61 protein-coding genes and 1 tRNA gene (1 of these 62 running past the window's edge) are annotated in these 54193 nt (G+C 57.5%); 35 read left to right on the top strand and 27 right to left on the bottom strand.

What is annotated here, in order from left to right; all coding sequences use genetic code 11:
- Positions 1-64: 64 nt before the first annotated feature.
- Together ACXHRN_RS15625 and ACXHRN_RS15620 are read right to left on the bottom strand one after the other, a co-directional pair.
- Positions 65-1540: a protein adenylyltransferase SelO gene (locus ACXHRN_RS15625; RefSeq protein WP_488637231.1), complete on the bottom strand. Its 1476-nt coding sequence runs from the start codon at positions 1538-1540 to the stop codon at positions 65-67.
- A 223-nt stretch (positions 1541-1763) separates the two neighbouring features.
- Positions 1764-2885 (bottom strand): calcium:cation antiporter, encoded by a 1122-nt coding sequence (locus ACXHRN_RS15620; protein WP_488637230.1) that lies wholly within the window; start codon positions 2883-2885, stop codon positions 1764-1766.
- A 469-nt stretch (positions 2886-3354) separates the two neighbouring features.
- Here ACXHRN_RS15620 and ACXHRN_RS15615 point away from each other — a divergent pair, with 469 nt between their 5' ends.
- Positions 3355-4308, top strand: a complete 954-nt coding sequence (locus tag ACXHRN_RS15615; protein ID WP_488637229.1) for a flagellin N-terminal helical domain-containing protein — start codon at positions 3355-3357, stop codon at positions 4306-4308.
- A gap of 7 nt (positions 4309-4315) precedes the next feature.
- Here the strand turns inward: ACXHRN_RS15615 and ACXHRN_RS15610 are convergent, their stop codons facing one another.
- From ACXHRN_RS15610 to ACXHRN_RS15590, 5 genes are all read right to left on the bottom strand, one after another.
- The gene (locus ACXHRN_RS15610; RefSeq protein WP_488637228.1) at positions 4316-4576 is read right to left on the bottom strand and encodes a hypothetical protein; all 261 of its coding nucleotides are present in this window, start codon (positions 4574-4576) and stop codon (positions 4316-4318) included.
- Between the two features lie 558 nt (positions 4577-5134).
- Positions 5135-6721, bottom strand: a complete 1587-nt coding sequence (locus tag ACXHRN_RS15605) for a TIR domain-containing anti-phage reverse transcriptase (RefSeq protein ID WP_488637227.1) — start codon at positions 6719-6721, stop codon at positions 5135-5137.
- 759 nt (positions 6722-7480) lie between these two features.
- Positions 7481-9772: a hypothetical protein gene (locus tag ACXHRN_RS15600; protein WP_488637226.1), complete on the bottom strand. Its 2292-nt coding sequence runs from the start codon at positions 9770-9772 to the stop codon at positions 7481-7483.
- On the bottom strand, positions 9682-10593 hold the full coding sequence (locus ACXHRN_RS15595; protein ID WP_488637225.1) for a hypothetical protein: 912 nt from the start codon (positions 10591-10593) through the stop codon (positions 9682-9684). The genes ACXHRN_RS15600 and ACXHRN_RS15595 overlap by 91 nt, the downstream gene beginning before the upstream one ends.
- Positions 10594-10602: 9 nt before the next feature.
- Positions 10603-11295: a hypothetical protein gene (locus ACXHRN_RS15590; RefSeq protein ID WP_488637224.1), complete on the bottom strand. Its 693-nt coding sequence runs from the start codon at positions 11293-11295 to the stop codon at positions 10603-10605.
- A 1384-nt stretch (positions 11296-12679) separates the two neighbouring features.
- Between ACXHRN_RS15590 and ACXHRN_RS15585 the strand changes: the two genes are divergently transcribed.
- Positions 12680-13096 (top strand): hypothetical protein, encoded by a 417-nt coding sequence (locus tag ACXHRN_RS15585; RefSeq protein ID WP_488637223.1) that lies wholly within the window; start codon positions 12680-12682, stop codon positions 13094-13096.
- Here ACXHRN_RS15585 and ACXHRN_RS15580 read toward each other — a convergent pair.
- Together ACXHRN_RS15580 and ACXHRN_RS15575 are read right to left on the bottom strand one after the other, a co-directional pair.
- Positions 13075-13221: a hypothetical protein gene (locus tag ACXHRN_RS15580; protein ID WP_488637222.1), complete on the bottom strand. Its 147-nt coding sequence runs from the start codon at positions 13219-13221 to the stop codon at positions 13075-13077. The genes ACXHRN_RS15585 and ACXHRN_RS15580 overlap by 22 nt on opposite strands.
- Before the next feature lie 49 nt (positions 13222-13270).
- A complete protein-coding gene (locus ACXHRN_RS15575) occupies positions 13271-13597 on the bottom strand; it encodes a hypothetical protein (RefSeq protein ID WP_488637221.1) in 327 nt (108 codons plus the stop codon).
- A gap of 145 nt (positions 13598-13742) precedes the next feature.
- On the opposite strand from ACXHRN_RS15575, the gene ACXHRN_RS15570 reads away from it, so the two are divergent.
- Entirely contained in the window at positions 13743-13988 is a 246-nt protein-coding gene (locus ACXHRN_RS15570; RefSeq protein WP_488637220.1) for a helix-turn-helix domain-containing protein, read from the top strand.
- 217 nt (positions 13989-14205) lie between these two features.
- Here ACXHRN_RS15570 and ACXHRN_RS15565 read toward each other — a convergent pair whose 3' ends face one another.
- The 3 genes from ACXHRN_RS15565 to ACXHRN_RS15555 form a co-directional block, all read right to left on the bottom strand.
- Positions 14206-14379: a helix-turn-helix transcriptional regulator gene (locus ACXHRN_RS15565; protein WP_488637219.1), complete on the bottom strand. Its 174-nt coding sequence runs from the start codon at positions 14377-14379 to the stop codon at positions 14206-14208.
- Positions 14380-14396: 17 nt separating this feature from the next.
- Positions 14397-15614, bottom strand: coding sequence for a tyrosine-type recombinase/integrase (locus ACXHRN_RS15560; protein WP_488637218.1), 1218 nt, complete (start codon positions 15612-15614; stop codon positions 14397-14399).
- Positions 15615-15749: 135 nt separating this feature from the next.
- A tRNA-Ser gene (locus tag ACXHRN_RS15555) sits at positions 15750-15839 on the bottom strand.
- A gap of 607 nt (positions 15840-16446) precedes the next feature.
- Between ACXHRN_RS15555 and ACXHRN_RS15550 the strand changes: the two genes are divergently transcribed.
- Entirely contained in the window at positions 16447-17550 is a 1104-nt protein-coding gene (locus tag ACXHRN_RS15550; protein WP_488637217.1) for a porin, read from the top strand.
- Positions 17551-18102: 552 nt separating this feature from the next.
- The gene (locus ACXHRN_RS15545; protein WP_488637216.1) at positions 18103-19236 is read left to right on the top strand and encodes a porin; all 1134 of its coding nucleotides are present in this window, start codon (positions 18103-18105) and stop codon (positions 19234-19236) included.
- Between the two features lie 50 nt (positions 19237-19286).
- On the opposite strand, the gene ACXHRN_RS15540 is transcribed toward ACXHRN_RS15545, so the two are convergent.
- Together ACXHRN_RS15540 and ACXHRN_RS15535 are read right to left on the bottom strand one after the other, a co-directional pair.
- Positions 19287-20156: an alpha/beta fold hydrolase gene (locus tag ACXHRN_RS15540; RefSeq protein WP_488637215.1), complete on the bottom strand. Its 870-nt coding sequence runs from the start codon at positions 20154-20156 to the stop codon at positions 19287-19289.
- A 71-nt stretch (positions 20157-20227) separates the two neighbouring features.
- Positions 20228-22351 carry a lytic transglycosylase domain-containing protein gene (locus ACXHRN_RS15535; RefSeq protein WP_488637214.1) on the bottom strand — a complete coding sequence of 708 codons (2124 nt, stop codon included), beginning with the start codon at positions 22349-22351 and terminating at the stop codon, positions 20228-20230.
- Positions 22352-22568: 217 nt separating this feature from the next.
- On the opposite strand from ACXHRN_RS15535, the gene dapA reads away from it, so the two are divergent.
- Together dapA and smpB are read left to right on the top strand one after the other, a co-directional pair.
- Positions 22569-23453 (top strand): 4-hydroxy-tetrahydrodipicolinate synthase, encoded by an 885-nt coding sequence (dapA, locus tag ACXHRN_RS15530; protein WP_488637213.1) that lies wholly within the window; start codon positions 22569-22571, stop codon positions 23451-23453.
- Position 23454: 1 nt separating this feature from the next.
- Entirely contained in the window at positions 23455-23934 is a 480-nt protein-coding gene (gene smpB, locus ACXHRN_RS15525; RefSeq protein WP_488637212.1) for an SsrA-binding protein SmpB, read from the top strand.
- A gap of 38 nt (positions 23935-23972) precedes the next feature.
- Here the strand turns inward: smpB and ACXHRN_RS15520 are convergent, their stop codons facing one another.
- Complete coding sequence (locus tag ACXHRN_RS15520; RefSeq protein ID WP_488637211.1) at positions 23973-24635, bottom strand: TetR/AcrR family transcriptional regulator; 663 nt, start codon at positions 24633-24635, stop codon at positions 23973-23975.
- 91 nt (positions 24636-24726) lie between these two features.
- Here ACXHRN_RS15520 and ACXHRN_RS15515 point away from each other — a divergent pair, with 91 nt between their 5' ends.
- Together ACXHRN_RS15515 and ACXHRN_RS15510 are read left to right on the top strand one after the other, a co-directional pair.
- Positions 24727-25551, top strand: a complete 825-nt coding sequence (locus tag ACXHRN_RS15515) for a Rossmann-fold NAD(P)-binding domain-containing protein (RefSeq protein WP_488637210.1) — start codon at positions 24727-24729, stop codon at positions 25549-25551.
- Positions 25548-26033, top strand: coding sequence for an anthrone oxygenase family protein (locus ACXHRN_RS15510; RefSeq protein WP_488637209.1), 486 nt, complete (start codon positions 25548-25550; stop codon positions 26031-26033). Before ACXHRN_RS15515 ends, ACXHRN_RS15510 begins: the two co-directional genes overlap by 4 nt.
- A 4-nt stretch (positions 26034-26037) precedes the next feature.
- On the opposite strand, the gene ACXHRN_RS15505 is transcribed toward ACXHRN_RS15510, so the two are convergent.
- The gene (locus ACXHRN_RS15505) at positions 26038-26619 is read right to left on the bottom strand and encodes a LabA-like NYN domain-containing protein (protein WP_488637208.1); all 582 of its coding nucleotides are present in this window, start codon (positions 26617-26619) and stop codon (positions 26038-26040) included.
- 509 nt (positions 26620-27128) lie between these two features.
- Between ACXHRN_RS15505 and rpoZ the strand changes: the two genes are divergently transcribed.
- The 12 genes from rpoZ (at position 27129) to ACXHRN_RS15445 (ending at position 36473) form a co-directional block, all read left to right on the top strand.
- A complete protein-coding gene (gene rpoZ, locus ACXHRN_RS15500; RefSeq protein WP_488637207.1) occupies positions 27129-27527 on the top strand; it encodes a DNA-directed RNA polymerase subunit omega in 399 nt (132 codons plus the stop codon).
- Positions 27528-27627: 100 nt separating this feature from the next.
- The gene (locus ACXHRN_RS15495; protein WP_488637206.1) at positions 27628-29859 is read left to right on the top strand and encodes a RelA/SpoT family protein; all 2232 of its coding nucleotides are present in this window, start codon (positions 27628-27630) and stop codon (positions 29857-29859) included.
- Between the two features lie 302 nt (positions 29860-30161).
- Positions 30162-30761 carry a hypothetical protein gene (locus ACXHRN_RS15490; RefSeq protein WP_488637205.1) on the top strand — a complete coding sequence of 200 codons (600 nt, stop codon included), beginning with the start codon at positions 30162-30164 and terminating at the stop codon, positions 30759-30761.
- A 21-nt stretch (positions 30762-30782) separates the two neighbouring features.
- On the top strand, positions 30783-31247 hold the full coding sequence (locus tag ACXHRN_RS15485) for a DsrE family protein (protein WP_488637204.1): 465 nt from the start codon (positions 30783-30785) through the stop codon (positions 31245-31247).
- Between the two features lie 208 nt (positions 31248-31455).
- Positions 31456-31620: a DUF3563 family protein gene (locus ACXHRN_RS15480; protein ID WP_488637203.1), complete on the top strand. Its 165-nt coding sequence runs from the start codon at positions 31456-31458 to the stop codon at positions 31618-31620.
- Positions 31621-31764: 144 nt separating this feature from the next.
- Positions 31765-32163 carry a holo-ACP synthase gene (gene acpS / locus ACXHRN_RS15475; protein ID WP_488637202.1) on the top strand — a complete coding sequence of 133 codons (399 nt, stop codon included), beginning with the start codon at positions 31765-31767 and terminating at the stop codon, positions 32161-32163.
- Between the two features lie 84 nt (positions 32164-32247).
- Positions 32248-33033, top strand: a complete 786-nt coding sequence (gene lepB, locus ACXHRN_RS15470) for a signal peptidase I (protein ID WP_488637201.1) — start codon at positions 32248-32250, stop codon at positions 33031-33033.
- The gene (rnc, locus tag ACXHRN_RS15465) at positions 33030-33749 is read left to right on the top strand and encodes a ribonuclease III (RefSeq protein WP_488637200.1); all 720 of its coding nucleotides are present in this window, start codon (positions 33030-33032) and stop codon (positions 33747-33749) included. The genes lepB and rnc overlap by 4 nt, the downstream gene beginning before the upstream one ends.
- Before the next feature lie 12 nt (positions 33750-33761).
- Positions 33762-34697 carry a GTPase Era gene (era, locus tag ACXHRN_RS15460; protein ID WP_488637199.1) on the top strand — a complete coding sequence of 312 codons (936 nt, stop codon included), beginning with the start codon at positions 33762-33764 and terminating at the stop codon, positions 34695-34697.
- Positions 34698-34780: 83 nt separating this feature from the next.
- Positions 34781-35047 carry an antitoxin PaaA2 family protein gene (locus tag ACXHRN_RS15455; protein ID WP_488637198.1) on the top strand — a complete coding sequence of 89 codons (267 nt, stop codon included), beginning with the start codon at positions 34781-34783 and terminating at the stop codon, positions 35045-35047.
- Complete coding sequence (locus ACXHRN_RS15450) at positions 35044-35331, top strand: type II toxin-antitoxin system RelE/ParE family toxin (protein ID WP_488637197.1); 288 nt, start codon at positions 35044-35046, stop codon at positions 35329-35331. The genes ACXHRN_RS15455 and ACXHRN_RS15450 overlap by 4 nt, the downstream gene beginning before the upstream one ends.
- A gap of 143 nt (positions 35332-35474) precedes the next feature.
- The gene (locus tag ACXHRN_RS15445) at positions 35475-36473 is read left to right on the top strand and encodes a glutathione S-transferase family protein (protein ID WP_488637196.1); all 999 of its coding nucleotides are present in this window, start codon (positions 35475-35477) and stop codon (positions 36471-36473) included.
- 28 nt (positions 36474-36501) lie between these two features.
- On the opposite strand, the gene ACXHRN_RS15440 is transcribed toward ACXHRN_RS15445, so the two are convergent.
- The 3 genes from ACXHRN_RS15440 to ACXHRN_RS15430 form a co-directional block, all read right to left on the bottom strand.
- Positions 36502-37188 (bottom strand): class I SAM-dependent methyltransferase, encoded by a 687-nt coding sequence (locus tag ACXHRN_RS15440; protein ID WP_488637195.1) that lies wholly within the window; start codon positions 37186-37188, stop codon positions 36502-36504.
- Between the two features lie 74 nt (positions 37189-37262).
- Complete coding sequence (locus ACXHRN_RS15435) at positions 37263-39563, bottom strand: Tex family protein (protein WP_488637194.1); 2301 nt, start codon at positions 39561-39563, stop codon at positions 37263-37265.
- A 93-nt stretch (positions 39564-39656) separates the two neighbouring features.
- Positions 39657-40580, bottom strand: coding sequence for an AraC family transcriptional regulator (locus ACXHRN_RS15430; protein ID WP_488637193.1), 924 nt, complete (start codon positions 40578-40580; stop codon positions 39657-39659).
- Between the two features lie 94 nt (positions 40581-40674).
- Here ACXHRN_RS15430 and ACXHRN_RS15425 point away from each other — a divergent pair, with 94 nt between their 5' ends.
- The 3 genes from ACXHRN_RS15425 (at position 40675) to ACXHRN_RS15415 (ending at position 43333) form a co-directional block, all read left to right on the top strand.
- Positions 40675-41520 (top strand): SDR family oxidoreductase, encoded by an 846-nt coding sequence (locus ACXHRN_RS15425; protein WP_488637192.1) that lies wholly within the window; start codon positions 40675-40677, stop codon positions 41518-41520.
- 197 nt (positions 41521-41717) lie between these two features.
- On the top strand, positions 41718-42683 hold the full coding sequence (locus ACXHRN_RS15420) for a flagellin N-terminal helical domain-containing protein (protein WP_488637191.1): 966 nt from the start codon (positions 41718-41720) through the stop codon (positions 42681-42683).
- 71 nt (positions 42684-42754) lie between these two features.
- A complete protein-coding gene (locus tag ACXHRN_RS15415; protein WP_488637190.1) occupies positions 42755-43333 on the top strand; it encodes a hypothetical protein in 579 nt (192 codons plus the stop codon).
- Here ACXHRN_RS15415 and ACXHRN_RS15410 read toward each other — a convergent pair.
- The 7 genes from ACXHRN_RS15410 to ACXHRN_RS15380 all read right to left on the bottom strand — a co-directional run bounded on the left by ACXHRN_RS15410 (position 43323) and on the right by ACXHRN_RS15380 (position 47431).
- Positions 43323-43835 carry a tyrosine phosphatase family protein gene (locus tag ACXHRN_RS15410; protein WP_488637189.1) on the bottom strand — a complete coding sequence of 171 codons (513 nt, stop codon included), beginning with the start codon at positions 43833-43835 and terminating at the stop codon, positions 43323-43325. The two genes, ACXHRN_RS15415 and ACXHRN_RS15410, sit on opposite strands and share 11 nt — an antisense overlap.
- A 46-nt stretch (positions 43836-43881) precedes the next feature.
- On the bottom strand, positions 43882-44484 hold the full coding sequence (locus ACXHRN_RS15405; RefSeq protein WP_488637188.1) for a YfbR-like 5'-deoxynucleotidase: 603 nt from the start codon (positions 44482-44484) through the stop codon (positions 43882-43884).
- Positions 44481-45320 (bottom strand): CAF17-like 4Fe-4S cluster assembly/insertion protein YgfZ, encoded by an 840-nt coding sequence (gene ygfZ / locus ACXHRN_RS15400; protein ID WP_488637187.1) that lies wholly within the window; start codon positions 45318-45320, stop codon positions 44481-44483. Before ygfZ ends, ACXHRN_RS15405 begins: the two co-directional genes overlap by 4 nt.
- 71 nt (positions 45321-45391) lie before the next feature.
- Positions 45392-46168: a hypothetical protein gene (locus tag ACXHRN_RS15395; RefSeq protein WP_488637186.1), complete on the bottom strand. Its 777-nt coding sequence runs from the start codon at positions 46166-46168 to the stop codon at positions 45392-45394.
- A 14-nt stretch (positions 46169-46182) separates the two neighbouring features.
- Positions 46183-46440 (bottom strand): hypothetical protein, encoded by a 258-nt coding sequence (locus ACXHRN_RS15390; RefSeq protein WP_488637185.1) that lies wholly within the window; start codon positions 46438-46440, stop codon positions 46183-46185.
- 104 nt (positions 46441-46544) lie between these two features.
- The gene (locus tag ACXHRN_RS15385) at positions 46545-46988 is read right to left on the bottom strand and encodes a TIGR02301 family protein (protein ID WP_488637184.1); all 444 of its coding nucleotides are present in this window, start codon (positions 46986-46988) and stop codon (positions 46545-46547) included.
- A 5-nt stretch (positions 46989-46993) separates the two neighbouring features.
- Positions 46994-47431, bottom strand: a complete 438-nt coding sequence (locus tag ACXHRN_RS15380; RefSeq protein WP_488637183.1) for an NUDIX domain-containing protein — start codon at positions 47429-47431, stop codon at positions 46994-46996.
- Positions 47432-47495: 64 nt separating this feature from the next.
- On the opposite strand from ACXHRN_RS15380, the gene ACXHRN_RS15375 reads away from it, so the two are divergent.
- Genes ACXHRN_RS15375 through ACXHRN_RS15355 form a run of 5 tightly spaced genes read left to right on the top strand, consistent with a single transcriptional unit; the run spans position 47496 to position 50159 of the window.
- Positions 47496-48263 (top strand): SOS response-associated peptidase, encoded by a 768-nt coding sequence (locus ACXHRN_RS15375; RefSeq protein ID WP_488637182.1) that lies wholly within the window; start codon positions 47496-47498, stop codon positions 48261-48263.
- Positions 48264-48272: 9 nt separating this feature from the next.
- Positions 48273-48920, top strand: coding sequence for an FMN-binding negative transcriptional regulator (locus tag ACXHRN_RS15370; protein ID WP_488637181.1), 648 nt, complete (start codon positions 48273-48275; stop codon positions 48918-48920).
- Positions 48921-48968: 48 nt separating this feature from the next.
- Entirely contained in the window at positions 48969-49247 is a 279-nt protein-coding gene (locus tag ACXHRN_RS15365; protein ID WP_488637180.1) for a ribbon-helix-helix domain-containing protein, read from the top strand.
- Positions 49234-49542, top strand: coding sequence for a type II toxin-antitoxin system RelE/ParE family toxin (locus ACXHRN_RS15360; protein WP_488637179.1), 309 nt, complete (start codon positions 49234-49236; stop codon positions 49540-49542). The genes ACXHRN_RS15365 and ACXHRN_RS15360 overlap by 14 nt, the downstream gene beginning before the upstream one ends.
- A gap of 8 nt (positions 49543-49550) precedes the next feature.
- The gene (locus ACXHRN_RS15355) at positions 49551-50159 is read left to right on the top strand and encodes a LysE/ArgO family amino acid transporter (RefSeq protein WP_488641918.1); all 609 of its coding nucleotides are present in this window, start codon (positions 49551-49553) and stop codon (positions 50157-50159) included.
- A gap of 2 nt (positions 50160-50161) precedes the next feature.
- On the opposite strand, the gene ACXHRN_RS15350 is transcribed toward ACXHRN_RS15355, so the two are convergent.
- Positions 50162-50329, bottom strand: coding sequence for a hypothetical protein (locus ACXHRN_RS15350; protein ID WP_488637178.1), 168 nt, complete (start codon positions 50327-50329; stop codon positions 50162-50164).
- Positions 50330-50718: 389 nt separating this feature from the next.
- On the opposite strand from ACXHRN_RS15350, the gene cysS reads away from it, so the two are divergent.
- The 6 genes from cysS to ACXHRN_RS15320 all read left to right on the top strand — a co-directional run.
- Complete coding sequence (cysS, locus tag ACXHRN_RS15345; protein WP_488637177.1) at positions 50719-52215, top strand: cysteine--tRNA ligase; 1497 nt, start codon at positions 50719-50721, stop codon at positions 52213-52215.
- Positions 52216-52276: 61 nt separating this feature from the next.
- On the top strand, positions 52277-52519 hold the full coding sequence (locus ACXHRN_RS15340; RefSeq protein WP_488637176.1) for an antitoxin: 243 nt from the start codon (positions 52277-52279) through the stop codon (positions 52517-52519).
- Between the two features lie 14 nt (positions 52520-52533).
- Positions 52534-52944, top strand: a complete 411-nt coding sequence (locus tag ACXHRN_RS15335; RefSeq protein ID WP_488637175.1) for a PIN domain-containing protein — start codon at positions 52534-52536, stop codon at positions 52942-52944.
- Positions 52934-53401 carry a GFA family protein gene (locus tag ACXHRN_RS15330; RefSeq protein ID WP_488637174.1) on the top strand — a complete coding sequence of 156 codons (468 nt, stop codon included), beginning with the start codon at positions 52934-52936 and terminating at the stop codon, positions 53399-53401. The genes ACXHRN_RS15335 and ACXHRN_RS15330 overlap by 11 nt, the downstream gene beginning before the upstream one ends.
- Positions 53398-53916, top strand: a complete 519-nt coding sequence (locus ACXHRN_RS15325; RefSeq protein WP_488637173.1) for a GFA family protein — start codon at positions 53398-53400, stop codon at positions 53914-53916. Before ACXHRN_RS15330 ends, ACXHRN_RS15325 begins: the two co-directional genes overlap by 4 nt.
- Positions 53913-54193, top strand: partial view of a GFA family protein gene (locus tag ACXHRN_RS15320; RefSeq protein ID WP_488637172.1) — the 5' portion only. It continues 223 nt past the right edge of the window; 281 of the gene's 504 nt are visible here — the first part of the coding sequence; its start codon is at positions 53913-53915; its stop codon lies off the right edge, out of view. The genes ACXHRN_RS15325 and ACXHRN_RS15320 overlap by 4 nt, the downstream gene beginning before the upstream one ends.

Here is a 54193-nt window from a genome sequence, read left to right as displayed (position 1 = left end):
GCCTTTGAACAATAGTTCCGATATTTTTTATCGAAATATTTGCTGCCTCAACTGGAACTTTCGCTCAGGTTCCGCAGAAGGTTTGCGTCACCCGTTCATTGGGTTCTGCCGGTAACGTATAGCGGACAGGCACGTCGGCATCTTCTCGATAGGGATGGGCCAGCACCGCGTTCAAGGTTTCGAAGGGCGCAAAATCCGCGCCTTGCGTGGCCGCCTGGATTGCTTCCTCGATCAGGTGGTTGCGTGGAATGTAGATGGGGTTGATCGCCCGCATCGCATTTGCCCGGCCGTCTCCCGACATCGCCTCCCGTGCCAGCCGCGCCCGCCATGTCGCGAGCCATTCGACAGCAATGGCGCGATCTTCGATCATCAGTTCGAGGAAGGCGGCCTCGCTCACCGGGCCTTCTGCCGCGTCCGATAGCCGACGGAAGGCAAGCGTGAAATCGGCGCGATTGACCAGCAGCACACCAAGGAATGCATCGATCAGTGCCTTGTCGCCATCTTCTTCCAGTCTCAGCCCGATCTTGCGGCGCATGCCGGCAAGCCAGGCCGTGTTGAAGGTCTCGGCAAAGGCAATCACCGCCTCGTTGGCCAGCTCGACCGCCTTGTCGATATCGGCGTCGATCAGCGGCAGCATGGTTTCGGCCAGCCGCGCCATGTTCCATTGGCCAATGCCCGGCTGGTTCTGGTAGGCATAACGGCCACCACGGTCGATCGAGGAAAACACCGTCACCGGATTATAGGCTTCCATGAAGGCGCAAGGTCCGAAATCGATCGTCTCGCCGGAAATCGCAGAATTATCGGTATTCATCACGCCATGGATGAAGCCGATATGCAGCCATTGGGCAATCAGTTTCGCCTGCCGGGTCGCGACTGCGTTCAGCAATGCAAGATAGGGCGCGCTGGATCCCTTGAGGTCGGGATAGAGCCGGTCGATGACATAGTCGGCGAGCGCCTTCAGCCCTTCCGTATCTCCGCGTGCGGCGAAAAACTGGAATGTGCCGACACGAATATGGCTGGCGGCAACGCGTGTCAGCACGGCGCCCGGCAGCGGCGTCTCGCGGTAGACCGCATCGCCGGTCATCACCGCCGCGAGCGCCCGCGTCGTGGGCAGGCCCATCGCATGCATCGCTTCGCTGACCAGATATTCGCGCAGCACCGGCCCAAGTGCCGCACGGCCGTCACCACCGCGCGAATAGGGCGTGCGGCCGGCGCCCTTCAACTGGATATCGCGGCGCACGCCTTTTTTGTCCACGACTTCGCCGAGCAGAATCGCCCTTCCGTCACCGAGCTGCGGCACGAAATTGCCGAACTGGTGGCCGGCATAGGCCATGGAAATCGGGTTGGCACTGTCGGGGACGTTGTTTCCGGCAAGAATCAAGGCCGCATCAGCCTCGTTGAGTGCGGCCCATTCCGGTCCGAGCTCAGCGGCCAGCGCATCGTTATATTTGATCATCCTGGGCTTGGCGACACTGCTCGGCAGGACACGCGCGTAGAAGCGGTCCGGTAAGGTCGAATAGCTGTGGCTCAGTCCCAACATGGCGTGTTCTTTCGTAGAGATAGGCGTGTCTCTCTTAGATAGGCGCCCAAAGCACCTGCGGCAAGAAATCTCACCGATATCCACGGAACAGATGACGTTGTGCGACGTTCATTCAGCGCCTGATCAAAGGCTTGAAGCGTGTGGAGGCGGTCATGGATGGCGCCGCAGCAAGGCCGCCGACTGGATGGACGACAGCGAACTTCGCGTCATGCAGTGGCCGGGCTCATAGGCCGATAAAGGTGAGCATCACGAAAGTGGCAAACAGCACGAAATGCGTCATCCCCTCGATGGCGTTGGTCTCGCCATCATTGAGATTGATGGCGGCGGCAATCAGCGTCAAGGCGACCATGACCGTCTGCACCGGTGACATCGCCATGACGAAAGGCTGCCCGGTGTAAAGCGCGATCGCCTCCATCACCGGCACGGTCAGGATCACTGTCGAGAGCGAAGCACCGAGCGCGATGTTGACGACCGCCTGCATGCGGTTGCGCAATGCGGCCCGCAAGGCCGTCAGGATTTCCGGCGCCGCCGAAATTGCCGCAACCACGATCGCCATCAAGGCGGGCGGCGCGCCCGTGCCTTTCAGTCCGTTACCGAGTATCGCCGACATCATTTCCGCAAGCACGCCGATCAGCACGATGCCAAAAATGATGACGCCGATCGAAACCCCGGCCGGCACCATTGGTGCAGTGGATTTTCTGGGCGCCGGCGCCTCAGGTGTGGCGTCCTCGTCTTCTGCATCATCGTCTTCCGCGGTGTAGGCATAGCTGAAGAAATAGCTGTGGCGGCCGACCTGCATGCGCAGGAACAAGGCATAGAGCGTGATCATCACGCAGATGGTAAAGGTGGAGTAATAGTGCCATTTGGTCTGCGGAATGAACTCCGGCACCACCATGGATATGCCCATCGCCGTCAGGATCATCACGCTATAGGTCTTGCCGGAATCATTGTTGTAGGGCTGTTCGCCGAAGCGCAGGCCACCCAGCAGTGCGGCCAAGCCCAGGATGCCGTTGATATCCAGCATTACGGCGGAATAGATCGTGTCGCGCACCAGCGTTGGCGAGCTTTCGCCCATCATCATGATCGCCAGGATAATCACCTCGACCAGCACGGCCGACAGGGTCAAGATCATCGTGCCATAGGGGTCGCCGACCCGCTTTGCCAGATGTTCGGCATGTTTGGCAACGCGCACCGATGCCATGACGATCGTCACGACCAATATTGCCGCAGCGATAAGATTTGTTGTCTGTCCGGCGGCGAGGATCTCATGCTCGAAATAGAACGACAGCACCGAGGCAAAGATTGGCACCAGCAGAAGTCGTTCATGTTTCAAGATGGCTTGCATGATGGCCCCAGGCTAATCTGTTGAGACGATAGGTCAATCCGCCCGCGCTCACAACCGCTGCATGTTGGCCGATAACGGTCAATCGACTTCCACAAGCAGGGAAGGCCAGTACGTGTCCGATTTGAAATCGGTGGGGATTTCGTCCAGAGCATGAGCGTGTCCGCGACGAAATTGATCTGCAGGCAAGATGGCGGCGGAGAAATGCGCTGAGCGGCAAGTCAGGTTGTTGCGAAAGCGAACGGCTACTGATCGCGTGGACATCTTTTTACGCCCATGGCGCGCGCTCAATTTGAGTAATCATTAATATACATGGTAAACAAAGAGCTTGGAAAATCAGCGGCTTTTAATCGTCCTTTAAGTATAAACCTGCAAACGTAGGATCATGATATCGGCAGCCGTCGAGGCGTATTTCGGCGAGTTCCGATGTCAGTCAGGCAAAGTTAGACCACGTATTGATTTCGGAAGTGCCATGACGAGTATCCTTACAAATGTAGGGGCGATATCTGCTGTCCAGCAGATGCGTTCTCTAAATGCGGCTCGCGACAAGAGCCAGGACGAAGCTGCAACCGGCCTGCGCGTGAACACCGCGGCCGACAACACAGCCTATTGGTCGATTGCCACGACCATGCGCTCTGACAACAAGGCGCTTGCCGCTGCCGGGGATTCGCTTGGCATGGGCGCGGCCGCGATTGGCGTGGCCTTCAGCGGCATGTCTTCGGCGATCGATGTGGTCGATGACATCAAGTCCAAGCTGATCTCGGCGCGCGAGGCGGGTGCCGACAAGAACAAGGTCAACAGCGATATCACCGCGCTGCGCGCCGAGCTTTTCTCGATTGCCGATTCCTCGTCCTTCAACGGCGAGAACTGGCTGCTGCGCGAATCGATCGCCGATGACGCCGATCCCGAAATCGTCGGCTCGTTCACGCGTGACACGCGCGGCAACGTCGCCGTCAAGACGCTGCAATATTCGATGACCAATGCAATCGGCACCAACCACCTCGTCGACGATATCGCCGACAACGGCATTCTGACGAGTGCACAATATGCCACCGCAGTCGGAGCAACGACGGATTGGGTGCTGCTGAACGGACGCACAAGCGGGACGACGCACACCGAAATCATCCTCGACAGCGCGACGACTGCAAGCGAAATGGACGAGATGATCAGCGTCACCGACAGCATGCTGATGGCGATGACCCAGGCGGCGGCCAATCTCGGCTCGATGATTTCCCGCATCGAGATGCAGAGCAATTTCGTCGACGATCTGCAGGATACGCAGGACAGGGGTGTCGGCCGGCTTGTCGATGCCAATCTCGGCGAGACCTCTGCTAGGCTGAGAGCCGTCGAGACGCAGAATATGTTGGCAAATCAGGCGCTGTCGATCGCCAACGCCACGCCGCTCAGCCTGATGCAATTGTTGTAGCGTTAGGTCACTTCCTGAACATCGGCGCAAACGCCAGATCGTAATGCAGCATGCAGCGATCTTCCGATTTGTTGCCGGCTCGCGGGCAACCCTCGGCGCGGGCGATTTCCATCAGCAGCGATGGCATCGGCAGGTCGCCGATCCGTGCAAGCATCGCGGTCGCATCATAGCGCCGCCGCATCCCGCATTTCTCGCAGATGACCACGATCTTGCCGCCACGATGGTCGGCAAGGCTGGGAATGTGCGGGCGGCGCGGAGGTCTGTTCATCTGGGCGAGATCTGATTGGCGAGGACCTCGAAATTAAAGCAGCCCTGACGCCCGGCGTCAAAGCCCGGGACCACGTAAAAGGTCACCGCTCACGAACCCATCAAACGTGGGTATCCAAGGGGTCGGAGGAATGCGCTTTGGCTAGTTGGAAAATACGGAAAACAGGTTCCTGAAATATTGTGGCGGAGAAGATGTCCGCCGATATTGGTTGATTTTATTATATAATTTGAACAATGATACGGAAGGAGTCCACAAAGAGTCTACAGTTTGTTTTTGTTTATGGGTGTTCGCGGACATTAATAGTGGGCGATACAGATGATTTTTTTATCCACAAACCTTTCATCGGGCGGGGAGTTTTGTATCGGGTTTTGTAGCGCCCCGCCGGCCTCGCCGAACAATTAGGCAGACTGCCACACGAACAGCGCCACCTTGAATGGACGACGCGATTCATGTCTGACTGTGCAGACGGCGACTTCGTGCGCGACGAGGGTTTTGTTCTCGCCAGCTTAAAGTACGCTGCGATCTGTGCGGCCCAGCTTGAATGGACGCGCCGCTCCGCTACCGATGCCCCAACACTATCGGCGAGGCCGATCCGTTCGAACTGACCTTGTTCGCGCCGGGGTTACTGTCCTGCCGCCAAGGCATGCCTGAACGGATAGCGCCGGGGATTGCACCGATGCCGCTGTTGATGCTTCCAAGCAGGGCGTTTGTCTGGGAGGTCATCGACTTCAGTTCACGCAACTCCTGCGAATTGCGCTCAGTAGCGTCGGCCGCCCGCGAAGCTGCGGAAGTCTGGATCTTCATCTCCGTGATGGCCATGAGGCTCTCGCCGGGCTTAATGTTTAGCGAGATTGCCGAATTGAGTTCTTTATTGGTCCATCCTTTGCCTGAAAACGTTTCAGACAGAAACGGAACAAAATAGCTTGATTTCAGCAGACCATGATTGATCTTCTCGACAATTGAGTCGCCCCAAGAAATGCTGCTTTCATCAAAAAACACCTTCAAGCCATAAGATTCGAGTTTGTCTTTCAGCTTTCTAATTTTCGGCTTATCCTCACTCGCGTGCGACAGAAACACATCAAATTCTCGAACCATATCCGCATACCTTTCCACCCATTCTGAGCCCCTCAGACCACTGAGGACAGCCATTTTGCATAGTTTTGCAACCACAGGATCGTTTGGGCCGCGAACCTGTCCGATATAGGACAACCAGCCTTCTATATGTTGCCAGAAACGACTTGGGTCTTCTGTGGTCTTTAACCAGAGCTTTGCCGCTTTAGACGGACCATGCACGCGCGCTGAATGCAACTTCATTCGCAATAGTGAAATATCGCGTCGCCAAACATTCGCCTTTCGGTTGACGATAAGGCCGGTCACTTCTTGTCGCTCACTTTGAAAAAGAATTCTGGTCTTCTCGTCATTTATTTCGAACCGAGCCGACCGAAACGCATCGTGGATGCTGGTTCCAAGAACGATTACTCTGGCGCCATTTAAAGGTTCCCACGATTTTACTACCGACGATGGAACGGCCTTCTGGCTAGACGAAAACGTAATGTCGTCCGCGTATCTTGTGTAGCGAAGCCGTTCTTTGATGGCGATCTCAACCAGCTTCTTGTCGAGGTTATGTGCAATTATGTTCGCAAGAAGTGGCGAGGTCGATGCGCCTTGCGGCAAGCCATCCTTGAACGTTGTTATCCTTGCCAAGATGGTTGCGACCCGCTCGTTGAACCCGAAGTAACTCGACATAAATAAGCCACGCACACGGGCAAAACTGATCGCCGGGAAAAAGTCCTTAATATCTAAGTTGAGAACCCACCTTTGGCGCTCGTGATATTGAGCGTTTGTTAGAAAAGATTGCCCCTTGACGTAGCCTTTCACGAACAGCTTCGGCTCGTATTTCTGCGCAAGTATTGCGGCAAACCGATCCTGAGCAAGCGCCAGACCTCTAACGGGTTTGGCAATGTCGCGCATGCCGCCCTTCTTTTTTGGGATTTGAAACTGTTTGTAGTACCTTCCATTGTCTGCATTTTGCACAACATAGAAGAATTTAGCTGGCTCCAGCCCAAGCGCAAATGCAACATCTTGAACGGAATGCGCAAGTCGAAGTGCCAGAAGCGGGTCGCCCCAAGCTAAGGTGATATTCAAGGCTTGACCCTCGCTCTTTACCTTCACCGTGTAACCGCGTGTTGCCGCACAGCCGGCGCGCGATTGTGTACTGACGTTTCAGCGAGTTGCCGTGAATTCACCGGCACAAACTAGAGGGTCAAGCCTCACAACTATAAGCAGTCGCTTCGCTGTCGATTGTCAAGGCCGTAGGTCAGTTGCGCAGTTCTTTTTTGGTAGGTCGGCGACAATTGACAAGCCGTAAGAAAACGTAAGCGGCGATATCTCGCAACACGTTTGATGTTACAGATGGACGTGGCAACCGATGCCGTATGGGAACACCCGCTCATAGCTCTATGTGAGCACCGGACGCGGCTTCTTGTTCGAATGGTGGTCCACCCCCATTGCTCTGGCTAAACAGTCTTCAACATAGCGGGTCGAGCATCATCACGTCGTGTTGAGATCATTGTAGGGCGAGCCGCAAACGACGCTCACATAGACCTCTAGCAGGCACTGCCGGACAGGGGCGGGCTCGTCCACGAAACGGAACTCCATTCGGCGGATTCTGGCGAGCGCGGCATCGGCCATGCTCGGCAAGGGATTACTCAAGCTTGGCAAATGCGTTCTTGAGGGCGCGCCCTATGGCGGCGGCGGAGTGTGGCAGACGGAGGACGAAGCCAGTGCTTATATCGAGAATGAACGCCTCTCCGGATTTTCCGTCTATTCGGACTCGAGCTTGGCCGCCAGGGTCCTGAGCGATGACTCCCGGTGCTCAGGCAGACACCGGGAGTAGGCTATGCTTCAACCGAAAATAAAATCGTCAGTGCTGATGTCGCTCAACGGGCCGATGCCATTGAGCGTTATTGTATTTTGATCGCTGGAACCCCAGTGAATGACCATCGGGAGCCAGTACAAGGGGTCGCCAACCGGAACTGTCCCACTCGTTACGGTGCAGTGGTTGTTTTTCAGATCCGACCAACTTGTAATCTCCGAAACAGCTGACAGGTCAATTTTGTCGGTGCCATGCTGAAAATCAGTGATTGTGTCTTTCGCAGACCCCGATCCAAACACGAACGTGTCTGATCCTGATCCGCCGGTCAGTGTGTCGTTGCCAGTGCCTCCGGCAAGCACGTCGTTACCTTGGTTGCCCAGCAACGTGTCCCCGTCTGCCCCACCTGAAATCGTGTCGCCTCCGGCACCGCCGGAGAGAGTATTCTTTCCTGTATTGCCAACGATCGTATTGGCATTTCCATTGCCGGTTCCATTGATGTCCGAGCTGCCAGAAAGCGTTAGATCATCAACATAGTCTCCGAGAGTGTAGGTCACCGACGCGATGGCGCGATCCTGACCTTCGCTCAAATTTTCTGAAATAGTATCGTTTACGTTGTCTACGATGTATGTATCATTTCCGGTTCCGCCGGACATGCTGTCTGCCCCGCCTTTGCCGTCGAGTGTATTGTCCTCACCGTTGCCCGCAATTGTATTGGCCAACGAATTTCCCGACCCGTTAATCGCAGTGCCTTGCAGAACCAGCTTTTCGAGATTCGCTCCGAGTGTATAAGACCGTGTCGAAAGTACGATGTCGGTTCCGTTGTCGGCCGACTCCGTAACTTCGTCTGACGCGTTATCGACATAGTATCTGTCGTTTCCGGCGCCGCCATTCATAGTATCAGCGCCGGCACTACCCTGCAGAATGTCATTGCCATCGTAGCCGTTCAGTACGTTGTCTGCAGCGTTGCCGATTATCCTATTATCCAGTTCGTTGCCGTTACCAGTCACGGCCGATCCGGTCAAAGTTAGGTTTTCGATGTTGTCATACCCCGCAGGCGACAACGTGAAATTGACTGACGATTTGATCTCATCTGTGCCTGACGACGCGCTCTCAGTAATTACGTCGAGTTTGTCGGCGACGATGTACACGTCATCGCCGGCACCACCTTTGAGCGTGTTGGCGGCCGAGTTGCCGATCAAAATATTATTGGCAGAGTTCCCAGTCGCATTAATAGCCGTAATGCCTGTAAGAGTGATGTTCTCAACATTGGCATAAGCTGCCGCAGCAATGGAGAATGTCACAGACGATTCAACCGTGTCCGTGCCTTCTCCGGAGTTCTCCGTAATCAGATCTTGGGTGCTATCCACGACGTAGGTATCATTTCCATCTCCTCCGAAGAGGCGATCAACGCCGGCTCCTCCGACCAGAACGTCATTGCCAAGTCCGCCATTGATAGTATCCGTGCCGTTTCCCCCTTCAATGCTGTTGGCAAAATCGGATCCTGTGATGAGGTCGTTGCCGGCACCCGCAACGATATTCTCAATATCGGAGAGGTAATCCGTTCCAACGGAGGCACCCTGAGCGTAAGAATTGAGATCGATGTCCAGGTTTCCGGACGCCAGAGAGTAGTCGACGGTATCGGTGCCGGTCCCGCCTTCGATCCAATCGTCACCACCGCCATACTGGCCTGCATTTATCGTATCGTCACCCCCGAGAGCGAATATATAGTCTTTACCATTTCCAGCGATCAGCGTGTCGTCGTACACCCCATTGGCTGCAACAAATCCCTCGGAGTCTGGCGTGTTGCTATTTGCGCCGCCGTCATGACCGAATATCGTCCAAGGATCTGTAGCGCTGGGATCACGCGCGGTTAGCGAAACAACAGCGAGCGCGGCTCCGCCGAAGTTACTTCGCTGCCGAAGTACAAGATAGGCTGCGCCTTCGATATCGACTTTAGAAGCGTCCAGATCACCAATTGTATACATGTTTCGCGCATTGAGGCCCGCTGCAAGCCCGGCCTGGATGAGATCAGGCGTCACTAAGTAATTTTCGAGCGTTGTAGCGCCGTTATACGCAACTTGTATCCGAAGGGTATAAGCATCATCGCTTCCATCGATGAGATCGAGATTCTCGATTTCGTCTTTTGTATAAGCTTGGGCAGGAGCGGGTAGCGCGCGATTAGGAGTTAACGTGACTGCAGTCAGAAGGGTGTCATTGCCGGAGTCACCGCTCAAATAATCTCGATTATGATCATTCCATTCTGCGTGAAAGGTTTGAAAATAAGATTCGGTAAGGTGCTCCGCGGAGAAACCCGTCGCCAAATTTCCCCCAGTAACGATGTCATCGCCTCCACCACCCAATATTTGATCCTTGTCGTCCCCCCCGCTACAAGGTCGTTCCCCCCGCCGGAGTATACGAAATCATCGCCCGCTCCCGCATGGATCGTTTGAGTTCCTTCGTATGCCAGGATCAAATCACGGGAAGCATGGTCTCCCGCAATCGCATTCCTACGATCGATCAGGACATCTTGGGGAGCGGTGGACCGCGACTGGATGGTCATGTCAATCGCCTGTCCTCCCGTGAAGTTATTCAGGAGTTTGATTTCGCCCACGCCACTCGGGTAGTCTGTACTGTCTTTAAAAATGCCCTGGTAGTTACTTCTGCCCGCTTCAACCGCTTCGGAATACAGCTCGTGCATAAGGAGATTTTCTTTGATGACAGTCTCGCCCATAAAGTCTGACATGGGGTCAGCCAGCAACGTCTTGACCGCGTCGGCGTACAAGTTGGGGTCTAGAATTTGGTTAATATCGGAACCGTTTAGAACAATGTCCTTCGTTAGCAATGCCGCATGGATAAACTCGTGAATAAAAGTCCGTTCGAAAGTAATGTTGTGAGTGTTACCGTCGAACCCGACGTATTCATTCTGCGTCCAATCACTGGCGTCGAGGTATAGTTTGCCTTCCGCGGGAACCCATCCGCTCCCGCCCGAGGTTACGTTTTCTATGGTGATTGTTACTGTGCGATCGAAAAGTCCTGCCACGGAAGTAGCCGTTGCCAACTTATTGACAATCCCCTGAATAATCTGAGGATCCATTCCGGTCGGGAGAACAAACGTAACGTTGCCTTGCGTAATTGTTGACATGTCTAAACCTTAAAAATCTCTCTTGGGTTGCACTCTGTGAATTAATTCGCTCAAGCCCTTTGGGTACTTTTTCTTGCTGCAGCCCGGAATCTTCCCAGCTTCAGCGAGTTTGTAGAAATAGGCAGGCGATAGATCAAAAACCGTCGGATCATTCTTCGTGTCTCGGCTCGTCATGCACAAAATATAGTCGGCGCTTGCTCGCCAAAAATTCGCGGCAACCTCTCTTGATCGGGTTGAAAACGTGACAACTCCGCCGCACGAGGAGACAATACAATCCTGCAGTTGGTGCGATGAGAGGAATTGATTGACGGCTTTTCGTATGTCGGCTCGAGAGGCTTTGGCGTTCGCGGGCTCTGAATCCGCAAACGTCAAGAAGGACGCCCATTTGACTGGATCGCTACTGATTTCATGATTGAAATCTCTGGCCCGGATTGCGAAAACAGCCTTCCACGTCAGATATCCGAGGAATAGCTTGCGCCGGCTGCAATCGTTGGCGTCTCTAAATTTGCTGCATGGCACGATTTGAGCATCGGGGAAAATGGTCGAGACCTGTCGCATTTCAATATCGCTTTGCGCGAAGTCTTGCTGCGGCTGGGTTGTCGCTGCTCTCGCCGACGAAACGGCTATGAAAACCAATATCGAGACAAATGTAAATCTTAGGATAGGCAATTTCACCTCCTGGAATCGACGGGAATTGATCATACGGCCCTTTCTGAGTCACTCCCCTCAGTTGTAAAATCCACAATCTCTTAGTAAACTCGCAACAATTGGCTGTGGAATACTGTCTGCGGTTGCGTTGGCAACCGTCTTCCTGTCGTCGATGAAATGCCTCCGTGTGTCTTTGAAGAAACGAAGGTGAGTAAAAATATTTGCGCTCGAAATTCGCACCAAGCCGCTGGCGCGTCTGGTTCGCGGCCAGTTGAGTTTTGGTAAAGAATAATTAAATCAATACCTTGCGTTGACATTCTTATGTTTTGCGAGTCATTTTCATTGCGAATCATACGGTTTTGAAACGAACCGAATCAAGGTTTCGCGGGGTAGATCAGCCCGGTAGATCGGCAGGCTCATAACCTGCAGGCCGCCGACCGGCAACGCGTTATTATGAGCGAGCTTTACTCGAGCGGGATATCGGGCCAGTGCTCTGTAAAAAGCGCCGGAGGCTTGGGTCGATTGGGCCTCGCCGGCCCGGTGGCCCGCTCCCTTAAAATCTGGCTCAAGGCAGCCTGTGCCGACGTCTCGCCCTTCATGTCGGATGATCCAGAGTTTGTTGCCGGAGCGTTGGGCCTTAAGCCTGAGCCGCGCGGGCGCTGCTGTTCTAGCCATCGATGATATTCCTTCATCGCTCGCAAGGTTGTGAAGTCCTTGTTCGCCAGACGGAATACCCGAAGGTGCCCTTTCTTGCCGGCGGAACGCAGGACACCCGTGGCGATTGGCGTATCTGGAAAATATAGCTTCGCAGCGTTTGCCAACCGCAGAGGGGTATCCTCGCTAAAAGCTGGATCTGCAATGTCCTCGTATTCGCGTTTGCGCACGGTTGTCGGCTAACCTCTCAACTTCATGATTATGTCGATATTCTCAACATTCAAAAGGCTATTATGGTCCTTGCCTGTTGGGACTTCTCAATTTGTCGCGGAGCCGTTTCTTTCGCTGAGCCGCGAGCGCAGTGGCCTCGTACCGCTCGCGAGCCAAATCGGCTGCCGACTTCCGCGAAGGCTTGAGCAGCACCCAAAGATCGTCCGTATGAACAAATCGCGACCTGCCAATTTTCTTGCCAATACCCGCCGCTTGGGCCTTCGTCCAAATTGTTCGAGGGGTGATGACCACTCCGGAGGAAGCCTGAAGACGGCTAGACACCTCCTCAATTGTGATCAAGCCTTCTATTCCCCTTTCGCTACCGTCCGACGGAATCCGATCCGAATTCATGGGCGCCATCTTTCTTTCTAAAGTTGCATTTAACCGGGCATGGGTCGGGGAAGATAAGTCATAATTTTTTAAGATATTCAACGGCGATTTAACAATCATGCAAAGCTAAATTCTCGATAGAAATATCATTCGGCTGAAAGATAATTCTATCACAGATAGAATAATGTTGACGACCTTGAATAAGGGAGTAGCTTCGCTCGCGTTAACGATTCTTCCAAAGGACTATTCGATGACATTCCCCCACATGCCTTGCCCGGCCTTCCTTGCGTTGCCTGCTGATCTGAAGGAGCGGCTGGGACGCCTGCCTCATGAAGCCCCTTACATTGAAATTGGTGACATCATCATCATTCTTGCGTGCGTCGAATTCGGCGATTTCACCACTTCTGATCGGGACTTTGCGATGTCGAGGCTGGAGGCTGTTATCACCTACGCCGCCCAGATTGAGGCGATCCAAACGTATGAGCGAAGAGGGTATGGCGCTCTGGGCACACCATCATGTGCGGTGGCATCCGAAGCGGGAAAGCCGCCCCACATGAGCGGCTTGGCAATACACTCGGGTTACGTGATGAGTACCGTATAGGCTTCCAGCGAGCCCAGAGCTTCCCGGGCGGCGCGTTTAAGAACGTCCTGAGAACTGCCGGTATCGGTGAAGACGAGGTTGCCGTGATCGTATACGAAGATTTCGAGCCAATCGAAGATATTCATGTGCGTCCCCTGATCGCGATGCTGCCTTCGGTAGATTGATTTTTCGCGCTCACAGCTGCCTCTTCTCAACTGTGTAGAAAATGTCTGCAGCAGCAGCTCTTGCGCGGACGGTTTCACGATAATCGTTGTTTGTGAGGAAGCAGGGGCGGTCGATGCCGAAAGCGACATAACGCTCCAGATGGTCAAGCGCCATTTGCAAGGCGGCTTGTTCAGTGGAGGCGACATCCGCGTCGTGCTCGTCGCCCCGTTCCATCTGGATCAGCCAGACTGTCCGTGATGCGGCTTCCTCAGGGTGACTTGAGGGTACGGCAAGCAAGGTCGCCGAGGTGGCGAGCGCCGAGATTCGCTGCGAGCTGGAGAGAATGGTGGTCTGCATTGGTCAGTCTCCTTTTGGGTTGATGATGCCTGGCAAGAGCAGGCAGGTCGGTTGTCGTGTCATCTCTATTGTGATAACCTTACACTAATGATATAAGGCTGCATCAAAAGATAAGTCAACACTAAAAGTGTAAGGTTGTATCAAAATGGCACTATCTCCCGCCCAATGCCGAGCTGCGCGGGCGCTTCTTGGCTGGTCTCAGGACCAACTATCCGAGGCGTCAAAGGTGGCGAAGGCGACCATCGCAAATTTTGAGGCGGGCAAGCGGTCACCATACGACCGCACCTTGGCGGACGTTCAGCGCGCTCTGGATGATGCTGGCGTGATATTCCTGGCTGCCGACGAAAACACCTCCGGGGGCGATGGCGTCCGGATTAAGACGAGCTTCTAATTGGGGGAGGATATTTTGGCCTAGCAGTTCTAGCCGCAAGCGGCCGGCTCCGATCTATGTCAACCCGGCGATTGCCTTCAGAGGCGACGAGGGGAGGGTCGGGGAGCTTCAGCTGGCGTATGACGCCCTCGACTTTGCCAAGGAGTAAGTTGGGGGCGGATCCCGGAGACCGCGCTCTGAATAGCGCTGCGTCGCCGACCTAAGTAGACAAGCGGCGCTAAGCCGCTCGCTTAGCCTTCAGCATCTCGACCCATGCCGCGATTTCGCGCCGGTCATAGAGTGTTCGCCTGCCAATCATGACTGGTCGAGGAAAGGAAGAGTCCTCGGTCGTGAGCTTCCAAAGCGTAGTGCGCTTGATGGCGATTGCCTCACAGGTTTCGGCTATCGTCATCAGCAGTTTTCCGTCAGTCATTGTTCACCCGTGTTGGCCGTCGTTTCTGTCTGGTTATGATGGTCTGCCACAGGAGTTAATGAGGTATTAATGACGAAATTATTCCAGTCGTCCATTAGGAGTCGACGTTTCTCAAGCGCATCGCCACGGCGATATGACAGTTCCACAGCATTGCCAACGGCATGCGCAAGCGCCGCTTCAGCGACTTCGCGAGGATGGTCTGTTTCCTCCCCGACCCAGTCGCGGAATGTGGACCGAAATCCATGCACCGTGACACCCGTGCAGATTCCCTTCAGGCATTGCAGCAGTGCCATATCAGATAGCGATGCACCCCGTTTCCTACTTGGAAACACTAGACCCACGCTCCCGAATAAAGCCATGCGCTTCAGGACAGCGAGCGCCTCGCTACATAGAGGGACTCGATGCTCCTTTTCTGCCTTCATGCGTTCGGCGGGGATGACCCACAGTTTGGAGTCCATATTGATTTCAGCCCATTCCGCCCCACGAACTTCGCCAGAGCGGGCAGCGGTCAATATACCGAATCGCAGAGCCTCAGAGGAGACGCTGGTCAATTTGTCCAGCTTTTCCCAGAAGGCCGGCATTTCAGCATAGGGGAGGGCTGCATGGTGGCCGCGCTGGAGCTTCTCGCGTTTGGGAAGACGATGCTTCAGCCGCGCTATGGTGGCAGGGTTGCTGGATACCCTTAGCCCATCAGATATCGCGGCTTCTATAACACGCTCGATTCGCTGCCGGACCCGCCCAGCCGTCTCGGACTTAGTTGTCCAGATAGGCTTTAGGATTTCGAGCACATCGCCGACCTCAATAGCATCAACGGGTTTGTCCCAGATCGACCCGCAGTAGGTTTTCAGCGTGCTCCGCCACTGCTTGCGGTGCTTCAGGTTTTTGTATCCCGACTCGATATCATCAACGATATCCATCGCGTACTCCCCGAATAGGGCTACGACAGCGCCTACGGGCTCAGCCATTGGCCCCGGCTTGGGCAATCCGGCCTTAATGCGCGCGCGCTCCTCTTCGGCACGCTCCTGCGCTTGACGCAGTCTCATCGTAGGATAGGTGCCTAGGGCGACCTCGACTCGTTTCTCGCCAACCGTAGCGATTGCGACAAACGACTTGCTGCCGGTAGCTCTGGTTCGGAGATAAAGACCGGCACCTAGAGCGACCCGTCCAGGCTTGTCGATAGCTTTGATTTGCGCGTCTGTGAGAGATTTCGCCATGACCGAGTCCACAATAGGTCCACACTATTTGTAGACTTAGGTAAACAACGGCAAACGGTCAATTCGTGAGGAACTAGCCAAACATCGAGATTTGTGGGGTTTTTTGAGGTTGGCGAACGATGGCAAACAAGGGAATGGCGGAGAAGATGGGATTCGAACCCACGATACCCTTCCGGGTATACTCCCTTAGCAGGGGAGCGCCTTCGACCACTCGGCCACCTCTCCGTTGCGGCGTGGATACTGGCAAAGCCGTGAGCAATCAAGGCATTTTTCCTTTGAGGTCGTTTTTTTCTGTGTGGCCGATACGACACTTCCTTTTCTGGATCGTTCGCGCGCCCTTGGGCTTGTCTGGGCCGCGCGGAGCGTTGGCCGCAGATCGACGCGATTCTTTCACCACGACGGCAAATCGCATCTTGTCACATGGCTGTAATAAAGCTCGGCTATCAGCACGCAAGGTTGGCTGACGGGTCCTCTCGATCCAGCTCAGCCCGCTGCGATCGTGTGCACATGCTGCAGACGGATTTCATGCACATCAGCCTAGGCATTGCCGCCGCACGAATAGATGCCGCCGGAACCTTTGTTTCGAGCGGCCATTTGGCGCTTTATATTTAATCTATAGATTGTGTTGCATTTTTGCTACGTCACATTTCGTTGTCGGTTTCCATTGGCTTAATTCGCCCGATCCGTTGTTGTGCCGATGTTGGAAAAAGATAAGTTCACCACAGCTGCAAGGGAGTTCCCGCTTCCATGCCAGCCGAGCTCCGGGCAGGGGCAGCCGCAGATACGGCAGAAGTCCGGACGCTGAATGAAACTTTTTTCTGGAGGTCAGAAAATGAATATCAAGAGCCTGCTCATTGGCTCCGCGGCCGCTCTGGCGGTCGTTTCCGGCGCACAAGCCGCCGACGCCGTCGTAGCCGCCGAGCCGGAACCGATGGAATATGTGAAGGTCTGCGATGCCTATGGCACTGGCTTTTTCTACATCCCGGGCACCGAAACCTGCCTGAAGATCGGCGGTTCGCTGCGTTATGAAAAGCGCTTCAAGAAGGTCGGCGACGCCGCCACGACCTATGACAACCATGGTCGCGCGCGTCTCGAAGTTGAAGCGCGCAACGACTCCGAGTGGGGCACGGTTTACTCCTGGATTCGCATCCAGGGCGACCAGGTCAACAACGGCAGTGCGATTGACGGCTCGGGCGCTCCCGACACTCTGAAGTGGTATTACTACTTCGGTATCGGCGGCCTGGAATTCGGCAACTGGGATAGCCAGTGGAAGAAGTTCCTCGGCACCGGCTTCACCGACGACAACGGCATTGTCCAGTCTGACAATCTCTTCCCCGATTCGCGTCAGTATATCAGCTACACGGCTGAATTCGGTTCGTGGAAGGCTTACGTTTCGTTGGACAACGATGCCGACGAGTACTATCTGCTTACCCAGACGGGTGTTGACCCGGTCACGGGTGCTCCGATCTACAAGCATATCGGTGAAGATCACTCGGGTGGTAAGAGCGAGGCTGACCGCGGCAACAAGTTCATGCCTGACGTGACCGCTGGTGCATCCACGACATTCGGTGATTGGTCGGGCGGTTTCAACGTTGCCTATGACGAATCCGACGAATCGGTTGCCGTCAAGGGTGTCGTCGCCGGCTCCTTCGATTGGGTTGGCGTGCGCGCATTGGCGTTCTACTCCGACAGCGACCAGAACATCTTCTTCAACTACGATGGTTTCAGCGCGATCCTCGGCCTGCAGGCCAAGGTCACCGACTCGGTTATCCTGTCCAAGGACATCCAGTTCTGGGATAACGGCGACTGGCGTGTCGTTGGCGACGTAGAATGGAAGGTTGCTTCCGGCTTCTCCGTCCTGCTCGAAGGCATCTATGCCGACCGTTACGATGTGAAGACCAAGAGCGGCATGCTGCGCTTCCAGCGCAAGTTCTGATAGCGCGTCCTTATAATAGGCGGAGGGAGGCCCGGTTCGCCGGGCCTTTCGTTTGTATCCTTGTGAGACTGCATTCACGTGCAGTCGAGTCGATGCCGGCGCGTCAGGTCGATTCGGAGCAAATGCCAGGGTCCGTGTCCGCGAATGCCTGTGAAGAAATGACCGCCCGACGCGTCAGGACGCAGGCGACATGCCGGAATCGCCGTTTGAATCGTGGATATGCGAGGGTTTCGTGCCGATCAAGGGACTTGCGGGACCTTGTAACCGCATGATTTCTTTAACTTATTGTTAGGAAGCATTAACAGTTTGTCAATTCTTCGGGATGCCTGGGTGATTTTGTGTCATTTTTGTAACATGGTGGCCTGAAGAAGGCGGGTGGGGTTTCGGAATTTGCAAATCGGCGTTGCGTAACCGGGCTGCCTGTCTATGATCACCTTCGAAGCGACGGGCCAGCCCGGTGTCTTCAAAGTGAATGGGATGGGGCAGGGAATGCTGTCCTTCAGCGAAAATAAGACCCATACCCGATTGAAACATTTTGACTGGAGGTCAGAAATGAACATTAAGAGCCTTCTTCTCGGCTCCGCAGCTGCTCTGGCAGTTGTTTCCGGTGCACAGGCTGCCGACGCTGTCGTCGCCGCCGAGCCGGAACCGATGGAATATGTTAAGGTTTGCGACGCTTACGGCACCGGCTTCTTCTACATTCCCGGCACCGAAACCTGCCTGAAGATCGGCGGCCAGCTGCGTTACGAAAAGCGCTTCAGCCAGACTGGCAGCAAGGACAAGAACCTCAACTACGACAACCACAGCCGTATCAAGCTCGACGTTGAAGCCAAGAACGACTCCGAATGGGGTACGGTCTACAGCTGGCTCCGCGTTCAGGGCGAGCAGTACAACAATGGTAGCGACATTCAGGGCTCCTCGCCGGCTAGCTACCTGCATTGGTACTACGTCTTTGGTATCGGTGGCCTCGAGTTCTCGAACTTCGATAGCCAGTGGGCCAAGTTCTTCGGTTACGGCGGCTTCACCGATGACGGCGGCGTCTACGACTCCGATTGGAACTTCCCTGACTCGCGCCAGTACATCAGCTACACGGCTGACTTCGGTTCGTGGAAGGCCTATGTGTCGTTGGACAACGATGCTGACGAATATTACAAGGAGACTGTCGTTCAGGTTGGTGTTGATCCTGTAACCGGTCTGCCGATCTACAAGACGAAGTTCCTGGGTGAAGACCATAACCCCGGCAAAAGCGTTGGCGATATCGACAGGGGCAACCGGTTCATGCCCGACGTCGAAGTCGGTGCAAGCGGCACCTTTGGTGACTGGCAGGTTGCAGGCGGCGTTGCATACGACGAATCTGCTGAATCCTTTGCAGTCAAGAAGTTGGTTGCTGGTAACTTCGGCATGTTCGGCGTCCGCTTGATGGGCTTGTATTCGGACAGCAACCAGAACATCTTCTTCAACTACGACGGTTTCAGCGCGATCCTCGGCCTCCAGGCCAAGGTCACCGACACGGTTACCCTCTCGAAGGATATCCAGTGGTGGGATGATGGTTCGTGGCGCCTGGTTGGTGATGTTAACTGGGAAGTTGCTTCTGGCTTCTCCGTCCTGGTTGAAGGCATCTACTACGCCCCCGACAAGGGGCCGGACGTCAAGTCTGGCATGCTGCGCTTCCAGCGCTCGTTCTAATCCGCAAGGATTTGGTGGAAGAGGCCCGGGTTTCCCGGGCCTTTTTCGTTTCACCTCATTGAATTGAGGAATTCGGTGAGGGGCGCATAGACCTCGTTGAAATGCAGCAGCGGTGCATGGCCTTGTCCTGTAACGGTCAGGAGTTTCGCGCCAGGATGGCGTTTGAGCATCTCAGTCGCAGTCTCCCTTGACAGAAGCCGCGAATTCTCGCCGCGAACGACGAGCACCGGCAGTTTGGCCATGGCAGCATATTGCGGCCACAGATCTGGCAGTTTCTTCGAAAAATCCATTGTTTTCAAAGGCTCGACGAGAGCTGGATCGAAATCGGCTATCCAGATTCCTCCGGCTTGCCGATAAAGGGCATATGCCATTTCCAGCCAGTCATCTGCGGACAACGCTGGAAATTCTGCCCCGTGGATGATTTTGAGCGCAGACGCGGCCTCGGCAAGCGATGAAAATTCAGAACGTTTTGACAGGTAGTCCCGGATTCGCCGCAGCCCGTCCGATTCGATTTCTGGGCCGATGTCGTTGAAGATCACGCAGGCAATCCGATCAAGTGCGGTGGCCGCCAGGATATGCAGGATCAAACCGCCGCGCGAGGTTCCTATGAACTGGGCTCTCTCTATTCCGAGATAGTCGAGTGCTGCGACCACATCCTGTGCCTCACGCACAACATTGTAATTCGCCTTGTCGACATCCCAATCCGACCGACCACGACCGCGATAATCAAGGGTTACGACACGATGACCATCTTCCATCAGCCGCAGGGCAAGCGGATGAAAGTCTCGGCTGTTGCGTGACAGGCCCGCAAGACACACGATCGGTAGTGTCCGCGCCGATTCTGAACGGTAATCACGACCATAGAGCTGAAGGCCATCATCGGACGTGAGGTGAAATTCCTGGTAGCGCTGTTCGGTCATTGTGGCCCCGGCAAATGATGAGGGCCCAACAAACCGGGAATCATGGCCGGAGGTCAAGCGTGCGAACAGCTTTACTGGACGCCAGCCGTCAGGTCGGCACTGATATCGGCGTCTTCGTTGAGCAGCGTCTTGTAGACTTGGAAGTTCTCCATGACTTTCTGCACATAGTCGCGCGTTTCCTGGAAGGGGATGCTTTCTACCCAGTCGACCACCGAATCGATATCCTTGCCGCGCGGATCGCCGTAACGCTTGATCCATTGCGGGATGCGTCCGGGGCCGGCATTGTAGGCGGCAAAGGTGAGGACGTATGAGCCGTTGAACTTGTCGATCTGCTCGCCGAGATAGTGCGAACCCAGCGTTGCATTGAAGGCCGGATCGTCGATCAGTTTATCGTCGGCGTAAGCTAACTGATATTTCTGCGCCACTTTCTTTGCCGTCGCCGGTAGGATCTGCAGCAGCCCTCGCGCGTTTGCAGGTGATATCGCCGAGGGATTGAAGGCGCTTTCCTGCCTCGCGATGGCGTAAGCGAGCGCCTTGCCGGAGCCGGAAATATCGGCGCTATCGGGAATGGCACCCAGCGGAAAGGCCGCAAGGCCGGGGTCATGACCCTGCCTCAAGGCTGCCTTGCCCACCGCGAGCGACAGCGACGCACCGTGATTTCTCAGCGCGATTTCGCCCAGCGCCTGCAATTCCGATGGGCTTTCAAGCTTCTTGGCCAGAGCGAGATAGAGCCGACGCGCCCGGCCATCTTCGCCGGCTTTCTCCAGCAGCGTAATTGCCTGCATTTCCGGCCGTTTTGCAAAGGCCGTCTCGATCTCGAGCGAACCCTGGTATCGCTCGCCGGGCGCAATCCGAATTGCAAGCTTGGCGGCAGCCAGCTGGCCGTAGTAGGTGGCGGGATAGAAGGCGGCCTTACGATAGAAGTCCTTGGCAATGCCCGGTCCTCCGGCCTGCGCCGCGCGCCCGAGCCAATAGTAGCCGCGCGCCTGGTCATGCGCCTTGGCACTGGCTTTCAGCAACGCGTTGAAATGGTCTTCGGCCTTTTTCGTGTCCTTGAGCCCGCGCAGTGTATACCAGCCTGCATGAAACTCGGCTTCGGCGATGTCGTCCGGCGTTTCGGCGAGATGTGCGGTGGCCAGGTCGTAGGCATCCTTGGCCTTGCCGTCGTCCATCAGCGCGCGGCTGATGATGCGCGTTTCCACCCACCAGGCATCGGGATCACCGAGGAGGGTGCGGTCGCGCGGCATTTTTTCCAGTAGCTTGGCGGCATCTCCATACTCACGCGCCTGCCGCAACTGCTTTACCGATGCATAAAGAAAGGCCGGATCGTTCTTCCACTTCGCATCGACCGCAGCCAGCAATTGCTTGCGATTCTTCGACTTGCGCACGGTGGCCGCAAAGGCGGCATACAGCGACTCCGCTTTTGCCATGACGGAAAAGCGCTTGGCTTGGTCAAGCTTTTCCGCAAACAGCAGATGCACCATGCGCTGGTAGTGATCTCTCTCATTCAGCAAGCCGCTGAATTCGCTGAGTATCTTGTCTTCCAACGCCGGGTCGAACGTCTTGTCGTCCCAGAAGCTCCGAAGGATTCGTGTGGCGCGCGGCTGGTCGCCCTTGGCAAGTGCAGCGCGAGCCAGTACCATCGCACCCTCGGGCGTTTCGGGCATATGCTCGCTGAACACATCCAACACCACGGCGGGATCGGCACTCTCGCGATAGAGCGCCTGCTCGTAGTTTACATCGATATCATCCAGCGCCGGCCAGTCCTTGAGTGCGGCGCGCGCCATTTCGAGCTCGGTCGACGGCACGGCCTTCTGGCCGGAAACCGCAATCGCCCAGGTCAGCGTCATCCATTCGACGGAATTGCGCGGTAGCGAATCGCGGATGGCGATGGCGGCAAGGCTGTCACGCACGGACAGAGCCTGAAGTCCTGCCAGAAGCTCTGCACTTGGCTGAGGGTCGAGTTTAGGCGCTACCTTGATATTGGCGCCGAATTCAGAGGGCTGGCTATCGATCTGGCCGGGCGTCGCCACAATTCTCGCGGGCAGGGGTTTCACCCTGTCGGTCTTGATCGAAAGCGTCTTGATGGACATGTCGGGGGCGGTCGGCTCGGGCGCAGAATGCCGGCCGAGCAGCCCATAGATCGTGCTGCCGCCGGCGGCCAGTACCACGACCGCTATGATCGCCTGCTTCATTGCGCCACTCCGGCCATTAGCACAGTCTAAATCTTGCCGCCCTTTGGGTTAACAGAAGGTAAAAATTGTTGTTTTCGGCTTTTCAGCGACCCAAACTCGGAATAATGCGATCGAAATTGGCTTGCTGGCAAAAGCCGCCTTATATAAGGTCCGTGCTTCCGTAAATCAGGAATACGGCTAAAGAATGGGCCAAGCCGGCCCCACCAGGAGTTGCTTTATGTTCAAGGGTTCCATTCCCGCGCTTTTGACCCCGTTCAAGGATGATGGCAGCGTGGATGAAAAAGCGTTCGTCGCCCATGTCGAATGGCAGATCGCCGAAGGGAGCGCCGGACTCGTTCCGGTTGGCACCACCGGTGAATCGCCGACCCTTTCGCATGCGGAGCACAAACGCGTCGTCGAACTCTGTGTCCAGACTGCCAACAAGCGCGTGCCGGTGATTGCCGGTGCTGGCTCGAACAACACGATCGAGGCCATCGAGCTGGCGCGCCATGCCGAAAAGGCAGGTGCGGATGCGATTCTTGTGGTGACACCCTATTACAACAGGCCCACTCAGAAGGGCATGATCGCCCATTTCTCCGCGATTGCCGAAGCGACATCGCTGCCGATCATTATCTACAATATCCCACCGCGCTCGGTGGTGGATATGATGCCGGACACGATGGGCAAGCTCGCTGCCGCTTACCGGAATATCGTCGGCGTCAAGGATGCAACGGGCAAGATCGAGCGCGTCTCCGAACAGCGCATCACCTGCGGCAAGGATTTCGTCCAGCTTTCGGGCGAGGATGCCAGCGCACTCGGCTTCAATGCGCATGGCGGCGTCGGCTGCATCTCGGTGACGGCAAACGTGGCGCCACGGCTGTGTGCGGAATTCCAGGCGGCGACGCTCGCCGGCGATTTCGCCAAGGCACTCGAATATCAGGACCGCCTGATGCCGCTTCATAAGGCAATCTTCATGGAGCCGGGCGTTTGCGGTGCCAAATACGCACTCTCGAAACTCGGAAGGATGAGCCGCACGGTTCGTTCGCCGCTGGTGTCCGGTCTGGAACAGGCGACGGAAGCTGCAATTGACGTTGCGCTGAACCATGCAGGCCTAACAAACTGATATGACGCATAAAGGACGGCCAACGACGGTCAAGAAGATTGTCGCGGAAAACCGCAAGGCCCGCTACAACTACGAAATTGTCGATACGTATGAAGCGGGCCTGATGTTGACGGGCACCGAAGTTAAGTCGCTGCGTGAGGGCAAGGCAAACATCGCCGAGTCCTACGCCAGCGACGAGAACGGCGAGATCTGGCTGATCAATTCCTATCTGCCGGAATACCTGCAGGCCAATCGCTTCAACCATTCTCCGCGCCGGCCGCGCAAGCTGCTGCTCTCCGCCAAGGAGATCGGCCGCCTGCGCACGGGCATCAACCGCGAAGGCATGACCTTGATTCCGTTGAAGATTTACTTCAACGAGCAGGGACGCGCCAAGCTCGAGCTTGCTATCGCCAAGGGCAAGAAGCTACACGACAAGCGCGAGACCGAGAAGGAACGCGACTGGAATCGCGAGAAGGGTCGGCTGCTGCGCGACCGCGGCTGATAGTGATCAGCCCGGCTGATCGCCATCAGCCCACCTTATCACCGTTTGTCGGCGAGCAGCCTCTCCGTCGCACCCGCCAGTGTTCGCTTGTAAAGCGCGATCGTCCGCTCGCCCTCAGCCTTTTCCAGCAGGATCGCGTATCGCACGGCGCCCACGAGGAGCTGCATGCTCAGCCGTGCGGCTGCCAACAACTCCGTTTCGTCATGTGCAGGCGCAAGCACTTTCAGCACCGCGAACACAGCTTGCGAATGCCACTCGGCATCTTCCGCATCTATCGCTGCAAGCTGTCTGTCAACCTGGGTCGCATTCCAGATATCGACCATCACCGGCATCACGCAGAACATCTCGAAATAGCCGTCGACAATCCGCGCCATAGCCGCATCGAGGTCAGAAAAGCTGCCGATCCCTGCCAGTTCGGTTGCCACGCATTGCCGCCCGAGCGCGTTGTAATGCTCCGCAAGTGTACGGACGATCGCCGTCTTGTCGGGAAAGTACTGATAAAGCGACCCGAACGATACGCCGGCGCGCTCGACGATGTCGCTCATCTTTAGCGCTTCGCTGCCCCTTTCCGCGATCAACTCCGTCGCCACGGCGAGAATTTTTTCGACGCGCTCGCGGCCTCGCTTCTGCACCGGAATGCGTCTCGCACCGCCCAAGTCATCGTAATCATGACCCTTTTTCTCGTTGACAGTCTCTTCCATTTTTTCGCCCTCGAACCCACTTGACAAATATACGAGAAACTCTCACATTTAGCAAATGCGAGAGTTTCTCGCTTTTGTGGAGGAAATGAACATGCAAAATGATAACATCGTCCTCATTGGTGGAATGGGAAAGACCGGCGGTCGCGTCGCCGAGCGACTGAAGGGCAGCGGTGTCTTGGTTCGGGCCGCATCTCGCTCGACCACGCCGGCCTTCGATTGGGTTGATCGCAACACCTGGGCGGCCGCTCTTAGCGGAGCGACATCAGCCTATGTTACCTACCAGCCCGATCTTGCCGTGCCGCGTGCAGCCGATGACATCGCTGCATTTGGAGAGGTGTCGTGCAAGGCGGGTGTCGAGCACATCGTGCTGCTGTCGGGCCGCGGAGAGGATGGCGCAGTAGCAAGCGAGAAGCGTTTGCAGGCGTCGGGCATCGACTACACGGTGCTCCGGGCAAGCTGGTTCGATCAGAATTTCAGCGAAGGATCATTTCTCGATGGCATCCTTGCAGGCCAGCTGGTTCTCCCCGCAGATGCGGTGCAGGAGCCGTTTGTCGATCTCGACGATGTTGCTGACGCGGCTGTCGCAGCTCTTCTCGATTCCGCCCATCGCAACCGTGTCTATGAATTGACCGGGCCGCGGCTGATGACCTTTGCCGAGGCGGTCGCCGAGATTGCCAGTGCAAGCGGACGTCAGATCACCTACGCGACCGCCCCGGTCGACGGGTTCGTCACGGAACTCCGCGCCGCCGGGTTGCCTGAGGAAGTGCTGTGGCTGATGGATGAGCTTTTCACGCGCACGCTTGATGGCCGCAACGAGAGCGTGGTCGCAGATATCGAGGGCCTTATCGGGCGCAAACCCAAGGATTTCGCAATCTTCGCGCGCGATGCGGCACGCTCAAACATATGGAGCCGATGATGTCCGATTTCCCGTTTACAAGGCTGCTCCTCACGATTGCTGCTCTCGGCAGCGGCATCATCGGCGGCACCTTCTTCGCCTTTTCGACCTTCATCATGAGGGCGTTGGCGGAAGTATCCGGTGCGAGCGGCGTCGCCACCATGAATGCGATCGACAGGGTGATCCTGCGCTCGTGGTTCATGCCCGTCTTTGTCGGCACGGCCGTGCTGTCGGTCCTGATCATCGTCCTTGCGATGCGCAATTGGCAGTTTTCCGCCAGCAGCCTGATGATCGTCGGTGCGACGCTCTATCTGGTGGCATCCTTCCTGTCGACCATCGCCTTCAATGTGCCGCTCAACGACAGGCTGGCGACATTCGACGGGCAGGGGGCGGAAGCGGCGAGCTTCTGGGCGACCTACCTCAAAGACTGGACCTTCTGGAATCATGTCCGCACGGCAGCGTCGCTCGTGGCATCGGCCGCGTTCATCATGGCCATCCGCTAGGCGATCAAACGTCGTCGAAATCTTCCTGCACGGGCTCGACCTGGCGCGGCGGACGTTCGGATGGATCGCGGCCGACTTCGCTCTTCAAGCTCACCAGATCGATGAAATGATCGGCCTGGCGGCGCAGGTCGTCAGCGATCATCGGCGGCTGGGTGGACATGGTCGATACGACCGAAACCTTGCGGCCTTTGCGCTGCAGGGCTTCGACAAGCGTGGTGAAATCGCCGTCACCGGAGAAGATCACCAGGTGATCGACGACCTCGGATTGCTCCATGGCATCGATCGCGAGTTCGATATCCATGTTGCCCTTGATCTTGCGGCGGCCGAGGGAGTCGGTGAATTCCTTGGCCGGCTTGGTGATGACTTTATAGCCGTTATAGTCCAGCCAGTCGATCAGCGGGCGGATCGAAGAGTATTCCTGATCCTCGATAAGAGCGGTGTAGTAGTAAGCGCGCAGCAGATAGCCGCGCTTCTGGAAAGCCTTCAGAAGCTTGCGGTAATCTATGTCGAAGCCGAGGCTTTTGGACGCGGCATAAAGATTTGCTCCATCAATAAATAATGCAATTTTTTCGCGAGGGTCAAACATGATTTTATCCTGTCAGGTTGTTTTAAACAGCGATCTAACCCAATAGAGTTGCGGAGGCTTCAACTCGTTCCCAGAAAAATCCGCTATTTAATCCACCATTTATGTAAGACGACGTTTAGATGACGGCCGAGCCGATTCCAAGAAAAATTTCGTTTGAAATCACAAATTATACGATTATCAAACGGGAATGGATCACAACTCGCGCTCGCCGCGTGATATTTTTCCGGATGGTAAAAAACGCGCCAACGAACTTTCTCCGCAAACTGCACCGTGAGATTGTAAACCGGCACGGCATCCCGGGTGTTCAAATATCCACAACCATTGCGATAGGCGTCTTGCCTTGCAAATCGACCTTGCCTTGCGGCCAGTGTCCAAATTGTGACAGCACGCATCGGTCCAAAAACGCGTTTTTTGCCGAAAGGTTCCATTCATGCCTTGAATTTGCCTCCGGAAGCCTGTAACGCCTCGCCGGATAAGCAGAACACGATGAAATATATAAAGGACAGGCAATGGCCCGCGTCACCGTAGAGGATTGCATTGATAAGGTCGACAACCGGTTTGAGCTGGTATTGCTCGCCAGTCACCGTGCGCGCCTGATTTCGCAGGGTGCGCCGATCACCATCGACCGCGACAACGACAAGAACCCGGTCGTGGCACTGCGCGAGATCGCCGATGAAATGCTTTCCCCTGACGATCTCAAGGAAGATCTGATTCATTCGCTGCAGAAGCATGTCGAAATCGATGAGCCGGAACCCGATGCATCGCAAATGATCCCGGGCGAAGCCCAGGCCGATGGCGAGATGGAAGACGACCAGCCAGAGACGGTCAATTTCGACCAGATGACGGAAGAAGACCTGCTTGCTGGTATCGAAGGCCTCGTGCCGCCGGAAAAGAACGACGATTTCTAATTCATTCTAAAAAACTTTCCGCTTATGTGGCTAAGTCGATTGCGAATTGGAGCGCCGGTCCTATGATCGGCGCTCATTTGTTTTCAGGAGCAGTTTTTCAATGATGCGGCAATACGAGCTCGTCGAGCGCGTCCAGAAGTATAAGCCGGATGTCAATGAAGCACTGCTGAACAAGGCCTACGTCTATGCCATGCAGAAGCATGGCATGCAGAAGAGGGCCAGCGGCGATCCCTACATCTCCCATCCGCTCGAAGTCGCTGCGATCCTCACCGACATGCACCTCGACGAATCGACGATCGCGGTGGCGCTGCTGCACGATACGATCGAGGATACATCAGCCACCCGCGACGAAATCGACCGGCTGTTCGGCGAGGATATCGGCCGGCTGGTTGAGGGCCTGACCAAGATCAAGAAGCTCGATCTCGTCTCCCGCAAGGCCAAGCAGGCGGAAAACCTGCGCAAGCTGTTGCTGGCGATCTCCGACGATGTCCGCGTGCTGCTCGTCAAGCTCGCCGATCGCCTGCACAACATGCGCACGCTCGACCATATGACGGCCGAGAAGCGGGCCCGGATTTCCGAAGAGACGATGGATATCTATGCGCCGCTCGCCGGCCGCATGGGTATGCAGGACATGCGCGACGAGCTGGAAGAGCTGTCCTTCCGGCACATCAATCCGGAAGCGCACCGCACGATTTCCAAGCGCCTTGAGGAGCTTTCCGAGCGCAATGCAGATCTCGTGCGCGACATCGAAAAGGAACTCACCGAACTCCTGGCCGCCAAGGGCCAGACGACGGCACTCGTCAAGGGTCGTCAGAAGAAAGCCTATTCAGTGTTTCGCAAGATGCAGTCGAAGTCGCTGTCCTTCGAGCAGCTTTCGGACGTCTATGGTTTTCGCGTCATCGTCGACCAGATCCCCGATTGCTACAAGGCGCTTGGCATCGTCCACACCCGCTGGCGCGTCGTGCCGGGGCGGTTCAAGGATTACATCTCCAATCCCAAGCAGAATGACTACCAGTCCCTGCACACGACGATCGTAGGACCGGCCCGCCAGCGCATCGAGCTGCAGATCCGCACAAGGCGCATGCACGACATCGCCGAATACGGTATCGCTGCCCATACGCTCTACAAGGACGGCACCAATATCGAGGCAAATGACTCGGTCACCAAGCAGTCCAACGCCTATTCCTGGCTGCGGCTGACGATCGAGTCGCTGGCCGAGGGCGACAATCCGGAAGAATTCCTCGAACATACCAAGCTTGAACTGTTCCAGGACCAGGTGTTCTGCTTCACGCCCAAGGGCAAGCTGATCGCGCTGCCGCGTGGCGCAACACCGATCGATTTTGCCTATGCGGTGCATACCAATGTCGGCGATACCTGCGTCGGCGCCAAGATCAACGGCCGGATCATGCCGCTGGTGACCCGCCTCAACAATGGCGACGAAGTGGAAATCATTCGTTCCGGCGTGCAGGTGCCGCCTGCCGCCTGGGAAGAGATCGTCGTTACCGGCAAGGCGCGCTCGGCAATCCGCCGCGCCACGCGGCTGGCGATCCGCAAGCAATATGCCGGACTCGGCCAGCGCATTCTGGAACGCACCTTCGAGAGGGCAGGCAAGGTGTTTTCGCGCGATATCATGAAGCCGGCGCTGCACCGGCTCGGCCACAAGGAGGTCGAGGATGCGATCGCTGCCGTCGGCCGCGGCGAGATGTCGTCCCTTGACGCTTTGCGCGCCATCTATCCCGATTACCAGGATGAGCGCGTCACCGTCCGCCAGAGCGTCGAGGAAGGCTGGTTCAACGTCCGCAGCGCCCAGGGCATGATGTTCAAGATTCCCGAGGGCCAGAAGGCGCGGGTCGCCGGCGATACGCTGGAGGATAGCCAGGAGCAATTGCAGCCGTTCCGCGGCCTGTCGAGCGATATCGAGGTGCGGTTCTCGCCTTCGGGCGCGGTTCCCGGCGACCGCATCGTCGGTATCCACGATGGCAAGCACACGATCACAATCTATCCCATCCAGTCACCATCGCTGCAGAAGTTCGATGAAGAGCCGGAGCGCTGGATCGATATCCGTTGGGATCTCGATGAAGCCAACAAGGCCCGCTTCATGGCGCGCGTGCTGATCAACGCCATCAACGAGCCGGGCACGCTGGCGACCGTGGCGCAGGCGATCGGCACTGCGGACGGCAATATCCGCACCCTGTCGATGACCAACGTCGCCTCCGACTTTACAGAAATGGCGCTCGACCTCGAAGTCTGGGATTTGCGCCAGCTCAGCCACATCCTCGCGCAGCTGAAGGAACTGCAGTGTATTTCAACGGTGAAGCGGGTGTTTGATTAGAACTGCAGCATTGCCAATTGAGGCTCCCCCTCATCCGGCCTTCGGCCACCTTCTCCCCGCTGGGGAGAAGAGTTAACTTGTTGAACCGGCGCAGCAAACTACCGCCAACTTACATTCAAACATAGCGTATTGCGTGAGGTGGGACCACGAACTCCCTCTTCTCCCCAGCGGGGAGAAGGTGGCCGAAGGCCGGATGAGGGGGCCTGCGGGCGCCAGTTCTCGGCCTCTCCGAATACTCTTCCCCCTCCACACGTCATGACATAGACTTCATCCATCTCCGGGATATTGATCGGGAGCCTGCCATGCGCCTTTCGCTGCTAAGCCAATTCTCTGCCGCCACTCTATTGCTGGCGTTGCCTGCACTTGCCCATGCCGACAGCGCATCTGACATCATCAAGATCTTCGGCCGCGACCCCGGCAACAGTGCCGCCAATGCCTGTTTCGTCCGCCATTACACCAAGGCGCATCTGAAGAGCCATCCCGACCAGAATGTCACCGACATGCTCGTCTACGTGCACAAGCAGGAAGGCTCGGACCCCTATTATAGCGTCAACATGCAGGTGAACTTTCGCCAGCTCAACAAACCGTTCCAGGTGTCGGGCAGTTGTGGCGTCGGGTCCGATGGCAAGGCGCTCGGCTGCGGCATCGATTGCGACGGTGGCAGTCTCTCGGTGCGCGTGAAGAACGACACGTCCTTGCTTGTCGAAATTCCCGAAAGCGTCAGGCTTTACGATCCATCCTCCGCCGACGATGCGCCCGATGCCGAGCTACCCAAGGCAGCGCGCTTCGGCTCCGACGACAAGCTCTTCCGGCTGGATCGCACCGATCTCAAGGATTGTGCCGCCGTGATCTATGACGATGAGATCAAGGCCAAGGTGATGAAGGGTGTGACAACACAGTAATTGCGCAGAAAGGCCACTGCCATGCTCTTTTCCCGACGTTCGATCTTCTCGCGCCTGCTGCCCGGTCTCGCCGGCGGCGCGGCTGCATCCGCCATCCTGCCGGTGTTGGCGAGCGCCATCACGCCAGTGACGCCCGTGCAGAAGGTGGTCTATCATCTCTCCGAGCCGACCCGCGTCAATTTCGTCATGGGCAATATCAAGAACCACATCGTCGGCAAGGGCGGGCCCTCAAAGGTCAAGATCGTGCTGGTGGTTCATGGTCCGGCGCTCGAGGCCTTCGTGTCCTCCAAGGCCAATCCGGATATCCGCAACCAGATCGACAAGCGCGCTGCCGATGGCGTCGGCTTCGTTGCTTGCGGCAACACGATGAAGGCGCAGAAGCTGCAGGCGAGCGATCTGCTTGGCGGGTTCGAGGTTGCGGAGGAGGGCGGTGTGGTTCGCATCGCCGACCTGCAGGCCGAGGGTTACCTCTATATCAGACCTTAACCAAGTGTAACTTGTTGGCTCAATTGCATCAAATGCATGGCGTGTGCCTATTTCCGCGCCGTGATATGACGAAAATGTGACCATCAATTAACTCGCTATGCTTCCACTGCATAGCAGCAAAGACTAAACGAAACTTGTGCATTGCAGCAAAAGATTTATCTTAAGTAACGAGAAGGGAGGAGAAGACAGAAACATAAAGGAGAATGAAATGTTTGGTTATGTATCGAAGATCGCCCACAAGCTGCGTGCCCCGTCGATCGAAGAACGCGAAATGGCTTACCTGAATGCGAGCGCCGACCGTGTCGACCTCGAATACCGTCAGCGCCAGATCGACCGCGGCATGTTTCGCAATCGCTCGCTCGGCCTTCTCTAAGGTCCTGGCACCTATATAGGGAGCAGGTCTCCCGGATGCAGGCTGGCGCAGGTGTGCCGGCCTTTATTTTTTCCGCAACCCTGTTCAGCGCCACATTTCGGGTCTACATGCTTGCCAAAAAGCACCTGAATGGGAAGTTGCACCATGATTGTCGGCATTGGCAGTGACCTGATCGATATCAGACGCGTGGAAAAGACGCTGGAACGGTTTGGCGAGCGTTTCGCCGCACGCTGCTTCACAGAGATCGAACGCAAGAAGTCGGACGGTCGCAAGAACCGCGCTGCCTCCTATGCCAAGCGCTTTGCGGCCAAGGAAGCCTGTTCCAAGGCACTCGGCACCGGCCTGTCGATGGGCGTGGCCTGGCGGGAAATGGGCGTCGTCAATCTTCCCAGCGGCAAGCCGACCATGAAGCTGACCGGAGGCGCCGAAGCCCGGCTGCTTTCGTTGATCCCGGACGGTCATAAACCTGCCATACATGTCACCATTACAGATGATTTCCCGCTGGCTCAGGCCTTCGTCATCATCGAAGCTTTGCCCGAATAATCGACCGGCCCGAATATTCGAGCGGGTTGCCGACCAAGCAGGAAAAAGCTAGAGAGTCCTGCAGTTACTACGCAAGAGGAATGAATGAGCGTGAGCGATCAGAATAAGCCGGAAGAAAAAAATGCCTTCTGGGAAACTATTGTCGTGCTGTTTCAGGCATTCCTGCTTGCCGCGGTCATCCGAACCGTTCTTCTCCAGCCCTTCACCATCCCCTCGGGATCGATGATCCCGACCTTGCTCGTTGGCGACTACCTGCTGGTCAACAAATTCTCTTACGGTTATTCGCGCTACTCTCTACCCGTCTACAATCCCGAGTGGTTCAAGGGCCGCCTGTTCGGCAGCGAACCGACGCGTGGCGACGTGGTGGTCTTCCGCCTGCCGAGCGATCCCTCGATCGACTACATCAAGCGCGTCGTTGGCTTGCCCGGCGACAAGCTGCAGGTGATCGACGGCGTGCTCAACATCAATGGCACGCCGGTTCCGCGCGTTGCTGAAGGCACTTTCAGCACCAACGAATCCGACACTGGCGGCGTGGGTGTCCAGTTCAGCCTCGACAAATACGAGAATGTTCCGGTGTTCCGCGAAACGCTCGATAGCGGTGCGACCTACCAGACGCTCGACCTCAACCCGCATTCTGATGGCGACAACACCCAGGAATTCGTCGTGCCGCCCAAGCACTTCTTCATGATGGGCGATAACCGCGACAATTCCTCCGACAGCCGCTTTTCCGTCGGCTACGTGCCGGAAGAAAATCTCGTCGGCCGTGCGAGCTTCATCATCTTCTCGATCGGCAATGAGACGCCCTTCCTGCAGGTCTGGAAGTGGCCGGCAAACCTGCGCTACTCGCGCTTCTTCAAGAGCATAAAATGAGCCGCAATTCGGCCCTGTCCGGCGCAGAGCGGGACAGCCTAGAAGGGCTGCTAGGATATACCTTCGAGAACAAGGATCGCCTCGACCGGGCGATCACCCATTCGAGCGCGCGCATTGCCAAAGGCGGCAACTATGAGCGGCTCGAATTCCTGGGCGACCGTGTGCTTGGCCTCTGCATCGCCGAACTGTTGTTCACCACCTACCGCAATGCGGGCGAGGGCGAACTGTCGGTCAGGCTGAACCAGTTGGTATCGGCCGAGACCTGCGCCGATGTCGCCGACCAGATCGAGTTGCACCGCTACATCAGAACAGGGGCCGATTTGAAAAAGATCACCGGTCAGCGTATGAAGAATGTGCGCGCCGATGTGGTGGAAAGCCTGATCGCCGCGATCTATCTCGACGGCGGGCTGGAAGCCGCGCGCGGCTTCATCCTGCGGCAATGGACGGAGCGTGCGACCAGCCCCGAGCCGATGCGGCGCGACGCCAAGACCGAATTGCAGGAATGGTCGCACCAGAAATTCGGCTTCGCGCCGAACTATCGCATCGAAGATCGTAGCGGACCGGACCACGCGCCGCAATTTACCGTCGTGGTCGAGATCGCAGGCATTGCACCCGAAACCGGCGTCGATCGCTCCAAGCGAGCCGCCGAACAGGTTGCCGCCAGACGCATGCTGGAACGCGAAGGCATATGGTTGCCCGAAGCGTCAGACAATTGATTGGAAGAGACAATGGATATCACTGAAACAGCTGGCGAGCCCGTCGAAGAGGCGGCTCCGACACGCTCGGGCTTCGTGGCGCTGATCGGCGCCACCAATGCCGGCAAGTCGACGCTGGTCAACCGGCTGGTCGGCGCCAAGGTGTCGATCGTCTCGCACAAGGTGCAGACAACGCGGGCGATCATTCGCGGCATCGCCATCCATGAAAGGACACAGATCGTGTTCATGGACACGCCGGGCATCTTCAAGCCACGGCGCCGGCTCGATCGCGCCATGGTCACCACGGCATGGGGCGGCGCCAAGGATGCCGATATCATCGTGCTGCTGATCGACAGCGAGCGCGGCCTGAAGGGCGATGCCGACAAGATCCTCGAAGCACTAAAGGACGTCAAGCAGCCGAAGATCCTGCTGCTCAACAAGATCGACCAGGTCAAGCGCGAAGACCTGCTGGCGCTCGCGCAAGCCGCCAACGACAAGGTCTATTTCGAACGCACCTTCATGATCTCGGCACTCAACGGTTCGGGCTGCGAAGACCTTATGGATTGTCTCGCCGCCGAGCTGCCGGAAGGTCCGTGGTACTATCCCGAAGACCAGATTTCCGACCTGCCGATGCGCCAGCTCGCCGCTGAAATTACCCGCGAAAAACTGTTCCTCCGCCTTCACCAGGAGCTTCCCTACGCCTCCCATGTCGAGACGGAAAAGTGGGAAGAGCGCAAGGATGGGTCGGTCCGCATCGAGCAGGTGATCTACGTCGAGCGCGACAGCCAGAAGAAGATCGCACTCGGCAAGAACGGCGAAGCGATCAAGTCGATCTCGATGGCGGCTCGCAAGGAAATCTCCGAGATTCTCGAACAGCCCGTACATCTCTTCCTGTTCGTCAAGGTTCGCGAAAACTGGGGCGACGACCCCGAACGCTTCCGCGAAATGGGTCTCGACTACTCGCAATGATGGGTTGTGGTCTGGTCTGATCTCCCGAATTTGCTTGTGTCTGGATAGTGATTTGCTATCCTGGCACAAAAGGAGAACTTGCGATGCCCGATCCAGATGGCTTCGATGAAAATCCGCAGGCGCCGATCGAGTCAGATGAAGAGAATATCATCGACGAAAGCATATGGGGGCCGCAGAAGGTTCTGAGTGCGGAAGAGCAGGCGGAGTACGATGCCTGGTTTCGGAGAAAGGTTCAGGCTTCTCTTGATTATATCAAGAGGCCGGATGCTGTTTTTTACACCCATGATGAAGTCATGCAGCATGTTGAAGATCTGCTGGATAGGCTCGATCGTGAGGCCGGCATCAAGTGACGGTGAAATGGACGCTGATCGCCGACATTGAGCTGCTCAAACTGGTCACCTACATCCATCCTCGAAATCGCAAAGCCGCATTGAGGCTCCATCAACGCACCCATCAACGGGTGCAGCAGCTTGAGATGTTTGCCCATTCCGGAAAGCCGGGCAGGATTGATGGCACGCGTGAATTGGTCATCGGTGAAAGTCCCTACATCGCGATTTATGATGTGCGGGATGATGTGGTCACTATCCATCACATCTTGCACTCCGCCCAGCAATGGCCGCCGTCGGGCGATTGATTGTCCTTTATCCAAGTCAGTCATCATCGCTCCGATGTCACTTTCACTTGACAATCCGTCAACCCCGGGCGGCATTGCGCAATTGCGTTCCGGGGGGCATTTTCCAGCCAAGTTCAAAGCAAGACAAAGCAGGAAGAAACACCATGCCGCAGCTGGTAAATGGCCAATGGATCAAGGATGACGTCGCCGCGTCCGAAATGAAGAACGGCGCCTTTCATCGCGAGCCGACCAAATTCCGCAACTGGATCACACCAGGTGGCGGCCCCGGACCGGATGGCCAACCGGGCTTTCCAGCCGAAGCAGGCCGCTATCAGCTTTTCGTCTCCTACCTCTGCCCCTGGGCCTCGAGAACGCTAGCCATGCGCAATCTCAAGGGCCTGCAGGATGTGATCCCGGTTTCCATCTCCGAGCCGGAACTCGGCGAGGATGGCTGGCATTACAACGTGCCACAGGATGCCGGGGACAAGGCGCCGAAAATTTCCTATCAGCACCAACTCTACACCGCGAGCGACCCGCATTACACCGGCAAGGTCTCGGTGCCAGTGCTCTGGGACCGCAAGGAAGGCCGCATCGTCAACAATGAATCCGCCGATATCATTCGCATGATGAACAGCGGGTTCAACGCCATAACCGGCAACAAGCAGGACTTCTATCCCGAGGCGCTGCGTCCTACGATCGATATCTGGAATGCTCTGATTTACGACGCGGTCAACAATGGCGTCTACAAGTCAGGCTTCGCCAAAACCCAGGGCGCCTATGAAACGTCTGTCAATGCACTGTTCGAAATGCTTGACAAGCTCGAACTGCATCTTGAAAACCATCGCTACGTCGCCGGCGAGTACCTCACCGAGGCCGACATTCGCCTGTTCGTCACGCTGATCCGCTTCGATTCCGCCTATTTCGGCAATTTCAAATGCAACATCCGCATGATCGAGGATTATCCCAATCTCTCAAACTACACCCGCGAACTCTACCAGTGGCCGGGGATCTCGGAGACCGTGAAACTCGAGCAGATCAAGCATGGCTACTATTCGATCGCCCATATCAACCCGACAGGGATCGTGCCGAAGGGGCCGGACATCGATTTCGGCCGGTCGCATGATCGCGAGCGGCTGGTGGGGAAGGGTGTGTTTTCGGCCTAGCTGCTGTTGGCGAAAGCGATCCGCGCGCTCACGGTCGCTGGAATACGTCCACTTTTATCAGCAGATCGAGGATGAGCGCGTTGTCGTCGCCTTGGGTGGCAACGGCCAGTACATTGGCCGTGATTGCCTCTTTGTCCTGATCGATGATGGCTCGTCGCGCCGGATCGACGGATACGACGCGATCGAGAAAGCCATTCACGTCAGCGAAGCGCTCCTGCCGGTTGAAGGTGAAGCCGTGCTTTCGCGCGAGAATTCCGGAGGCTATCGCTGCCTCGATAGCCTGCTGCGCTTGTCCACGCACGATCGTCTCGTCTTCGATCGGCTTGAGCGCATCGAAATAGCTGCCGCTCGCCAAAGGTTCCATGATCACCAAGTCCCCATCGGGGCGAATCACGCGAAGCGCTTCGCTCAAAGCCGCCGTCATTGCCTTATGCGGCACATGATGGAGCGAGAACACCATGACCGCGATATGAAATGTGTCATCGTCATAGGGAAGCGCTTGTGCGCCGGCTTCGGTGAAATGGCCGTTCGGTACGGTGGCTATGGCCTTTTCAATCGCCTCGGAGCCGGGATCGATACCGCTGACCTCAGCACCTTCCGCAATCAGGCTTCGTGCGAATGCGCCTGTCCCGCAGCCGATATCGAGCACTTTCAAGCCCGCCAAAGGCGAACGCACAGATAATATGACATCGAGCGGGCTTTGAATGATCTGCATTGCACTGTTCCTTTCAGGCCGGAAGGGTTACCAAGACGCGATACGTACGACCACAGCCTTCCCGCCGAAATCGCTCACTTCTTCTTCATCGCCTCTGCCAGCGCCGCCCCGAACGCGCCCTGGCTTGGTGCCTGCGGCTTGGTCGTCATCCTGGCCGCCGGCACCGGAGCATTGCGATTACGATCTTCGCGCGGCTCACGCGGGCCTGAGCTTTCCTTCTTCATCGATAGCGCGATGCGCTTGCGCTTGGCGTCGACCTCGACCACCCGCACCTTGACGATCTGGCCGGCCTTGACGATTTCGTGCGGGTCCTTGACGAACTTGTCGGCGAGTTCGGAGACATGCACGAGCCCATCCTGATGGACGCCGATATCGACAAAGGCGCCGAAGGCCGCGACATTGGTGACCGTCCCCTCGAGCACCATGCCGGGGCGCAGGTCGCTGATTTCGTTGATACCGTCGGCAAATGTCGCCGTCTTGAATTCCGGACGCGGGTCGCGGCCGGGCTTTTCCAGCTCGGCGATGATGTCCTTGACAGTCGGCAGGCCGAATTTCTCATCGATGAACTGACGCGGATCGATGCCCTTCAGTGCCGAACCGTCGCTCATCAGCGAACGCAGGTCGCGACCGCAGGCGGCGATGATCTTGCGCGCCACGCCATAGGCTTCCGGATGCACCGAGGAGCCATCCAGCGGTTCCTTGCCGCCGGCGATGCGCAGGAAACCCGCGCACTGCTCGAATGTGCGCGCGCCGAGACGCGGCACTTTCAGCAGCTCCTGCCGGCTCTTGAAGGCGCCGTTCTCATCGCGATAGGTGACGATCTGGGTCGCCAGCGTGCTGTTCAGCCCCGACACGCGCGCCAGAAGCGGTGCGGAAGCGGTATTCAGATCGACGCCGACAGCATTCACCGCGTCTTCGACCACGCCATCCAGCGAGCGGCCGAGCTTGGCCTGGTCGACGTCGTGCTGGTACTGGCCGACGCCGATCGATTTCGGCTCGATCTTGACGAGCTCGGCGAGTGGATCCTGCAGGCGGCGCGCGATCGACACGGCGCCGCGCAGCGACACGTCGAGTTGCGGAAATTCCTTGGCGGCCAGTTCCGAGGCGGAATAGACCGAAGCGCCGGCTTCCGACACGATCACCTTGGTGGGACGCGGTGCCGGCAGCTTTTCGATAAGGTCGGCGGCGAGTTTTTCCGTTTCGCGGCTGGCGGTGCCGTTGCCGATGGCAATCAGGTCGACCTTGTGCTTGCGGATCAGCGCTGCGATCTCGGTCTGGGCGCCGATCAGGTCGTTCCTGGGCTGGAAAGGGTAGACCGTTGCTGTGTCGAGCAGCTTGCCGGTCTGGTCGACGACGGCCACCTTGACGCCGGTGCGGATGCCGGGATCAAGGCCGATGGCGGTGCGGGTGCCGGCGGGGGCGGCCAGCAGCAGGTCCTTGAGATTGCGGGCAAAGACCCGGATCGCCTCTTCCTCGGCGCGCTCCTTCATGTCGCGGATCAGTTCCAGCGACAACGACGAGTTGAGCTTGACGCGCCAGGCCCAGCCAGCCACGTCCTTGAGCCAGAGATCAGCCGCGCCTGAGGTGCGTGTTTCCAGCGCCGAAGCAACAATGGTCTCGGCAGGCTTGACCGGAGAGAGGTCGTCGGCGTCGGTCTCGATGGTCACCGACAGCACTTCCTCGTTCCAGCCGCGCAGCATGGCGAGCGCTCGATGGCCCGGCACCTTCGACCAGGCTTCCTTGTGGTCGAAATAGTCGGAGAATTTTTGCGCGTTCTCCTTCTTGGCGTCGGCCACCTTGGCCACCAGCATGGATTTCTGGTGCATGTGGTTGCGCAGGCGGCCCAGAAGCTCGGCGTTTTCGGAGAGATCTTCGGCGATGATGTCGCGCGCGCCCTCAAGCGCCATCTTGGTATCGGTCACCTCGTCCTTGACGAAGGCTGCGGCGAGATCAAGCGGATTGGCCTGCCGGTTGGCAAGGATGGCATCCGACAGGCCCTGCAGGCCGCGCTCGCGGGCGATCTGCGCGCGCGTGCGGCGCTTGGGCTTGTAGGGCAGGTAGATGTCTTCGAGCACCGACTTGGTGTCGGCCTGAAGGATTTTCACCTTCAGCTCATCGGTCATCTTGCCCTGCGTCTCGATCGAATCGAGGATCGTGTCGCGCCGGGCTTCCATGTCCCTGAGATAGATCAGCCGTTCGCCGAGATTGCGCAGCTGCGTGTCGTCCAGCCCGCCGGTGACTTCCTTGCGGTAGCGCGCGATGAACGGGATCGTCGAACCTTCGTCGATCAGCCCGACAGCGGCGATGACCTGTTCGCGCCGCGCATTGATTTCGGCGGCGATGGTTGCGGCAAGGCGGTTCATATCTGCGGGCATGGCTTCGTCTCATGGTGATTTGGCGTGGCCGGAACATAGTCATGTCCGGGGAAAATGAAAGGGCAGGGGTGGAATTCCACAAGCAGGCGCAATTCAAGTTCGGACTTTTACTCCCGCCGCGTATTCGCTCGGTGGGCAGCCGACTCGCTGACTGAAGGCGGTGCTGAAGGCGCTGGCTGACTTGTAGCCGATCCTGAACGCGATCTCCTCAAGCGAGCCTCGGCCATGAAGAAGTGCGTCCTTGGCCAGTGCCATCCGCCAGCTCAGCAAGTATTCCACGGGGGCTGAGCCCACGGCCTGGGCAAAACGCCGCGCGAACACCGCGCGCGACATGCTTGCCCGCCGTGCAAGTTCGCCGACCGTCCAGCCACGCGCGACATCGGCATGGATCTCCGCAAGCGCGCGCGCCAGCTGCGGGTCCACAAGCCCGCGCAGAACACCCGGTTGTGGCAGCGACGAAGCCTCCCGGCGCAGGGTTTCGATCAGCATGACCTCGATCAATCGCGATAGCACCGCATTCCGCCCAGGGCGGGTGCCATCCGCCTCATCGAGAATAGTCGAGATCAGGGTGCGCAATCTGCTGGCTCCTTCGTCCGAGGCACGAAGGTGAAGATAGCGCGGCAGCAGTTTGACCAGCAGGTCGGCATTCGCGGGATCGCAGACAACCAGCCCGCCAAGAATGCGTGCGGCCTGCGTGCCGTCGGGCTCGCCGATCCGCACTTCGCCATCCACGGTATGGATGGTCTTGAAAGCGTCATCCGACAGCACGGTTGCCATGCCGGGTGCGCTGAGGAATACATCGGCCAGTGGTCGGGCTGACAGCACATAGTCGCCTTCCTGCAGTTCGAGCAATTCACCTTCATGCTCCTGAAACCAGCATCGACCTTCGCTGACGAAATAGAAGGTCGGCCCCAATTGGGGTGGCACGCGCACGCCCCAACTGCCCCAGGCCGCCAACTTTCCGAGAAGCACTGTCTGCGGCCGCAGTAGCTGAATAATGTCCGTCAACGCATCCATTGAGACGATCCATAACAAAAATGAGATAATCCATTATGGATCAATATAATCCTGCAGGCTAGTGGTGCGACATCACGAAACGGAGATAAATCGAATGACCAAGACAATCCTCATCACCGGCTGCTCGTCCGGCGTCGGCAAATCGGCTGCAAGACATTTCGCCGCCCACGGCTGGAACGTCATCGCGACGATGCGAAACCCGGAGCCGGAACTGGCGATCGAGTATCCCGACCGCATCATGATCCAAGCGCTGGATGTCTCAGATTCGGCTAGTGTCGAGCTGGCTGTCGAAGCTGGAATCAAGCGCTTCGGCGGTCTGGATGCCGTCGTCAACAATGCCGGTATCACCATGGTCTCGGTGTTCGAGATCACGCCCGACGCGGCCGCGCGGCGGATATTCGAGACCAATGTGTTCGGCGTCATGAACGTCATCCGCGCCACCGTGCCCCATCTCCGCAGGCGCGGCGGTGGCACCATCGTCAATATCACTTCGGGAGTCGGCATCGCGGCGGTGCCGTTGTTGTCACTCTATGTCGCATCGAAGCAGGCCGCAGAGGGCCTCTCCGAGTCGCTGTCCTACGAACTTGAATCGCAGAATATTCGGGTGAGGATCGTCGAGTCCGGCGCTATTCGCACGACCAACTTCACCGCTAGCGGCATGGCATTGTCGCAAGCAGCGCCCGTACCGGAAAGTTACAAGGACTATTTCGATCACGCTCTGCAATCGATGATTAACTACCCTTTTGACTCCACCGAGGAACAGGCCGTCGTTGAAACGATCTACCGTGCGGCGACCGATGCCTCATCCCGACTGCGCTATCTGGTGGGACCTGATGTGGAAGAGTATGCCCGCCTTCGGTGGTCGACGTCAGAAGATGAGTATCGTGCTTCGATGTCCAGGCTTACCGGCCACACGGCGTGGCGCGAAAAGGCGAGGTAACGCCCGCCGCTTCCGCTTTGAAAGTCGCCATCTGGCGGCTTTCTCCGCGCCAGGATCACACAGCCTGCCGCCAGCCATAAGCAGCCATCACCCCACATTTCGCACCGCATCATTTACCCTTTGTTAGCCATGTTTGTTAATATTTGCCCGCATTCCCTTTTGTTCATGACGAGCAGCTATTTTTCAAAGGTCTTGTTATGAACAGCATCCACACCAATCATGCCGCAAAGTTGGCGCTCAGCACCTTGCGCACCATCGACACCAACATGGCCGACGTGCAGGACAATGTGAGTTCCGGGTTGCGCATCACCGAAGCGTCGAACAATGCAGCCTATTGGTCCATCGCAACAACGATGCGCTCGGATAGTGGGGCGATTTCCGCCGTGCAGGATGCGCTCGGGCTCGGCGCCGCCATGGTCGACACCGCCTATGTCGGCATGTCGGATGCGGTCGATGTGATGGCGGAGATCAAAGCGCGGCTGGTCGCGGCTCGCGAACCCGGCGTCGACAAGCTGAAGATCAATTCGGAAATCACCGAGCTCAAGAACCAGATACGCTCGATCGCTTCGGCCGCCACCTTCTCGGGCGAAAACTGGCTGCTGATGCAGTCGGCGGCACAGGATGGCCCCAAGCAGGTCGTCGGCTCCTTCGTGCGTGGCGAGTCCGGCGACGTTGCTGTCAAGACGATCACCTACGACATGACCTCGGTCTTCGACACCACGCAGGTCTTCTACCTCGTCGACGACTACAGCAGCGATAGCGGCATCGTCACCAACTCGGCTTTTGCCGATGCGCTGGCAACCGCCTCCGACTGGGTGCTCTTCAACGGCGCCAACAATCCGGGTCACGCGGAGATCACGCTGACCGCAACGACGCCCACGACCGATCTCGAGGAGATGATTTCCGTCACCGACGCCATGGCGGAGAAGATGACAGAGATCGCCTCCAATCTCGGCGCCATGCAAACCCGTATCGGGCTTCAGGCTGATTTCGCCAACAGGTTCATGAAGGTCGTCGACAAGGGCATCGGGCGTCTGGTCGACGCCGACTTGTCGGCGGAATCGACACGGTTGAAGGCACTGCAGGCACAGCAGCAACTCGGCACCCAGGCGCTGTCGATCGCCAATGGGAGCACGGCCAACATGCTGCAATTGCTGCAGTAGTAGTGCCGCGGACTGAGCATTCCACCGGCAGGAGGATCCGAATTCGAAACCTGCGCGAGGGTTGTGCCCCAATGGGCTATCGTGTTCGCGACACTGGTAAGAGCGTCAAAAAACTGTCACATTGGCTTTCAAGATTCGGCGCGTGCGGGGCGCAGGAGGCCAATTTGTCAGCGTTGCTCCTGAAAAACGGGGATTTTGTTGCATGTGTGTATCGCGGGCTTGTTGATGACTATGCCCGGCAAGCGATGCGGAATATCGCCGAGAAGGTGTTCAGGAGCGGCAGCAAGAAATTCTCGAAGCTCATCATCAAGGTAGGGGACCGCGAGACGAGCGCTTGGGACTATTACTGCTACGGGCATTTCAAAGGCAGCAGTGCCTTCCAGGACAAGTTCATCTCCGACTATCTCAAGCTGGCGCTCATCAAGCGGATCGACGCTCTTGCCGAAGAGAAGCTGAGGCTGATGGAGATTTCCGCCTGTAATCTCATGGAGATCGACGAGAACACTATTCTGCGCAGTGACCAGGTGCTGAAACTGATCCAGGCGGAATTGCATTCGCTCGTGCTGGCCCACGGCCAGATGTTGCTGCCGGACACTCCAAGCAAGGAGTTTCGAGCTGTGCCACTCGAGGAGGCGCTGGTCACCACCTAAGGATAAACGGCGCATCTCCGGCATAGTCTGTCCCCCGGCCGATTGCCTTGACGGCTGAGACAAGACGACCCGAGCGTCCAAGCATCGCGTCGCCGATCTCGACTAGCCGCACATTTGGTGTCGCTTGGGCGGATGCCTGTCGCAAGCGCATGGCGAGCTCCTGTTCATCGAGGTCAGGATCAACCGCGAGCGCGGCAATCAGTGCCGCTGCCGGCGAGCGTGACACGCCCATCCAGCAATGTACCAGCAAGGGCGCTTGTGTATCCCAGCCACGCGCAAAATCCACGATTGCGGCGACATGGGCCTCCTGCGGCGCGATGAGCCCTTCCTTGCCGGCAAAAGCGATATCGTTGACCGCGACGGTCAGATGGCGGGCGGGGTCGATGATGCCCGGTCGATGAAAGTCATGGTTCTCGGCGATCAAACTGATCATTTCCCGCGCCTTGTGGCGCCCGGCCATTTCGCCGATGGTTTTGAGAGGGGAGACGATGATGGTGGGCATCAGATGTTACGCCCCCGGAAATTGGGGGATGATGACTGCGGGTTCATCATTTCCGCATCCCCTCGATCGCATGAAACCGTTCGGCAAACCGCGCCTGTGCATCCATCGCGGGCATTGGCGCGATCGCCAGCATGTCTGATGTGATGCCGCGCGGTTGCCCGAAGAATTTGCGTGCCTCCGCTTCGGTGAAGCCGGCAAGTTCCGTTGCCTCGAAATAGGCGGCGATCTGGTCGGCTTTCTTGATCGCTGCCTTCAGCGTGGCCGACGGATGTGGCGGCAGGCCGAAACGCAGGTGGATGGCGGCCTCGAGCCGCTTTTCCACCGACTTGTAGCCGCCGCCGACCACGGCCTTGAATGGCGAGATCATGTCGCCGATCACATATTCAGGTGCGTCATGCAAAAGCGCCATCTGCCAATCGGCAGCTGGCGCATCGGGGTTGTGACGACGAAAGATCTCTTCGACGACGAGGCAATGCTGGGCGACGGAAAAGGCATGGTCGCCATGCGTCTGGCCATTCCAGCGGGCGACCCGTGCCAGCCCATGGGCAATGTCGGAAAGTTCGACATCGACAGGCGAGGGATCGAGCAGATCCAGCCGACGGCCGGAGAGCATTCTCTGCCAGGCCCTAACATCACGAGAGCTGCTCATGAGGCTGCTTCGTCAGCTTCCACGGGGAAATCCAGCCCGGTCCAGCTCGGCAGCAGTGGATGTATCTTGCTGTCGCCCGCCGTGATCGCCGTGCCGTCGGCCAACGCAGCGCCAGCCTTGTCGATGCGAATGACGGCCAGCCCGGTCTTGCCGCTCGATGACAGCAGCGTGCCGATTTCGCGGCCGCCGGCAAGGATTGCTTCGCCCGCCGCCGGCAAGGCGTCTGCGGTTATCGACACTAGCCTGCGCCGGGCGGTTGACCGGTGCTGCATGCGCGAGACGACTTCCTGGCCGATATAGCAGCCCTTCTTGAAGGACAGGCCACCATTCCTGTCCATCAGCAGGTCATGCGGAAAATAATCGGTGAGCGCGCCATCCTCGCCGCCGCCGGAGATACCGTTGATATGGCGGAGCGCCTCATAGGCGGCGAAATCTGCATCGCCCGAAGCACCGGCCGAGCGATAAAGCACGATTCCGGCTTTGGCGAAACGCATGTCTTGCAGGCTGCCATCAGGCCGGGGAGCCTCCCAGGCAACGGCGACCGAGGTTTGCTCGCCTTTTCCGAACGTCACCTTGGCGCGCAGACGGTAAAGTGTCAGGCGTTTGATCAGCGGATCGGCATTCTCTGCCGTGGTCTCCAGCAGCAGGCCGTCATCGGTGCGGCTGACCAGGAATTCAAACAGGATCTTGCCCTGCGGTGTCAGCAGCGCACCGGGCCAAGCCTCGCCGGGTTGAACGAGGGCGAGATCGGTGGTGATCAGGCTTTGCAGCAGATCGACGGCATCCTCGCCGGAAACAGTGATGAAACTGCGGTTTTCAATCGTGACGACGGGCATATCTGGCGATTCCTGTTGTTCGCTCAGAGGTAATCCCGGAAGGTCGCCTCGACAAGAGCCGAGGCGATGCGTCAGTCGCCCGCGACGAAGAATTTCCACTTGCCGGCCGGCGTGATGCCGATACGGTAGAAATTGTAGCTGCCGAATTCCTTCATGTCGGAGACGTCGGACGCGGTGACGATGCGGTAGAGTTCGACGATTTCCGGCGGCGTCAGCGAATCGAGCTTCTTCTCGGCAAAGTATGGCCAGACATAGGTCTCGTCCTCGGTGCCGGCATCGACGCGCGCCGCTCCGGTCGAGATGATATCGAGCAGGATCGCCAGAATCTCGCGTCCTTCGCCATCGCCGGACAGGCTCTTGAGCGCAGCAATGGGATCTTCCGGCGCTTCGCCGATCGAAACCTGGGTCTGGTCCTCGCCCGAAGACATCAGCGGCCGCAGCCGCTCGATATCGCCGGAGGCGGCCGCCTCGACAATCGCCACGCGCAGCTTCTTCACCGGTTCCGGCAGGGTCGACAGGTCGAGAATGATCTCGGCGGGCTTTGCCGGTTCGTCAGCCTTGTTGCTGGTATCGTCGGCTTTGTCGCCAGGCTTCTTGATCAGCGAATCGGGCATCGGGATGCCCTGCTTTGCGTCATCCATGCCTTCTTCGTCCTCGGCGTCCGGCTCCTTCGAGGGATCAGCTTTGTCAGCCTCGTCCTTGAGGGCCTGCGCATCGGGAGATTTCTTGAGGTCGGTGAGTGCGAAGGCTGAATGCGGCGACGCGATTAAAGTCAAAGCCAGAACGATGGCGGCGGCGAGCGCCGGAAACGGGTGGCGGTTAGAGGAAATGAACCTCTTGCCAGGCATCACTAATATTCCTCTTACTGAATCGTCCTGTTGGGCGAGAATTCTCCTGAGAGAATGCGCTCGCGCAGGCTTTCGAGCAGCTTTTCTGCACCCTGTTCGCCGAGCAGGCGAATCGTTTCCTGCATGGCGAAGGAAATCGCGGCTTCAGCAATGATTTCCGGCTCTATGCCGTCTGCACGGCCTTCAGCCCAAGCCTCGGTCTGGCTTTCCCAGGCAGCCTGCATCTTTTCGTGGACGATCATCTCGTCGATTTCTTTGAGGCTTGTTTGCATCACGAAATTCCTTGCGTCGGGCCAATCATTACCGGTCCGTTAATACCCATAGCAAGGTTTTCCCAATTCGGCACGGGGTGCAATGAAAAGAGGTAAAAAAATGCTTAATTTCCAAAGCGGGCGGTAATTTCTGTGGCAAGTGTTGCACCTTCGGCACGATATTTCTCTTCCGCCGCCACCGCCTGCGGCGTGCACTTGGTATAGGTCGCGGCAAATGAGCGGTAGCCGCGATTGAAGCCTGCCGTAAACGCCGCAGCCCGTTTCGGTTCGTTGCGAGTCTCCTCGGCCAACAGATCCGACATCAGCTGCCGCCACTCGGCCTCCTTGCCGTTGCAGAGATTGCGCAGATAATGCACCGATCCGAGAATTTCGGCCATCCGCAGCAGCCGTTCGTCATAGGGTGCGGGCTTTTCTACCACTGCAGGCGGCGGCGATTCTTCGGCGGCTTTCTCTTCCTTTTTCTGCTTTTCAGCGCCAAGCGAAGCCGTGGCTCCATTGAGGAGCGTCGCCAAGGCCAGAAGGATGAGGGTCAGGACACGAAAGGACATGGATCTCAATTAACAGACGCCTGCACATCGGGCAAACCGCCGACAAGCATTTCGATCTCTATGCGATCGACGCATTCGCGCACGCTGTCGGGAATGTTGAGGCGCCGAATCTCCTCGGGCGTATGCCAGCCGGCATCGGCGGCATCGTCGCGGGCCTCGGCAATCGCCTCAGCATCCGCCTCGACCAGAAACACGCTGAGATGAAAATGCCGGCCGGGATTTTCCGATTGCAGATCGTAGAAGGCGAACAGCTTTGGCGAATGCGCAGTAATGCCTGTCTCCTCTTCGAATTCGCGGAGCGCCGTCTGCTCCGGCGACTCGCCCGGTTCAGCCCGCCCGCCCGGAAAGGCGAACATATCGAACGAAGGCGGGTTCTTGCGTCGGATCAGCAGAATGCGACCCTGGCGGATCAGGATGGCGGAGGAAGCGAGTTCGATGGTCATGCAAGCAGCCCTGAATCAATCTCTGAACATTGACGTATAGGTATCGCAATGCCAAATAAAATCCATGTGTGGACGCTTTGCCCTGACCGCGACAACCGAAGCCGTCATGAATGAACTCGGTGTCGAGGGCATTCATGAACTGGCTGCGCGCTACAACATTGCCCCGACGCAGCCGATTCTTGTCGTCGTCGAAGGCGAGAAAGGGCCGAGAGGCTCCAACCTGCCGACAAGGCGCGCTTTGCTCGTCCGCTGGGGCCTGTGGCCATCCTGGGTGAAGGACCCCGCAGCTTTTACCCTGCTGATCAATGCCCGTTCGGAAACTGCGATCGGCAAGGCCTCGTTCAAAGCGGCCATGCGGCACCGGCGCGTGCTGATCCCGGCATCAGGGTTTTACGAATGGCACCGGCCACCGAAGGGAAGCGACGAGAAATCGCAGGCCTATTGGGTGCGGCCCAAGCGTGGCGGACTGGTGGCCTTTGCCGGTCTGATGGAAACGTGGTCGTCGCCGGATGGCTCGGAAGTCGATACTGGCGCCATCCTCACGGTGGATTCCAATCCTGCCTTCATGCCGATCCACGACCGCATGCCGGTGGTCATCGCGCCGGAAGATTTCGAGCGCTGGCTCGATTGCAAGACGCAGGAGCCGCGCGACGTCGCCGACCTGATGAAGACACCCGACGAAGACATGTTCGAGGTCATCCCGGTCTCGGATCTCGTCAATAAGGTTGCCAATATGGGCCCGGAATTGCAAGATCGCGTCCAGATCGTGCGCTTGCCCAAGGCACCGCCGAAGAAGAAGCCCCCTGAAAGCGGGCAGATGAGTTTGTTTTAAGGAAGACCGATGTACCAGCCGCCGCTTTTTCGCGAAGAACGCCTTGACGTACTGCATACACTGATGCGCAGCCATCCGCTGGCAACGCTGATTTGCGTCGGCCCGGATGGCGAGCCCGAGGCGAATGTCGTGCCTGTCCTGCTGGATGAGACGCGTGGCGAAAAGGGCGTGCTGAAGTGTCACGTGGCGCGCGCCAACCCGCAATGGAAAAAGCTGGCCGAGACGGGCAGGGCATTGGTCATCTTCCAGGGCCCGGACGCCTATGTGACGCCCTCCTGGTACAAGACCAAGCAGGAGACCGGCAAAGTCGTGCCGACCTGGAACTACGCAATCGTGCAGGTGCGTGGACAGGTGACGGTTCATGAGGATGCGGAGTGGCTGGGTGTGCAGGTTCGCGAGCTGACGCAGATCCACGAGGGAAACCGCGAAAAGCCGTGGGCGGTGGACGATGCGCCCGAGAGCTTCGTCAGTGCCCAGCTCAAGGGCATTGTCGGGCTTGAGATCGAGATCTCTTCGATCGAAGGCAAGTGGAAAGTCAGCCAGAATCGCCCGGTCGACGATCGTATCGGCGTGATGACGGGGCTGGGTGGGGAGAACTCGGTTGATGCGCCGGCAATGGCTGGCTTGGTCAAGGCGTTTGGGGGATTGACTGAGTAGCGTAGACGTCGTTTCGTTGAAATAGCCCGACCAAGATGGTAGAAAGCGATGATGAAACACGCTGATCCGAATTCCCTGCTGGTAACCCTGCCTGCCGACCAGATGGAGCGGCTGAACGAACTCGTAGAATCGGGGGAATATGCCTCCCGGGACGAGGTCATTCTGGCCGCGTTGCGTGTTTGGGAGGAGCGGAACGCCGCCGAAATGTTGGACGGTGAATTCCTGAAAGCCGAATATGAGGCGGGGCTTGCAAGCGGCGAGCCTGTAGCGGTCGATATTGACGACTTGATCGTCAGCTTTAAAGCCGCCAAACATGCCGCGGGCTGAATATCGCCTTTCTCCCAAAGCCATTCGCGACCTCGAAAAAATCTGGACCTATATCGCGGAACACAATGAGATGGCGGCGGATGCGCTGCTGCAACGCATCCGTGACAAAATTCGGTCGGCCGCCTTTCATCCTGACTTGGGGTCGAAGCGGCCTGCACTGAGCGTGAGGGCGAGGATTCTCATTGAGGGACAATATGTAGTTGTCTATGAGCCCGCAGACTATGGCGTCTATGTCGTGGCGGTCGCCCATGGCAGGAGACAACCTTCCAACTGGTTGAAAGACAAGAATCCTTAATGCCCCCCATTTTCAATGCTTCCCTCTCCGGCTTCCTGCTCGGAGCTTCCCTTATCATCGCCATCGGCGCGCAAAATGCCTTCATCCTGCGGCAGGGGCTGTTGCGCAAGCATGTCTTCGTGCTCTGCCTGATCTGCGCGTCATCGGATGCGATCCTGATTGCACTCGGCGTCGGTGGCTTGGGAACGTTGGTTTCACAGTCGCCGGTGCTGATCGAAGCAGTGACGATCGGCGGCGCGATCTTCCTGGCGGCCTATGCGGCTATCGCATTCGGCAGGGCGGTGCACCCGGCGGCGATGAAGGTGGCGGAGACGAGTGATGGTCGGCTCGGAGCCGCTGCTGCAGCCTGCCTCGCCTTCACCTTCCTCAATCCGCATGTCTATCTGGATACTGTGGTGCTGCTGGGCAGCCTGTCGGCGGGCTACGAAGGTGCCGCGCGCATTGCCTATGGGGCGGGCGCCGCGGCGGCTTCCTTCGTGTGGTTCTTCGCGCTGGGTTACGGCGCGCGCCTGCTGGAGCCGGTCTTCGCCAAACCCGCAGCTTGGCGGGTTCTTGACGTGATCATCGGCGTGGTGATGGCGGCACTCGCCATCAGCCTCATTCATCGGTTGCTATAGCCTCAGGCGGCGACGGCGGGAGCGGCGGATTTTGCCTTCTGCTCGGCTTCCTTGGCATCCTTGCCGGCCTGCAGCATCAGCGCTGCGGCGAGCAAGTGGCGCGGTCCCAGCGGACGGTAATGCGCCAAAAGGTCGTTAAGGCTTTGTTTACTGTTTTCAATCTTTTGCATGTCATTCCCTCAACCATGTTATGAAGATCGGCGTAAGCCTTTTTATGCCCATCGGATTGGGACGATATCAAGGCGATCAGACGCATCTTCGAGCCTGACATGAGCATAGCGCTCTGTTCGCAGAATTCTGTCACCGAAGTAACACACCCCACCTTGACCCAAATCGTGGAAAGCGCGATAAGGACGCCATGAAAACGATAATTTGCATTTGCCGGAAGATTATTCGCTAGCACATCGCTGGCCCGGCCGTTTTCGTCTCCTGACATAACAAGAGCTCAAAACGCCCCGGCCAGCCCGGCCAGATGCATTTGGCTGAGCTAAATGATTTAGCCGGGCTAGATGTGTTTAGCGGCCTATCCCGTTTTCTGGCTTGGCATTGGGAGAGATCTATGGCCGATGCGCCTGTTCTGAAGCTCTACAACACCCTGACGCGCGAAAAAGCGCCGTTTGCACCGATCGATCCCAGCAATGTCCGCATGTATGTCTGCGGCCCCACGGTCTATGATTTCGCCCATATAGGTAATGCGCGTCCGGCCATTGTCTTCGATGTGCTGTTTCGGCTGCTCAGGCATGTTTATGGCGACGCCCACGTAAAGTACGTCCGCAACATCACCGACCTCGACGACAAGATCAACGCGCGTGCACTCCGCGATTTTCCCGGCATGGATCTCAACGCCGCAATCCGGCTGGTGACGGAGAAGACCGAGAAGCAATACCGCGACGATGTGACAGCGCTCGGTTGCCTGGAGCCCACGGTGCAGCCACGCGCCACCGAATACATCGCCGAGATGGTCGAGATCATCCAGCAGTTGCTTCACAAGGGCCACGCCTATGTCGCGACAGGCGGTGAGGGCAGGGAAGTGCTGTTCGCCACCGGCTCGATGGCGGATTATGGCCAACTCTCCAAGCGCAAGCTCGAGGACCAGCAGGCCGGCGCCCGCGTCGCCGTCGAGGCCCACAAGAAAAGCCCCGGCGACTTCGTGCTGTGGAAGGAATCGGCTCCCGATCAGCCCGGCTGGCCCGGAACCTTCACATTCGAAGGCGCGACAACGCCGATCTTCGGCCGTCCCGGCTGGCATATCGAATGCTCGGCGATGGCCGGTCGCTATCTCGGCGATGTCTTCGATATCCATGGCGGCGGACTGGATCTGATCTTCCCGCACCATGAAAACGAGATCGCCCAGTCGCGCTGCGCCCACGGCACCGACGTCATGGCCAATGTCTGGATGCACAACGGTTTCGTGCAGGTCGAAGGCCGCAAGATGTCGAAGTCCGAGGGCAACTTCGTCACGATTTATGAGCTGCTGCATACGGATAAGTTCGGTGGGCGGAAATGGCCGGGCGAGGTGTTGCGGCTGGCGATGCTGATGACAGACTATAAGGAGCCTATTGATTTCAGTGTAAAAAGGCTTGAGGAAGCTGAGACTCTCCTAACCCGCTGGTACAGAATGCTGGCAGAAGTCTGGCCTCTAACTCCCTCGCAACCTTCCGTGCAGACGATATATAGCTTGGCTGATGATCTGAGTACAAAGACGGCTATTGATGAGCTTTATGGAATGTTTTCGGCAAGTAGAGCTGGAGCGATGCGCGCCGGAGCACGCGTGGGTTGGGATTTTTATGACGGAGATAACTCAGCCACCGCATTGGCGTCTGCTCAACTTCTAGGGCTGTTAAAACTGGATCCCGCCGAGTGGCTTCAGTCCGGCGCGATTGACTCGGGCGGTGTGGTAAATGCGGTGAATCAACGCCTCGAACTCCTCAAATCCAAAAACTTCGCCGAAGCCGACAAGATCCGTGACGATCTTCTCGCCAAGGGCATCCAGCTCAAGGACGGCAAGGATCCCGCGACGGGCGAGCGCGTGACCACCTGGGAGGTAAAGCGGTGATTGCGCTTTATGTCGTGCGGGCATATGCTCAGGCATATGCTTACGAATGAGGGAGGCAGACATGGGAATGGTAAAGCACGCGAAGGTCTTTAAGAATGGCCGCAATCGCGCCATTCGCATTCCCGTGGAGTTCGAGTTTGCCGGCGATGAGGTCAAGATCACCAAGGAGGGTGATCGGCTGATCATCGAGCCGGTGAACAAGAAGTCAGACCTTCTCGAATGGCTCAAGACCATTGAGCCGTGGGATGAGGAGTTCCCGGATGTCGATGAGGGGCTGTTACCCCTGGATGATGTCGAACTATGAGTACGTTGAGGTTTATGCTGGATACCAATGCGGTATCGGACTTGATTCGCGCGCCTGACGGAGCGGTTCAGCAAAATGTAAGTCGTGTCGGGACTTCGGTGATTTCCATCAGCTCGATCGTGGCATCCGAGCTTCGCTTCGGATATTTGAAACGCGGGTCGGAGCGGCTTGCTCGGCTCGTCGAGAGTATGATGTCGCGGATGGAAATTCTTCCGTACGACGATAATGCGTCGGTGCATTATGCCAAGATTCGTCATGCGCTTCATGTTTCGGGTAGACCGATAGGGCCGAACGACCTCTTCATCGCAGCCCACGCCCGGTCGCTCGGATTGACCCTGGTCACGGACAACATCCGCGAATTTTCACGTGTCGAAGGTCTGAAGGTCGAGAACTGGATCGAGAGGGAGGGCGCGGATGCCGAATGAACCCATGTCCGGCGGCTGCCAATGCGGCGCCGTGCGATATACCGCCGGCAAATTGGGCCGTCCGTCGATCTGCCATTGCCGCATGTGCCAAAAGGCCTTCGGCGGCTTCTTCGGCCCGCTCGTTAGCGCTGATCAGGCGCATCTGCATTGGTCGCGCGGCGCGCCCACTTGGTACAAATCCTCCAACAAGGTGCATCGCGGCTTCTGCCAGCGCTGCGGCACGCCGCTCGCCTACCGCCATCCCGGCGGCCTGGAACTGGCCATCGGTGCCTTTGATCATCCTGCAAAACTCGAACCGCAGGTGCAGGTCAATCATTCGCAGCGCCTGCCCTGGATCGAGCGGCTGTTCGACAAGCCCGTTATCGAGGGTGAGCCCTACCAGTCCTTCTTCGATTCCATCGAGAGCTACCAGCATCCCGATCATGATACGGCGAAATGGCCCGAGGACGAGACATGACCAATGACATCTACACCGGCGGGTGCCAATGCGGTGCCGTGCGTTTCCGGCTTGAGGGAAAGCCGGACAATCCGTCGATCTGTCATTGCCGCATGTGTCAGAAGGCGTTCGGCAATTTCTATGCGCCGCTGGTCTCCGTCGGTGAGGCGAAATTCGCTTGGACGCGGGGCGCGCCGAAAATGTTTCGGTCGTCCAATTATGTGCTGCGCGGCTTCTGTGGCAATTGCGGCACGCCGCTGAGCTATGAAGCGCCTGATGGCATCGGTCTGGCGATCGGTGCTTTCGATGAGCCCGGCCGCCTGCCGCCGGTCGTGCAATTCGGCATCGAGGCGAAGATCGGCTATGTCGACCATCTGCACGAGCTGCCCGGCCACGACACGATGGACGATCTCGAGGCCGCGCCGTTCCTGACCGATATCGAGAGCTACCAGCATCCGGACCACGATACCGAGCGATGGACGCCGAAAGAGGCCAAGGAGCCTCAGCATTGGCGCCCGAGGGAGGAAGGTGTATGACATCAAGCACTGCCACATTTTCAGGCGGTTGCCAGTGCGGCGCGGTGCGCTATCGCGCCGAGCGCATCCCGTCCAATGCCCATATCTGCCATTGCCGCATGTGCCAGAAGGCGGCGGGCAATTATTTCATGCCGCTGGGTTCTGTCAGTGACGCGCAGCTGACGGTCACCCGCGGCGACCCGAGCTGGTTCAAGTCGTCCGAGATCGTCGAGCGTGGCTTCTGCCAGCAATGCGGCACGCCGCTATTCTACAAGACGATAGGCGGCAAGACGGTCGA

The organism is Shinella sp. OV683, assembly GCF_057787725.1.
Note: the sequence above shows the minus strand (reverse complement) of the source record. Positions and strands in the feature narration are given on the sequence as shown.

What these genes read in the sequence shown, in the direction of transcription:
- ACXHRN_RS15380 (WP_488637183.1), bottom strand. Translation starts at nt 47,431, where the DNA reads ATGACCATCGAACTCGCTTCCTCCGCCATCCTGATCCGCCAGGGTCGC.
- ygfZ (WP_488637187.1), bottom strand. Translation starts at nt 45,320, where the DNA reads ATGCCCGTCGTCACGATTGAAAACCGCAGTTTCATCACTGTTTCCGGC.
- ACXHRN_RS15560 (WP_488637218.1), bottom strand. Translation starts at nt 15,614, where the DNA reads ATGGCGAAATCTCTCACAGACGCGCAAATCAAAGCTATCGACAAGCCT.
- ACXHRN_RS15340 (WP_488637176.1), top strand. Translation starts at nt 52,277, where the DNA reads ATGGGAATGGTAAAGCACGCGAAGGTCTTTAAGAATGGCCGCAATCGC.
- cysS (WP_488637177.1), top strand. Translation starts at nt 50,719, where the DNA reads ATGGCCGATGCGCCTGTTCTGAAGCTCTACAACACCCTGACGCGCGAA.
- ACXHRN_RS15445 (WP_488637196.1), top strand. Translation starts at nt 35,475, where the DNA reads ATGCCGCAGCTGGTAAATGGCCAATGGATCAAGGATGACGTCGCCGCG.
- ACXHRN_RS15455 (WP_488637198.1), top strand. Translation starts at nt 34,781, where the DNA reads ATGCCCGATCCAGATGGCTTCGATGAAAATCCGCAGGCGCCGATCGAG.
- ACXHRN_RS15540 (WP_488637215.1), bottom strand. Translation starts at nt 20,156, where the DNA reads ATGACCGAACAGCGCTACCAGGAATTTCACCTCACGTCCGATGATGGC.
- ACXHRN_RS15485 (WP_488637204.1), top strand. Translation starts at nt 30,783, where the DNA reads ATGCTCTTTTCCCGACGTTCGATCTTCTCGCGCCTGCTGCCCGGTCTC.
- ACXHRN_RS15410 (WP_488637189.1), bottom strand. Translation starts at nt 43,835, where the DNA reads ATGCCCACCATCATCGTCTCCCCTCTCAAAACCATCGGCGAAATGGCC.
- ACXHRN_RS15405 (WP_488637188.1), bottom strand. Translation starts at nt 44,484, where the DNA reads ATGAGCAGCTCTCGTGATGTTAGGGCCTGGCAGAGAATGCTCTCCGGC.
- ACXHRN_RS15390 (WP_488637185.1), bottom strand. Translation starts at nt 46,440, where the DNA reads ATGCAAACAAGCCTCAAAGAAATCGACGAGATGATCGTCCACGAAAAG.
- ACXHRN_RS15335 (WP_488637175.1), top strand. Translation starts at nt 52,534, where the DNA reads ATGCTGGATACCAATGCGGTATCGGACTTGATTCGCGCGCCTGACGGA.
- ACXHRN_RS15565 (WP_488637219.1), bottom strand. Translation starts at nt 14,379, where the DNA reads ATGACGATAGCCGAAACCTGTGAGGCAATCGCCATCAAGCGCACTACG.
- ACXHRN_RS15420 (WP_488637191.1), top strand. Translation starts at nt 41,718, where the DNA reads ATGAACAGCATCCACACCAATCATGCCGCAAAGTTGGCGCTCAGCACC.
- ACXHRN_RS15545 (WP_488637216.1), top strand. Translation starts at nt 18,103, where the DNA reads ATGAACATTAAGAGCCTTCTTCTCGGCTCCGCAGCTGCTCTGGCAGTT.
- ACXHRN_RS15535 (WP_488637214.1), bottom strand. Translation starts at nt 22,351, where the DNA reads ATGAAGCAGGCGATCATAGCGGTCGTGGTACTGGCCGCCGGCGGCAGC.
- rnc (WP_488637200.1), top strand. Translation starts at nt 33,030, where the DNA reads ATGAGCCGCAATTCGGCCCTGTCCGGCGCAGAGCGGGACAGCCTAGAA.
- ACXHRN_RS15615 (WP_488637229.1), top strand. Translation starts at nt 3,355, where the DNA reads ATGACGAGTATCCTTACAAATGTAGGGGCGATATCTGCTGTCCAGCAG.
- ACXHRN_RS15480 (WP_488637203.1), top strand. Translation starts at nt 31,456, where the DNA reads ATGTTTGGTTATGTATCGAAGATCGCCCACAAGCTGCGTGCCCCGTCG.
- ACXHRN_RS15490 (WP_488637205.1), top strand. Translation starts at nt 30,162, where the DNA reads ATGCGCCTTTCGCTGCTAAGCCAATTCTCTGCCGCCACTCTATTGCTG.
- rpoZ (WP_488637207.1), top strand. Translation starts at nt 27,129, where the DNA reads ATGGCCCGCGTCACCGTAGAGGATTGCATTGATAAGGTCGACAACCGG.
- ACXHRN_RS15585 (WP_488637223.1), top strand. Translation starts at nt 12,680, where the DNA reads ATGTTGACGACCTTGAATAAGGGAGTAGCTTCGCTCGCGTTAACGATT.
- lepB (WP_488637201.1), top strand. Translation starts at nt 32,248, where the DNA reads ATGAGCGTGAGCGATCAGAATAAGCCGGAAGAAAAAAATGCCTTCTGG.
- ACXHRN_RS15575 (WP_488637221.1), bottom strand. Translation starts at nt 13,597, where the DNA reads ATGCAGACCACCATTCTCTCCAGCTCGCAGCGAATCTCGGCGCTCGCC.
- ACXHRN_RS15515 (WP_488637210.1), top strand. Translation starts at nt 24,727, where the DNA reads ATGCAAAATGATAACATCGTCCTCATTGGTGGAATGGGAAAGACCGGC.
- ACXHRN_RS15590 (WP_488637224.1), bottom strand. Translation starts at nt 11,295, where the DNA reads ATGATCAATTCCCGTCGATTCCAGGAGGTGAAATTGCCTATCCTAAGA.
- ACXHRN_RS15580 (WP_488637222.1), bottom strand. Translation starts at nt 13,221, where the DNA reads ATGAATATCTTCGATTGGCTCGAAATCTTCGTATACGATCACGGCAAC.
- ACXHRN_RS15350 (WP_488637178.1), bottom strand. Translation starts at nt 50,329, where the DNA reads ATGCAAAAGATTGAAAACAGTAAACAAAGCCTTAACGACCTTTTGGCG.
- ACXHRN_RS15595 (WP_488637225.1), bottom strand. Translation starts at nt 10,593, where the DNA reads ATGTCAACAATTACGCAAGGCAACGTTACGTTTGTTCTCCCGACCGGA.
- ACXHRN_RS15395 (WP_488637186.1), bottom strand. Translation starts at nt 46,168, where the DNA reads ATGCCTGGCAAGAGGTTCATTTCCTCTAACCGCCACCCGTTTCCGGCG.
- dapA (WP_488637213.1), top strand. Translation starts at nt 22,569, where the DNA reads ATGTTCAAGGGTTCCATTCCCGCGCTTTTGACCCCGTTCAAGGATGAT.
- ACXHRN_RS15550 (WP_488637217.1), top strand. Translation starts at nt 16,447, where the DNA reads ATGAATATCAAGAGCCTGCTCATTGGCTCCGCGGCCGCTCTGGCGGTC.
- ACXHRN_RS15425 (WP_488637192.1), top strand. Translation starts at nt 40,675, where the DNA reads ATGACCAAGACAATCCTCATCACCGGCTGCTCGTCCGGCGTCGGCAAA.
- ACXHRN_RS15440 (WP_488637195.1), bottom strand. Translation starts at nt 37,188, where the DNA reads ATGCAGATCATTCAAAGCCCGCTCGATGTCATATTATCTGTGCGTTCG.
- ACXHRN_RS15330 (WP_488637174.1), top strand. Translation starts at nt 52,934, where the DNA reads ATGCCGAATGAACCCATGTCCGGCGGCTGCCAATGCGGCGCCGTGCGA.
- smpB (WP_488637212.1), top strand. Translation starts at nt 23,455, where the DNA reads ATGACGCATAAAGGACGGCCAACGACGGTCAAGAAGATTGTCGCGGAA.
- ACXHRN_RS15365 (WP_488637180.1), top strand. Translation starts at nt 48,969, where the DNA reads ATGATGAAACACGCTGATCCGAATTCCCTGCTGGTAACCCTGCCTGCC.
- ACXHRN_RS15360 (WP_488637179.1), top strand. Translation starts at nt 49,234, where the DNA reads ATGCCGCGGGCTGAATATCGCCTTTCTCCCAAAGCCATTCGCGACCTC.
- acpS (WP_488637202.1), top strand. Translation starts at nt 31,765, where the DNA reads ATGATTGTCGGCATTGGCAGTGACCTGATCGATATCAGACGCGTGGAA.
- era (WP_488637199.1), top strand. Translation starts at nt 33,762, where the DNA reads ATGGATATCACTGAAACAGCTGGCGAGCCCGTCGAAGAGGCGGCTCCG.
- ACXHRN_RS15430 (WP_488637193.1), bottom strand. Translation starts at nt 40,580, where the DNA reads ATGGATGCGTTGACGGACATTATTCAGCTACTGCGGCCGCAGACAGTG.
- ACXHRN_RS15375 (WP_488637182.1), top strand. Translation starts at nt 47,496, where the DNA reads ATGTGTGGACGCTTTGCCCTGACCGCGACAACCGAAGCCGTCATGAAT.
- ACXHRN_RS15385 (WP_488637184.1), bottom strand. Translation starts at nt 46,988, where the DNA reads ATGTCCTTTCGTGTCCTGACCCTCATCCTTCTGGCCTTGGCGACGCTC.
- ACXHRN_RS15505 (WP_488637208.1), bottom strand. Translation starts at nt 26,619, where the DNA reads ATGTTTGACCCTCGCGAAAAAATTGCATTATTTATTGATGGAGCAAAT.
- ACXHRN_RS15415 (WP_488637190.1), top strand. Translation starts at nt 42,755, where the DNA reads ATGGGCTATCGTGTTCGCGACACTGGTAAGAGCGTCAAAAAACTGTCA.
- ACXHRN_RS15520 (WP_488637211.1), bottom strand. Translation starts at nt 24,635, where the DNA reads ATGGAAGAGACTGTCAACGAGAAAAAGGGTCATGATTACGATGACTTG.
- ACXHRN_RS15325 (WP_488637173.1), top strand. Translation starts at nt 53,398, where the DNA reads ATGACCAATGACATCTACACCGGCGGGTGCCAATGCGGTGCCGTGCGT.
- ACXHRN_RS15570 (WP_488637220.1), top strand. Translation starts at nt 13,743, where the DNA reads ATGGCACTATCTCCCGCCCAATGCCGAGCTGCGCGGGCGCTTCTTGGC.
- ACXHRN_RS15495 (WP_488637206.1), top strand. Translation starts at nt 27,628, where the DNA reads ATGATGCGGCAATACGAGCTCGTCGAGCGCGTCCAGAAGTATAAGCCG.
- ACXHRN_RS15510 (WP_488637209.1), top strand. Translation starts at nt 25,548, where the DNA reads ATGATGTCCGATTTCCCGTTTACAAGGCTGCTCCTCACGATTGCTGCT.
- ACXHRN_RS15620 (WP_488637230.1), bottom strand. Translation starts at nt 2,885, where the DNA reads ATGCAAGCCATCTTGAAACATGAACGACTTCTGCTGGTGCCAATCTTT.
- ACXHRN_RS15610 (WP_488637228.1), bottom strand. Translation starts at nt 4,576, where the DNA reads ATGAACAGACCTCCGCGCCGCCCGCACATTCCCAGCCTTGCCGACCAT.
- ACXHRN_RS15625 (WP_488637231.1), bottom strand. Translation starts at nt 1,540, where the DNA reads ATGTTGGGACTGAGCCACAGCTATTCGACCTTACCGGACCGCTTCTAC.
- ACXHRN_RS15370 (WP_488637181.1), top strand. Translation starts at nt 48,273, where the DNA reads ATGTACCAGCCGCCGCTTTTTCGCGAAGAACGCCTTGACGTACTGCAT.
- ACXHRN_RS15435 (WP_488637194.1), bottom strand. Translation starts at nt 39,563, where the DNA reads ATGCCCGCAGATATGAACCGCCTTGCCGCAACCATCGCCGCCGAAATC.